The 57,671-nt window shown below is 33.0% G+C and carries 63 protein-coding genes and 2 pseudogenes (2 of these 65 cut by a window edge); 55 read left to right on the top strand and 10 right to left on the bottom strand.

Translation table 11 applies throughout. The annotated features are described in order from the left end of the window. Positions 1-869 carry the 5' portion of a carboxypeptidase-like regulatory domain-containing protein gene (locus EAG11_RS14645; protein WP_129539806.1) on the bottom strand. The gene continues 5,653 nt to the left of window position 1, outside the view, so the window shows 869 of its 6,522 coding nt (coding positions 1-869); its start codon is at positions 867-869; its stop codon lies off the left edge, out of view. 120 nt (positions 870-989) lie between these two features. Between EAG11_RS14645 and EAG11_RS14640 the strand changes: the two genes are divergently transcribed. Both EAG11_RS14640 and murC read left to right on the top strand, forming a co-directional pair. Then, positions 990-1,685, top strand: a complete 696-nt coding sequence (locus tag EAG11_RS14640) for a lipopolysaccharide assembly protein LapB (protein ID WP_129539805.1) — start codon at positions 990-992, stop codon at positions 1,683-1,685. A gap of 40 nt (positions 1,686-1,725) precedes the next feature. Next, positions 1,726-3,081, top strand: a complete 1,356-nt coding sequence (gene murC / locus EAG11_RS14635; RefSeq protein ID WP_129539804.1) for a UDP-N-acetylmuramate--L-alanine ligase — start codon at positions 1,726-1,728, stop codon at positions 3,079-3,081. Between the two features lie 208 nt (positions 3,082-3,289). On the opposite strand, the pseudogene EAG11_RS22890 reads toward murC, so the two are convergent. Further along, positions 3,290-3,580, bottom strand: a pseudogene (locus EAG11_RS22890) (DUF1287 domain-containing protein). A gap of 365 nt (positions 3,581-3,945) precedes the next feature. Here EAG11_RS22890 and radC point away from each other — a divergent pair. From radC to EAG11_RS14615, 3 genes are all read left to right on the top strand, one after another. Then, positions 3,946-4,638 carry a DNA repair protein RadC gene (gene radC / locus EAG11_RS14625; protein WP_129539803.1) on the top strand — a complete coding sequence of 231 codons (693 nt, stop codon included), beginning with the start codon at positions 3,946-3,948 and terminating at the stop codon, positions 4,636-4,638. Positions 4,639-4,640: 2 nt separating this feature from the next. Next, positions 4,641-5,333, top strand: a complete 693-nt coding sequence (locus tag EAG11_RS14620; protein WP_129539802.1) for a YjjG family noncanonical pyrimidine nucleotidase — start codon at positions 4,641-4,643, stop codon at positions 5,331-5,333. 108 nt (positions 5,334-5,441) lie between these two features. Then, positions 5,442-6,074, top strand: coding sequence for a hypothetical protein (locus EAG11_RS14615; protein ID WP_242499168.1), 633 nt, complete (start codon positions 5,442-5,444; stop codon positions 6,072-6,074). A 13-nt stretch (positions 6,075-6,087) separates the two neighbouring features. On the opposite strand, the gene EAG11_RS14610 is transcribed toward EAG11_RS14615, so the two are convergent. Then, complete coding sequence (locus EAG11_RS14610; protein WP_129539800.1) at positions 6,088-7,365, bottom strand: replication-associated recombination protein A; 1,278 nt, start codon at positions 7,363-7,365, stop codon at positions 6,088-6,090. A 240-nt stretch (positions 7,366-7,605) separates the two neighbouring features. On the opposite strand from EAG11_RS14610, the gene EAG11_RS14605 reads away from it, so the two are divergent. Next, a complete protein-coding gene (locus EAG11_RS14605; RefSeq protein WP_371414593.1) occupies positions 7,606-8,376 on the top strand; it encodes a rhomboid family intramembrane serine protease in 771 nt (256 codons plus the stop codon). A gap of 96 nt (positions 8,377-8,472) precedes the next feature. Here EAG11_RS14605 and EAG11_RS14600 read toward each other — a convergent pair whose 3' ends face one another. From EAG11_RS14600 to EAG11_RS14575, 6 genes are all read right to left on the bottom strand, one after another. Beyond that, on the bottom strand, positions 8,473-9,888 hold the full coding sequence (locus EAG11_RS14600; protein ID WP_129539798.1) for a SusD/RagB family nutrient-binding outer membrane lipoprotein: 1,416 nt from the start codon (positions 9,886-9,888) through the stop codon (positions 8,473-8,475). 16 nt (positions 9,889-9,904) lie between these two features. Continuing rightward, positions 9,905-12,967 carry a SusC/RagA family TonB-linked outer membrane protein gene (locus tag EAG11_RS14595; protein WP_129539797.1) on the bottom strand — a complete coding sequence of 1,021 codons (3,063 nt, stop codon included), beginning with the start codon at positions 12,965-12,967 and terminating at the stop codon, positions 9,905-9,907. A gap of 1,035 nt (positions 12,968-14,002) precedes the next feature. Continuing rightward, a complete protein-coding gene (rlmB, locus tag EAG11_RS14590) occupies positions 14,003-14,737 on the bottom strand; it encodes a 23S rRNA (guanosine(2251)-2'-O)-methyltransferase RlmB (protein WP_129539796.1) in 735 nt (244 codons plus the stop codon). Positions 14,738-14,818: 81 nt separating this feature from the next. After that, a complete protein-coding gene (locus EAG11_RS14585) occupies positions 14,819-16,408 on the bottom strand; it encodes a SusD/RagB family nutrient-binding outer membrane lipoprotein (RefSeq protein ID WP_129539795.1) in 1,590 nt (529 codons plus the stop codon). A gap of 11 nt (positions 16,409-16,419) precedes the next feature. Further along, entirely contained in the window at positions 16,420-19,551 is a 3,132-nt protein-coding gene (locus EAG11_RS14580) for a SusC/RagA family TonB-linked outer membrane protein (protein ID WP_129539794.1), read from the bottom strand. Positions 19,552-19,635: 84 nt separating this feature from the next. Then, a complete protein-coding gene (locus tag EAG11_RS14575; RefSeq protein WP_129539793.1) occupies positions 19,636-21,315 on the bottom strand; it encodes a hypothetical protein in 1,680 nt (559 codons plus the stop codon). 212 nt (positions 21,316-21,527) lie between these two features. On the opposite strand from EAG11_RS14575, the gene rpsL reads away from it, so the two are divergent. From rpsL to ctlX, 37 genes are all read left to right on the top strand, one after another. Then, positions 21,528-21,911: a 30S ribosomal protein S12 gene (gene rpsL / locus EAG11_RS14570; protein ID WP_022828353.1), complete on the top strand. Its 384-nt coding sequence runs from the start codon at positions 21,528-21,530 to the stop codon at positions 21,909-21,911. A 22-nt stretch (positions 21,912-21,933) separates the two neighbouring features. Beyond that, positions 21,934-22,410: a 30S ribosomal protein S7 gene (gene rpsG / locus EAG11_RS14565; RefSeq protein ID WP_007803600.1), complete on the top strand. Its 477-nt coding sequence runs from the start codon at positions 21,934-21,936 to the stop codon at positions 22,408-22,410. Between the two features lie 10 nt (positions 22,411-22,420). Then, a complete protein-coding gene (gene fusA / locus EAG11_RS14560) occupies positions 22,421-24,577 on the top strand; it encodes an elongation factor G (RefSeq protein WP_129539792.1) in 2,157 nt (718 codons plus the stop codon). Between the two features lie 11 nt (positions 24,578-24,588). Continuing rightward, positions 24,589-24,894, top strand: a complete 306-nt coding sequence (gene rpsJ, locus EAG11_RS14555; protein ID WP_011963470.1) for a 30S ribosomal protein S10 — start codon at positions 24,589-24,591, stop codon at positions 24,892-24,894. 154 nt (positions 24,895-25,048) lie between these two features. Further along, positions 25,049-25,666, top strand: a complete 618-nt coding sequence (gene rplC / locus EAG11_RS14550; RefSeq protein ID WP_035619642.1) for a 50S ribosomal protein L3 — start codon at positions 25,049-25,051, stop codon at positions 25,664-25,666. Further along, on the top strand, positions 25,666-26,295 hold the full coding sequence (gene rplD, locus EAG11_RS14545) for a 50S ribosomal protein L4 (protein ID WP_035619641.1): 630 nt from the start codon (positions 25,666-25,668) through the stop codon (positions 26,293-26,295). Before rplC ends, rplD begins: the two co-directional genes overlap by 1 nt. Positions 26,296-26,302: 7 nt before the next feature. After that, positions 26,303-26,593: a 50S ribosomal protein L23 gene (gene rplW / locus EAG11_RS14540; protein WP_129539791.1), complete on the top strand. Its 291-nt coding sequence runs from the start codon at positions 26,303-26,305 to the stop codon at positions 26,591-26,593. Between the two features lie 9 nt (positions 26,594-26,602). Further along, the gene (gene rplB / locus EAG11_RS14535; RefSeq protein WP_035619640.1) at positions 26,603-27,427 is read left to right on the top strand and encodes a 50S ribosomal protein L2; all 825 of its coding nucleotides are present in this window, start codon (positions 26,603-26,605) and stop codon (positions 27,425-27,427) included. 7 nt (positions 27,428-27,434) lie between these two features. After that, complete coding sequence (gene rpsS, locus EAG11_RS14530; RefSeq protein WP_008464288.1) at positions 27,435-27,713, top strand: 30S ribosomal protein S19; 279 nt, start codon at positions 27,435-27,437, stop codon at positions 27,711-27,713. Between the two features lie 6 nt (positions 27,714-27,719). Continuing rightward, positions 27,720-28,133, top strand: a complete 414-nt coding sequence (rplV, locus tag EAG11_RS14525; RefSeq protein ID WP_007803631.1) for a 50S ribosomal protein L22 — start codon at positions 27,720-27,722, stop codon at positions 28,131-28,133. Between the two features lie 5 nt (positions 28,134-28,138). Further along, the gene (gene rpsC / locus EAG11_RS14520) at positions 28,139-28,891 is read left to right on the top strand and encodes a 30S ribosomal protein S3 (RefSeq protein ID WP_035619639.1); all 753 of its coding nucleotides are present in this window, start codon (positions 28,139-28,141) and stop codon (positions 28,889-28,891) included. Between the two features lie 19 nt (positions 28,892-28,910). Beyond that, on the top strand, positions 28,911-29,336 hold the full coding sequence (gene rplP / locus EAG11_RS14515; protein ID WP_039111738.1) for a 50S ribosomal protein L16: 426 nt from the start codon (positions 28,911-28,913) through the stop codon (positions 29,334-29,336). Positions 29,337-29,349: 13 nt separating this feature from the next. Further along, positions 29,350-29,541 carry a 50S ribosomal protein L29 gene (gene rpmC / locus EAG11_RS14510; protein ID WP_007803639.1) on the top strand — a complete coding sequence of 64 codons (192 nt, stop codon included), beginning with the start codon at positions 29,350-29,352 and terminating at the stop codon, positions 29,539-29,541. 17 nt (positions 29,542-29,558) lie between these two features. Then, positions 29,559-29,819, top strand: a complete 261-nt coding sequence (gene rpsQ / locus EAG11_RS14505) for a 30S ribosomal protein S17 (RefSeq protein WP_129539790.1) — start codon at positions 29,559-29,561, stop codon at positions 29,817-29,819. Positions 29,820-29,821: 2 nt separating this feature from the next. Beyond that, complete coding sequence (rplN, locus tag EAG11_RS14500) at positions 29,822-30,190, top strand: 50S ribosomal protein L14 (RefSeq protein ID WP_007803649.1); 369 nt, start codon at positions 29,822-29,824, stop codon at positions 30,188-30,190. A gap of 11 nt (positions 30,191-30,201) precedes the next feature. Next, positions 30,202-30,516 carry a 50S ribosomal protein L24 gene (rplX, locus tag EAG11_RS14495; RefSeq protein WP_035619636.1) on the top strand — a complete coding sequence of 105 codons (315 nt, stop codon included), beginning with the start codon at positions 30,202-30,204 and terminating at the stop codon, positions 30,514-30,516. A 2-nt stretch (positions 30,517-30,518) separates the two neighbouring features. After that, positions 30,519-31,070 (top strand): 50S ribosomal protein L5, encoded by a 552-nt coding sequence (gene rplE / locus EAG11_RS14490; protein WP_035619635.1) that lies wholly within the window; start codon positions 30,519-30,521, stop codon positions 31,068-31,070. 3 nt (positions 31,071-31,073) lie between these two features. Next, entirely contained in the window at positions 31,074-31,343 is a 270-nt protein-coding gene (gene rpsN / locus EAG11_RS14485) for a 30S ribosomal protein S14 (protein ID WP_007803655.1), read from the top strand. Between the two features lie 104 nt (positions 31,344-31,447). Next, positions 31,448-31,846 carry a 30S ribosomal protein S8 gene (gene rpsH, locus EAG11_RS14480; protein WP_129539789.1) on the top strand — a complete coding sequence of 133 codons (399 nt, stop codon included), beginning with the start codon at positions 31,448-31,450 and terminating at the stop codon, positions 31,844-31,846. A gap of 18 nt (positions 31,847-31,864) precedes the next feature. Then, positions 31,865-32,407 (top strand): 50S ribosomal protein L6, encoded by a 543-nt coding sequence (rplF, locus tag EAG11_RS14475; protein ID WP_129539788.1) that lies wholly within the window; start codon positions 31,865-31,867, stop codon positions 32,405-32,407. A gap of 11 nt (positions 32,408-32,418) precedes the next feature. Next, positions 32,419-32,769: a 50S ribosomal protein L18 gene (gene rplR, locus EAG11_RS14470; protein WP_129539787.1), complete on the top strand. Its 351-nt coding sequence runs from the start codon at positions 32,419-32,421 to the stop codon at positions 32,767-32,769. A 3-nt stretch (positions 32,770-32,772) separates the two neighbouring features. Continuing rightward, positions 32,773-33,297: a 30S ribosomal protein S5 gene (gene rpsE, locus EAG11_RS14465; RefSeq protein WP_085950271.1), complete on the top strand. Its 525-nt coding sequence runs from the start codon at positions 32,773-32,775 to the stop codon at positions 33,295-33,297. Positions 33,298-33,309: 12 nt separating this feature from the next. Further along, positions 33,310-33,492, top strand: a complete 183-nt coding sequence (gene rpmD, locus EAG11_RS14460) for a 50S ribosomal protein L30 (RefSeq protein WP_017495010.1) — start codon at positions 33,310-33,312, stop codon at positions 33,490-33,492. Between the two features lie 11 nt (positions 33,493-33,503). Continuing rightward, entirely contained in the window at positions 33,504-33,956 is a 453-nt protein-coding gene (gene rplO, locus EAG11_RS14455; RefSeq protein ID WP_039111735.1) for a 50S ribosomal protein L15, read from the top strand. A gap of 12 nt (positions 33,957-33,968) precedes the next feature. Beyond that, positions 33,969-35,315 (top strand): preprotein translocase subunit SecY, encoded by a 1,347-nt coding sequence (gene secY, locus EAG11_RS14450; RefSeq protein WP_129539786.1) that lies wholly within the window; start codon positions 33,969-33,971, stop codon positions 35,313-35,315. A 7-nt stretch (positions 35,316-35,322) separates the two neighbouring features. After that, on the top strand, positions 35,323-35,538 hold the full coding sequence (gene infA, locus EAG11_RS14445) for a translation initiation factor IF-1 (protein ID WP_007136545.1): 216 nt from the start codon (positions 35,323-35,325) through the stop codon (positions 35,536-35,538). Between the two features lie 12 nt (positions 35,539-35,550). After that, positions 35,551-35,667, top strand: a complete 117-nt coding sequence (gene ykgO / locus EAG11_RS14440; protein ID WP_072945378.1) for a type B 50S ribosomal protein L36 — start codon at positions 35,551-35,553, stop codon at positions 35,665-35,667. 2 nt (positions 35,668-35,669) lie between these two features. Beyond that, positions 35,670-36,044 carry a 30S ribosomal protein S13 gene (gene rpsM / locus EAG11_RS14435; RefSeq protein WP_129539785.1) on the top strand — a complete coding sequence of 125 codons (375 nt, stop codon included), beginning with the start codon at positions 35,670-35,672 and terminating at the stop codon, positions 36,042-36,044. 8 nt (positions 36,045-36,052) lie between these two features. Continuing rightward, positions 36,053-36,436, top strand: a complete 384-nt coding sequence (rpsK, locus tag EAG11_RS14430) for a 30S ribosomal protein S11 (RefSeq protein ID WP_007803677.1) — start codon at positions 36,053-36,055, stop codon at positions 36,434-36,436. 89 nt (positions 36,437-36,525) lie between these two features. Further along, positions 36,526-37,131 carry a 30S ribosomal protein S4 gene (gene rpsD / locus EAG11_RS14425; protein ID WP_035619621.1) on the top strand — a complete coding sequence of 202 codons (606 nt, stop codon included), beginning with the start codon at positions 36,526-36,528 and terminating at the stop codon, positions 37,129-37,131. Between the two features lie 21 nt (positions 37,132-37,152). Then, positions 37,153-38,145: a DNA-directed RNA polymerase subunit alpha gene (locus tag EAG11_RS14420; RefSeq protein ID WP_008464329.1), complete on the top strand. Its 993-nt coding sequence runs from the start codon at positions 37,153-37,155 to the stop codon at positions 38,143-38,145. Between the two features lie 36 nt (positions 38,146-38,181). Next, complete coding sequence (gene rplQ, locus EAG11_RS14415) at positions 38,182-38,670, top strand: 50S ribosomal protein L17 (RefSeq protein WP_035619618.1); 489 nt, start codon at positions 38,182-38,184, stop codon at positions 38,668-38,670. A gap of 196 nt (positions 38,671-38,866) precedes the next feature. After that, entirely contained in the window at positions 38,867-39,970 is a 1,104-nt protein-coding gene (gene carA / locus EAG11_RS14410) for a glutamine-hydrolyzing carbamoyl-phosphate synthase small subunit (RefSeq protein ID WP_129539784.1), read from the top strand. Between the two features lie 116 nt (positions 39,971-40,086). After that, positions 40,087-41,379 (top strand): phosphopyruvate hydratase, encoded by a 1,293-nt coding sequence (eno, locus tag EAG11_RS14405; RefSeq protein ID WP_129539783.1) that lies wholly within the window; start codon positions 40,087-40,089, stop codon positions 41,377-41,379. Between the two features lie 158 nt (positions 41,380-41,537). Then, on the top strand, positions 41,538-42,815 hold the full coding sequence (locus EAG11_RS14400) for a citrate synthase (RefSeq protein ID WP_129539782.1): 1,278 nt from the start codon (positions 41,538-41,540) through the stop codon (positions 42,813-42,815). Between the two features lie 68 nt (positions 42,816-42,883). Beyond that, a complete protein-coding gene (locus EAG11_RS14395) occupies positions 42,884-43,798 on the top strand; it encodes a dimethylarginine dimethylaminohydrolase family protein (RefSeq protein ID WP_129539781.1) in 915 nt (304 codons plus the stop codon). Between the two features lie 76 nt (positions 43,799-43,874). Then, positions 43,875-44,810: a citrulline utilization hydrolase CtlX gene (gene ctlX / locus EAG11_RS14390; protein WP_129539780.1), complete on the top strand. Its 936-nt coding sequence runs from the start codon at positions 43,875-43,877 to the stop codon at positions 44,808-44,810. A gap of 74 nt (positions 44,811-44,884) precedes the next feature. Here ctlX and EAG11_RS14385 read toward each other — a convergent pair whose 3' ends face one another. Beyond that, on the bottom strand, positions 44,885-45,514 hold the full coding sequence (locus EAG11_RS14385; RefSeq protein WP_129539779.1) for a MarC family NAAT transporter: 630 nt from the start codon (positions 45,512-45,514) through the stop codon (positions 44,885-44,887). A 155-nt stretch (positions 45,515-45,669) separates the two neighbouring features. On the opposite strand from EAG11_RS14385, the gene EAG11_RS14380 reads away from it, so the two are divergent. The 12 genes and pseudogenes from EAG11_RS14380 to EAG11_RS22390 form a co-directional block, all read left to right on the top strand. Beyond that, entirely contained in the window at positions 45,670-46,035 is a 366-nt protein-coding gene (locus EAG11_RS14380) for a CoA-binding protein (protein ID WP_129539778.1), read from the top strand. 235 nt (positions 46,036-46,270) lie between these two features. Beyond that, the gene (gene recR, locus EAG11_RS14375; protein WP_129539777.1) at positions 46,271-46,891 is read left to right on the top strand and encodes a recombination mediator RecR; all 621 of its coding nucleotides are present in this window, start codon (positions 46,271-46,273) and stop codon (positions 46,889-46,891) included. Positions 46,892-46,964: 73 nt separating this feature from the next. After that, positions 46,965-47,765, top strand: coding sequence for a polysaccharide biosynthesis/export family protein (locus EAG11_RS14370; RefSeq protein ID WP_129539776.1), 801 nt, complete (start codon positions 46,965-46,967; stop codon positions 47,763-47,765). 11 nt (positions 47,766-47,776) lie between these two features. Further along, positions 47,777-50,224: a polysaccharide biosynthesis tyrosine autokinase gene (locus EAG11_RS14365; protein WP_129539775.1), complete on the top strand. Its 2,448-nt coding sequence runs from the start codon at positions 47,777-47,779 to the stop codon at positions 50,222-50,224. 25 nt (positions 50,225-50,249) lie between these two features. Continuing rightward, complete coding sequence (locus tag EAG11_RS14360) at positions 50,250-51,230, top strand: SDR family oxidoreductase (RefSeq protein WP_164998712.1); 981 nt, start codon at positions 50,250-50,252, stop codon at positions 51,228-51,230. A 54-nt stretch (positions 51,231-51,284) separates the two neighbouring features. Further along, entirely contained in the window at positions 51,285-52,676 is a 1,392-nt protein-coding gene (locus tag EAG11_RS14355; RefSeq protein WP_129539773.1) for a UDP-glucose 6-dehydrogenase, read from the top strand. A gap of 67 nt (positions 52,677-52,743) precedes the next feature. Next, positions 52,744-53,208: a UpxY family transcription antiterminator gene (locus EAG11_RS14350; protein ID WP_129539772.1), complete on the top strand. Its 465-nt coding sequence runs from the start codon at positions 52,744-52,746 to the stop codon at positions 53,206-53,208. Positions 53,209-53,514: 306 nt separating this feature from the next. Continuing rightward, positions 53,515-54,797 (top strand): annotated as a pseudogene (locus EAG11_RS14345) (nucleotide sugar dehydrogenase). A 15-nt stretch (positions 54,798-54,812) separates the two neighbouring features. After that, positions 54,813-55,235, top strand: coding sequence for an adenylyltransferase/cytidyltransferase family protein (locus tag EAG11_RS14340; RefSeq protein WP_129539771.1), 423 nt, complete (start codon positions 54,813-54,815; stop codon positions 55,233-55,235). A gap of 9 nt (positions 55,236-55,244) precedes the next feature. Beyond that, on the top strand, positions 55,245-56,240 hold the full coding sequence (locus tag EAG11_RS14335; RefSeq protein WP_129541111.1) for a mannose-1-phosphate guanylyltransferase: 996 nt from the start codon (positions 55,245-55,247) through the stop codon (positions 56,238-56,240). 7 nt (positions 56,241-56,247) lie between these two features. After that, positions 56,248-57,294 (top strand): dTDP-glucose 4,6-dehydratase, encoded by a 1,047-nt coding sequence (gene rfbB, locus EAG11_RS14330; protein ID WP_129539770.1) that lies wholly within the window; start codon positions 56,248-56,250, stop codon positions 57,292-57,294. A gap of 70 nt (positions 57,295-57,364) precedes the next feature. After that, on the top strand, positions 57,365-57,671 hold the start of the coding sequence (locus EAG11_RS22390) for a polysaccharide biosynthesis/export family protein (protein ID WP_242499167.1). Its footprint extends 374 nt past the window's final position; the window shows 307 of its 681 coding nt (coding positions 1-307); the start codon lies at positions 57,365-57,367; its stop codon lies beyond the right edge, outside the window.

Raw genomic sequence — 57,671 nt, 5'->3', positions numbered from 1 at the left:
AAATGTTCATTCTTAGTACTTTTTTGAAGGATGTTTAATGAATTTACATAATCATCGTTATTTTCAATTAAATAATTTTTAGAAAAAAGAATACGCTTAAACTGATTTTCTGCTGTAGGCTGATTCGTTTCTTTTTTTTGATATAAAGACAAAACCAAACGAAGATTTTCATTGGTTATAAAGTCCAAGTTTAATTTTATAAAATCATTTGTTTTGCCTAAAAGTTCTTTTTTGTAAGAAGTGAAATCACTTTTTTGGATTCCCCATGGTTGTATTTTTTTTGTATATAGTACAATGTTTTCTAAAATTACGTAATCATATAAATTTTGAGATTTAAAATTTTCTAAAGTTAGATATTCAAAAATTGCTTCATAATTAACTAGTGGTGTAGCTTTTAAAATCGCTTCATTTTCTAAGGATTTAATCAAGGCATTTTTAATTTGGTTTTCAAAATTAGCTGTTGCCCATGTTAAAAAATTGTCATCGACCTCTATAGTATTTGTTATATTGCTAATTTTATAGCGGTTTCTTTCTAAATAATCATTTAAACATTTAACATAAACCAAATTCAGAATTGCTTTTGATGGGATTGAAGCACGATTTATTTCAAACCTCAAGTTGTTCAAAATCTTTGACTGAGCATTTTCGTCAACAACTTGTAGGTACTTCGAGTTATAAAAGAAGCATTTTATAATTTGCACTTCATCTTTATTTGCTACAGCTCTTTTATAGATTTCAGCAACAATTTTATTAGCAGTTTTTATTTTGCCGAGATTTTCGTTTTCAATTACTTTATTCCAATTTTTTTCATATTGTTGCCCAAATAAAGAGGCAGAAATTAGAAATAAGACAAAATAGATATTCTTCATAAAAACAGGTTTAGTATTATTTTAAAAGATTGGTGTTGTGTTGAAAATAATTTCCTTACAAATTACTAATTTATACTTAAAAAGAAACGATACGTTTTATATTTCTGCTATTTTTGGAGTATGAAACAAATAATAATAATCTTTCTTTTATTTCCGACCTTATTCTGGTCGCAGACAACTTTTGAGAAAGCTCAAAAATTATTTGATGCGGAGAATTTTGATAAGGCAGAGGATCTTTTTAAATCTGCTTTAAAAGAAAATCCCTCTGATTTTAAATCATTAGAGTATTTGGGTGATATTGCTAGTCATAATAAAAAGTGGAATGATGCTGTAATTTATTATAAAAAGCTAAAAGAGTTAAAGCCAGCAGTTGCTAATAATTTTTATAAATACGGTGGTGCTTTAGGAATGAAAGCTCTTGAGGTGAATAAATTTAAGGCACTCGGAATGATTGATGAAATACGAGGAGCGTTTGAGCAAGCAATTGTACTAAATCCAAAACATATTGGAGCGCGTTGGGCTCTTATAGAATTAAATCTACAATTACCAGCAATTGTTGGTGGGAGTCAAGCTAAAGCTATAAAATATTCTGATGAATTATTAAAGTTGTCTCCCATAGACGGATATATGTCAAGAGGCCATATTGATGAATATTTTAAAAGATATTCTGATGCCGAGCGACAATACAAACATGCAATTATAGCAAGTAAATCTAAGGCAAGTTATACTATGCTTGCCAACTTATACCAAAAGAAAATGAATCAGCCTATTAAGGCAAAAGAAGTTTTGGAGGAGTATAAAAACAATAAAAATTGATTTAATCAAGACAAACAAACGTATAACTGAGCAAACTAAAATGAAAACACATTTTATAGCCATAGGCGGAAGCGCCATGCACAATTTAGCATTAGCATTGCATAATAAAGGATATCAAGTTACAGGTAGTGATGACGCTATTTTTGAACCTTCAAAATCGAGATTAGAAAAAAAAGGAATATTACCCTTAGAAATGGGTTGGTTTCCTGAAAAAATTACTTCTGATATTGAGGCAGTAATTTTAGGAATGCATGCTAAGGCAGATAATCCGGAGTTACTTAAAGCTCAAGAACTAGGATTGAAAATTTATTCTTACCCGGAGTTTTTATACGAGCAATCTAAAAACAAAACTAGAGTAGTTATTGGTGGATCTCACGGAAAAACTACAATAACTTCGATGATTTTGCATGTAATGCATTATCATAATATCGAAGTTGATTATATGGTCGGAGCACAATTAGAAGGTTTTGATACTATGGTACATCTTACCGAAGAGAATGATTTTATGGTTCTTGAAGGAGATGAGTATTTATCTTCGCCTATAGACAGAAGACCAAAGTTTCATCTATATCAACCTAATATAGCTTTGATTTCAGGTATAGCTTGGGATCACATTAATGTTTTTCCTACTTATGAGAATTATGTTGAGCAGTTTGAGATTTTCATTGAGAAAATTACAAATGGAGGGATATTGGTTTACAATGATAATGATCCAGAAGTAAGACGTGTGGCTGAAGCGGCTACAAATCCAATTCGAAAATTACCATATAATACACCAAATTATACAGTAAGTGATGGAGTAACACTTCTTGAAACACCAGAAGGGAATATGCCAATTGAAGTTTTTGGAGCACATAACTTGAATAATCTTGCTGGAGCAAAATGGATTTGCCAGAATATGGGTGTTGATGAAGCCGATTTTTACGAAGCCATAGCAAATTTTAAAGGAGCTTCTAAACGACTAGAGAAAATTGCAGAAGGAAAAGGTAAAGTTGCCTATAAAGATTTTGCACATTCGCCAAGTAAAGTTGCCGCAACAACAAAAGCAGTTAAAGAGCAATATCCAAATCGTACTTTAGTTGCTTGTTTAGAATTACATACTTATAGCAGTCTAAATGCGGCTTTTTTAAAAGAATATGAAGGAGCATTAGAATATGCGGATGTTGCTATTGTTTTTTATTCGCCAGATGCAGTAAAAATTAAGCAATTAGATGAAGTTACTTATGAGCAAATAGCAACAGCATTTAATCGAAAAGACTTGATTATTTATACAAATCCAAATGATTTTAAAGAATACTTATTTAATCTTAATTTAGAAAATTCAGCATTGTTATTGATGAGTTCAGGAAATTATGGTGGTTTGAACTTTGATGATGTAAAGGTGTTAATCGAATAATCTCAATATTAATGGAATAAAATTTTTTTACCAAAGCCAACTAGATCTAGTTGGCTTTTTTATTATATATATGTATAATGGACTATAATTTTATATTTAAATAGGTAGTCTTCTAATACTTGGCCTCCGCCAATATTATGACCGATTAGGTTTCGCTTTCCATCACGTGTTTTTTTTATTAGTGATAATTCCAATATGAGAGAGTTTTTCATTTATCATCCAAGTTACTATTTCTTCTGTTTTTATATATTGAGGGATCTTGGTTTACTGTTAGCTTTTGTCCATTTCTTTCAAAGATAACTTCTAAATTAAGAACTCTTCTGTGGTTTATATTAGCGTCGGTTTTTGTTAGTCCCCATATTTTAAACTCTGATATTTCAAATAATTAGCAACCATATCTTCATGTACTTCTTTTTGTAAGTCTATGTTTCATTATTCGATAAGATCTTATAATTACATCTGTGCAGAATCCTTTGTTTTGGAGAACATCACCATTCAGGTATTCAATCCATAAATAAGCTGAGTCATAATGTATGTTGGATCTATTGTTGAAATTGCTACATTCGATAGTTTTTCTTAAAGTGTATTGTTTGTCAAAGTGTTATACGATGTGTTTTTGTCTCTTTGCTCTTGTTTGCAACCACAAGACTATATAGCCATTAATAGGAGTGTACTATATTTTATTCTTTTTTATTTAATTTAAGTATATTAAAAATAGCTTTTTTTGCTTTATTGACCGAATTTTCTTATTTTAAATGTAACTTAGCTTAATAAGATATTTGTATGAATATTGAGGATTTGAGTTGTGTGGGCACACTCATAAAAATCTGAATTTATATTTAATAAAATTTTTGATACGTATTTATGAAACTAACACATTTGCCTATTACAGTTTGGTCCGAGGATGATAAGCCTCGTGAAAAACTGATTCTCAAAGGGAAAGATGCTTTGAGTGATGCAGAATTAATAGCTATTTTAATTGGTTCAGGAAGCAGAAATGAATCTGCTGTTGATTTGAGTAAAAGAATTCTTTCTAGTGTAGATAACAATTTGAATTCGCTAGGCAAATTGTCTCTTGCGCAATTAATTACTTTTAAAGGGATAGGGAGTGCAAAAGCAGTCTCGATTATTGCCGCGACAGAGTTAGGACGACGCAGAAGAGTGGAGGACATTGGAGAGTTAACGATGATCACATCTAGCAAAAGAGTTTTTGAAATCATGCTCCCAATTATTGGAGAGTTACCGCATGAGGAATTTTGGGTTTTATTTTTAAATAATTCAAACAATATTATCTTAAAATCACAATTAAGTAAAGGAGGAATTTCGGGTACTATTGTAGATGTGCGATTGGTTTTTAAATTAGCACTCGAAAATGGTGCTACTGGTTTAATCTTATGCCATAATCATCCTTCGGGAGTTTTGAAGCCAAGTGAAGCAGATAAGCAAATTACAAATAAATTAAAACGTGCAGGGGATAGTTTAGATGTTAAAGTTTTAGATCATTTGATTATAACTGAGTCAAAATATTATAGTTTTGTAGATGAAGGAATTTTTTAAGAATGAAAAACAATACCATGATTACCGACATTTTTTTTGATTTAGATCATACCCTTTGGGACTTTGATAAAAATTCAGAATTAGCATTTGAGACTATTTTAAAAGAAAGCCATCCAACAATCAACATTAATGAGTTTATAGAACAATATATTCCCATAAATCAAGCTTGTTGGAAATTATATCAAAACGATAAAATTTCGCATATAGAATTGCGTTATAATAGATTGAAGCATACTTTTGATGCTTTGAATTATGAGATTTCTGATAAATTAATTGATGAAATGTCTGAAGAGTATATTCGAATACTACCAGATAATAATAATCTTTTTGATGGTGCAATTGAGGTTTTAGAATATCTAAAAGATAAATATAAGTTACATATCATTACAAATGGATTTGCAGATGTTCAAAATCGAAAAATAACCAACTCAAATATAGGGTCTTATTTTCAAACGATTACAAATTCTGAGATGGCAGGGGTAAAGAAACCCAATCCTATTATTTTTGAATATGCCTTAAATGTTGCTAATTCTAAAAAAGAAAATAGTATTATGATTGGTGACTGTCTAGATGCGGATATTCAAGGTGCATTAAATGCAGGAATAGATGCAATTTTCTTTAATGAAAAGAATGTTGAAGCACAACAAAATATAAAACAAATTAATCATTTATTAGAACTTAAAAAATATTTATAAAACTATGAAAACAAGAATCTTATTATTGCTTTTTTTATCTCAAGCTACGGTTTCTCTCAATCTCTGAACGATTATAAAGCGGTTGTTGTTCCGTTGAAATATGATTTTATGAGAAGTGATAATCAATATAGATTGGCTACTCTTACAAAGTTTAATTTGAAGAAAGCTGGTTTTGATGCATTTTATGCAGATGAAGCTGGTTCAGAAAGTTATAACAGATGTGATTTATTGTATATAAATGTAATTAAAGACAATGCTTTTTTAGTGACAAAACTGTATATTACATTTAAAGATTGTTATGGGAAAATTGTTTTTACATCAGATGTAGGGAGAAGTAAAATAAAAGAATATGACCAAGCATATTCTGAAGCTTTATATCAGGCTTTTATGTCAGTTAATGCTTTAAATTATAAATATAATGGCAAATCCTCAACAAATTCAAATAATCAACTGCCAGTTTCAGTGGCTCCTTTAGTTGTTGCTTCTACTACAGTTGCTAAGACTATTGTGAATAACGATGATCCTAATTTGTTGTATGCGCAACCTACAGAAACAGGATATCAGTTAATTGATAAAACTCCAAAAGTTGTTATGAAGTTAATGAAAACTTCTCGTCCAGATTCATTTATAGCTATAAAAGGAGATATTCAAGGATCTTTAAATGTTAAAGACAACGAATGGTACTTTGAGTACTATCAAAACGACAAATTAGTTTCAGAAAAAGTAGTCGTTAAATTCTAAAACAAAAACGGATTTAGTATCCGTATTTGTCTTTCCAGCGATTTCTCAAAAATTCCCGGTTGCTATTCTCTCTAGAATTGTTGCCGGGATTATATAATACAGTTTCAGATACTGCATCGGGCAAAAACTCCTGCTCGGCAAAGTTATTTGCATAATCATGCGAATATTTATAATCATCTCCATAACCCAGTTCTTTCATTAATTTTGTAGGGGCATTGCGCAAATGTATAGGAACAGGTAAATCTCCAGTTTGTTTTACAAGTTGTTGCGCATTACCGATAGCCAGATAAGAAGCGTTACTTTTAGGCGAAGTTGCGAGATAAATTGCGCATTGGCTTAGTATTATTCTGCTTTCAGGATAACCAATAGTGGTAACAGCCTGAAAAGTATTATTAGCCATAATAAATGCTGTAGGGTTTGCATTTCCAATATCTTCACTAGATAGAATTAGCATTCTTCTAGCAATAAATTTTACATCTTCACCACCTTCAATCATTCTTGCTAACCAATAAACAGCACCGTTAGGGTCGCTTCCACGAATTGATTTTATAAAAGCCGAAACAATATCATAATGTTGTTCACCACTTTTGTCATACAAAACCGTGTTTTGCTGTACCAGTTCAAACACACGATCATTAGTAATAATTATATCATCATTTGGTGATGCATTTATAACTAGTTCAAATATATTTAACAACTTCCTTCCGTCACCTCCAGAAAGTCTCAATAGCGCTTCGGTTTCTTTTAAATCAATTTTTTTAGTAGCTAATATAACATCGGTTTTCATAGCGCGATGTAATAATAATTCTAAATCACTTTTTGTAAAAGCATTCAAAATATAAACTTGGCATCTTGATAATAAGGCAGGAATTACTTCAAAACTCGGATTTTCGGTTGTAGCTCCAATAAGAGTAATCCATCCTTTTTCTACAGCGGCAAGAAGCGAATCTTGTTGCGATTTACTAAAACGATGAATCTCATCAATAAACAAAATAGGATTTTTGGCAGTAAATAAACCCCCACTTTGTTTCGCTTTCTCAATAACATCACGAATATCTTTTACCCCAGAATTAATAGCGCTCAGTATATAAAAAGGACGTTTAGATTCCTGTGCAATAATTTGAGCTAAAGTCGTTTTTCCTGTTCCAGGAGGTCCCCAAAATAACAATGACGGGATGATTCCTTTTACTATTTGTTGCGTTAAAGAACCATTTGGTCCAACCAAATGACTTTGGCTAATATAGTCCTCTAATTTCTGTGGTCGTATGCGTTCTGCTAATGGTGCTTCCATTTTGTAAAATTACTATTTTCAATTTTGATTTGTCATCACATTTAGCTTTTTTTAAGAGCAATTTCCAGCTCTTCACTATATCTTTATTATTGCTAAAGGAGCAACAATAAAGGATGCCGTTTCGATCTGGGCTAAAAAACTGCTTTAGCATTAGATAAGTGTCTGACAAAATAGCATTATATTTATTTTGGATAAATTTTTGACATAAATTTAGCTACTAATCATATATTATAATCAATAGTGGAAAATCCTTTTAAGTTTACCAATTCGGTTGTTATACTACCATTGTTTTCTGTATTGTTGTTATGGATTGTATATTGGTTACAAATACGGTATGATTTCGATTTTTACGAATACGGTATATTCCCTAGAGTATTTTCAGGTTTACAAGGAATCATATTTAGTCCTTTTATCCATGCAGATATAAGTCATCTGTATAATAATTCGATACCATTATTGGTTTTATTGGCAGCGCTTCAATTTTTTTATCCAAAGCAAACAGTTCCCGTAATTCTTTACGGAATATTCTTTTCGGGATTAATTACTTGGATCATTGCAAGACCCAATTATCATATAGGAGCAAGTGGCTTGATATATGTTTTGGTGAGTTTTATTTTTTTCAAAGGCATACAAACTCAATATTACCGATTAGTGGCTTTGTCGTTATCCGTTGTTTTGCTTTATGGAGGGATGATTTGGTATGTTTTTCCAGAAGTAGACACATCAATCTCTTGGGAAGGTCATTTGGCGGGATTGATAACAGGTTTCTTAATATCATTAAAATATAAAACACCCGAATATCGAAAACCTATTTTATACGATTGGCAAGATCCTAATTTCAATCCTGAAGAAGATGCTTTTATGAAACATTTTGATGAACAAGGTAATTTTGTTAATTTACCCGAACCAGAAGAGATTATTGTCGAGAGAGAATCTTTTTTTACCTCTAACTTAAATGTTGTTTATGATTTTGTAGAAGATGACAATGCTACAAAAACAGAAAAGAATTAAAGTAGATGTTTTATTTTTTTAGAAGACAATCATATAAAAAAAATAACCACTCTGTTTATTCAGAGTGGTTATTGTAATACTATTGCTTAAACAGTATTAGTTTTTATCCCACCAAATATGAGATGTAACATTACTAACCACAGTTGCGTTTGGGTTGTATTGTCTTTCATCAGACGGAGTAGGTAGTCTTACAGGTATAGTTTTTGTATTAGAATCTTGATTAGGAACTAACGCAGGAAAACCTGTTCTTCTATAATCATTATATGGCTCCATAGTTAAAAATAGAGCAATATATTTCTGTTGAATAATGTTAGCAATAGTAAAATCAGCAGTTGCAGTTGCTAAAAATCCTGCTGTAGGAGCTGTACCAGTAATCTTAGTCACAGAAGCAGTTACAGCATCTTTCAATGCAGTTTGTACGCCTGATTGTCCTAATATTGCTCTAGCTTCAGCCTCAATAAATTTTGCTTCCGCATAAGTTACAATTCCAATAGGAGAGTCTTTACTAGCAAATGCTGCTCCGATATAAGAAGTTCCAACAGATGATTGATCCTCAGGTGCATTTCCTATATATTCTGGGATAAATATGGTTCCCGGTGGCAAAGGAACTGGAGCTTTGGTTAAGGCTATCATACTTGATAGTCTAGGGTCATTGTTGTTTTTTAGATAATCAACAATATATTTACCCACTTTTAAGTAGTTGTCACGTGTATCTTCAAAAGCATACCATTGGTTAAAACTATTAGATTCACTTGTAAACAAAGTATTTGCATCATCTTCGTTTTTAGTCATACCTGCTAGAGTAATATAATCTAATGCTTTTTGAGCAGCAACATTACCTTCAATAGCAGTCAGTCTTAAAGCATATCTAGCTTTTAATACGTAAGCAACTTTTATCCATTTTTTAGTATCACCTTTAAAAATCATATCGTCCTCCTCAGGTACTTTTTCATTACTAGCTAAGGGTTTTGCTAAGTTTATAATAGCATCATCTAAGATGGTTTGTAATCTGGTGTATATTTCTTGCTGTGTATTGTACTTAGGAGCTTTGTTCCCTTGTTCTGCACGAAATGCTTCATCATAAGGTACATCTCCCCACATATCTGTAGCGTATCCTAGATTTATAGCAGTTAATACCTGACCTATTCCATTGTAATAAGGATAGTCTTTTGCAAAATCTCTATTTAAGATATGTCCATTCATTAAAGTAGTACCATAAATAAGGTTCCACTCATTGTTTACATCTCCTTCGGTTACAATATAACTTGCGATTGGTCCCATTTGCCCAATATTTGTACCCGCCAAATGTTGTGTAAAAATGCCTGTATTTCTCATTAAACCACTTGTATGCGTAGAAAATGTTGAAACTTCCATTGCAGCCATCAATAAAGAAGGGGTACTAACTGAGGGGTTATTAGGATTGTTGTTAAATTCATCTAATTCAGATTGACAACTGTTTAGTAACGTTATGCTAAACGCTGTTAGAATTATACCTTTTATGTATTTTTTCATTTTTATTAGTTTTTAATTAAAAGCTTACGCGTAGACTCATTATGAAAGATTTACTACCAGGATTGTTGAAATAGTCTAATCCATTAATTCTAGATCCAGCACCAGTTAAGCTAGTTTCAGGGTCTACTCCTTTGTAGTTTGTATTTATCCACAAGTTTCTTCCTGTTAGAGATATTTGTGCCGCAGTTACGAATGGGAATTGTTTTACATTCAGATCATAGCTAATTGTTGCATCACGAAGTCTAACCCAGTTTACAGTTTCTACTGCCTCTTCTGCTGCTCCACCACCATCACCAAGATATTTTTGATAATATTGTTGGGCTGTTATTGCTTTGTCATTCGGAGTTCCATCTTCTTTAACACCTTCTATGACATAAGTTCTTTCTCTATCTGCAGAGGCTTCAGAGACACCTATGCTGTGCATTCTAGCTAGTGTACCATTGTAAACTTCTCCTCCGTGTCTAATATCTAATAAAGCAGACAAAGTTACTCTCTTGTAAGAGAAAGTATTTCTGATACCACCAGTCCATTTTGGAGCTGAATTTCCTAAATTCCCTACTTCATCAGCTACGACAGCTAATCCATTGCTTCCAATGATTTTTTGCCCATTTTCATCACGTTTCCATTTCGTTCCGTAAAAACTTCCTAATGGTTGTCCTTTTACAGCATAATATCCAATAGATGCAAAAGCAGTTTCTATTGATATTTCAGGTAAACCACCTGATATATCTGTTACTTCATTTTCGTTTTTAGCCCAGTTTAAATTAACATTCCATTGAAATGGATTGCTTTTTTTAAATATATCGTAGCCAATCTCTACTTCAATACCTTTGTTAACTAATTCAGCCGCATTTTTATATTGTGCTGCAAAGCCAGATGACTGTGGTAATGGTACATCAATTAATAAATCTTTAGATGTTTTATAGTATAAATTCACATCTATCGCTAAACGATTGTTTAAAAATTTAGTACTTAATCCTAAATCGTGACCTAATACTCTTTCTGGTTTTAAATCAGGATTAGATAAACGACCAGCTAAAGCCATTCCATTTATTCCATTGTAAGGAAAACTTAAACCATTTGTGAACCCATCAGTCATGGATGGTTTTGAGTAAAAACTTTTGGTACGATATGCTGCTGGCGCAATACCTACTTCTCCATATCCATAGCTAAATTTTACGAAATTGCCCCAATCAAAGGTATTTGATGCTATCCAAGAAGCCGTTCCTGAAGGAAATACAGCACTTTTTACATTGTCACCATATGTAGATGCCCATTCCTTACGGATTGTACCAGATATGAAAAGTTGATCTTTGATGTCAAAATCTACTTGAGCAAAAAGAGCTCTAGAAATTGTGTTTTCTTCTACGTTAGAAGCGTATAATTGAGTTGCGTTACCCAAATTATATACACCTGGTACAGATAAACCTTTACCTCTTGAAAATATATCTAAATATTGATTAGAACGTAAGTTAAGACCCGCAGTATAGTTGATTTTTATCGATTCTGAGTTTAATGGTATTAAACCTGAAGCTATTAAATCTCCATAGTAATCTTTGTTTGTGATGCTATTGTAAGCAACTTCACCAATCCCACCTAAATCATCACCATTTGATGAAACAGCATAGATTTGTTTACGTGCGTCTGAGTAAGTATCAATACCACCTTTTGCTGTTAATGATAACCATTTTGCATGATTGTACGTTAAGTAGATGTTACCCAAAACACGATTTACATCACTTGTTGCTTGATTTTCATTTACAGTAAAGTAAGGATTGTCATATCCAGAGAAATAGTTGGTGTTATTTCCAAACTCATCCTTGTAGTTTCTTAAGTCATAATTAATAGGAGAACGCATTAAACCTAACATAACTCCAGAAGCATTACTACCGTTTTGGGCTAAAGTAGTAGTTGTGTGCGTGTATTGCATACTAGCACCCGCTTTCCATTTTTCGCTTAATTTTAAGTCTCCTGAAAGTCTAAGAGTATTTCTTTTTAATCCTGTTTCAGGAATCATCCCTGTTTGCGTAACGTTACCATAAGAAGCTCTAAAGGTAGCTTTGTCATCTCCTCCGTATATCGAAATATTATTAGTTTGAGTAATACCTTCTTGAAAGAAATTACGTGGATTGTCGTAAGTAGGAAGACCTAATGATGCAGCCGATGGGCCCCAACTTTGTGGAGTATTTGATGCATATTGAGGAACTCCAGCTTTGTCATAATTACCTTGAACATATTTGTTTTGTCTTGCAGGCAATTGACTTACTTTGTCTATAGCTAACGAATTATTGTAATCAATACCTAGTCCTTTTCCGTTTTTACCTTTCTTAGTAGTGTAAATAATAACACCGTTACCAGCTCTAGCTCCGTATAAAGCAGCTGCAGCAGGTCCTTTAAGAATAGTAACACTTTCGATGTCATCAGGATTAATGTCTAATGCTCTGTTTGAGTTATTGATTCCTGATAAGTTTGCATTAAAAGGGTTGTCACCTGCACTAGTTTGAGTTGTAGAATTATCAATTGGAATACCATCTACTACGATAAGAGGGTCACTTGTACCTGTAATAGTATTTGTTCCTCTAATGATAATTTTACTAGATGCACCAGGAGTTCCACCAGATCCGATGATTTGTACTCCAGCAGCTTTACCAGCTAATGCTTGAAGAACATTTTGCTCACCTGATTTAGTAATTTCATCCGCAGAAACTTTAGATACTGCATACCCAAGTTTTTTCTCTTCTTTTTTAATTCCTAAAGCTGTAACAACTACGCCTTCTAGTTCTACTGAGTCATCTTTTAATTTTACATTAACTGTAGATGACGTTGTAGCTACTTCTTGGGTTTTCATTCCAATGTAGCTAAAAATTAATACCTGATTCGATGAAGCTTTGATAGTGTATTTTCCATCAAAATCAGTTTGTGTTCCCGTTTTTGTTCCTTTTACTAATACACTAACACCTGGTAATGGCATCCCTGTATTGTCAGAAACAGTACCTGAAACAGCTCTTTCTTGTGCAAAAGTTAGTTGCGCAATTAGTGCTAGGAATAGCACTAAGATCCCTTTGAACTTTAATTTCATTCTTTTTAATATTTTTAATTAGAATCACAAAACTCACAATAAATTGTTAATCTACCTAATTGGTAATTTCAATAAACAGCTTTTTTCTAGGAATAAGTTTATATTTCTTACTAAAAATATTTATTAATTGTAAGTTATTACTTGTTTTTTAAAACAGGTAAAGTTAAATTTTTATGTGCTTTTTATTAAATTTGCATTTTTTTAATGAAATGCTTTATTTTTTATGATTAAAAAAAATGATTTTTTGGATTGAATAAAAAGTGATTTTTTTTGAGCTCAATTTTTCATTTAATAGGAATAATTTGTATGTATGACGGGGGCTCACTGCGTTCTTTGCTTTTAATTTCTTAAAATTGGTAGAGTATAGACAGTATTATTGAGTTGAAACACTCTTTTAACTATGTAAATTATGGTTTTAAGTTGAATATAAATGATTGTCATGAAATATTAAATTTTAATCTATGTTTCCACTGTCAAATCCATGTATTATAAGTGTTTTTATTTTGCTTTTTTCGTTAACACTACTTTTTTGAATTTTATATGGATACATCAATTTGTTTTGTAGTCATCTCATTTTTTATGAAGGTTTATTCTTTGCTACGGATTGTTTATTTTTTAGCTTAATTTCCTTATGCGCTTATATTGAACTTAAATTTGTATCTGTTTGGATCGCTTTATGTAGATTTTTATCACCATATTTATTTTAAGGAAATGATGAAACTTGTAATCAATATTAAGTGCTATCTTAGTTTCTTACGAAAAATTTTTATTGTTATTTGAGATATTGATGCTTGGCTTTTTTTGAGAAATAGATGAAGGGGTTTAACGTAACTTTTAGGAATTGTGCGTTTTGTAAACTAAAGAAACTAGCCAGGGTTGTGTTTAATTTGAGATATTATTGACTAGTTTTAATTTTAAAAATTATTATCTGTTGTGTGTATAGCAAAAAAACTATACTCGTAAATATTGATTTTACAAGTATAGTTTTTTGTTAAACGACTAGAAAGCTATATTTACTTTCTAAGATTATGTTATTTAGCTTCTTTGTCTAACAGCTTCATATAAGAAAGCGCCACAAGCAACAGAAACATTCAAAGAGCCAATAGTACCAAACATAGGTAATTTTGCTTTTTCATCAACAATTTTAAGAACAGAAGGGTTAATGCCTCTGTCTTCAGATCCCATGATAATTGCCAAAGGTTCGTTTAGTGATAAATCGTAAATGTTTTTATCTGTTTTTTCAGTTGCGGCAACGGTTTTTATTCCGGATCCTTGAAGGTAAAATACAGCATCTTTAATGTGTTCTACTTTGCATATTGGAACATTAAAAACGGCACCAGCCGATGTTTTAACGGTATCTCCATTTACAGGAGCAGAACCCGCTTTTTGAACAATGATTCCGTTTACTCCAGTACATTCTGCAGTTCTAATAATGGCACCAAAATTTCTAGCATCAGATATTTGATCTAATATCAGGAATAATGGTTTTAACCCAGATTCTAGAGTCGATTCTACTAGATGCTCTATGTCGATAAAACCAATTGGAGATATGGTTGCGACAGCGCCTTGATGGTTATTTGGAGTTAAGCGATTTAGTTTTTCAACAGGTACATAAGAAAAATTAATATTAGCGCGTTTCATCACTTTCATTAAATCTTTCATTAATTCACCAGAAATTTCTTTTTGGATGAATACTTTGTCTACTTCTTTACCAGCTTGGATTGCTTCTATGATAGCTCTAATCCCAAATATTTGATGTTCTTTTTCCATAATGCAAATATATAAAAAAAACCACCAACTTTCGTTGGTGGTTTCTTATTGTAATAGTGTCAAATAACACTTAAAATAATACTAGTTTTTATCCCAGATTAATTTTGAATCTAGTTTGTCACCACCCATGTTTTTAGCAGCTTCGGCATAGTTTGCACTATTTAGAGTAGCTGAGTTAGTAGGGTATGTTAAACGAGTAGGCAAATCTGTTAGTGGTTCTAATGGAACAAAAGTATATTCAACCTTTGAACCCACAGGAACATTTAGTGGATATTTTTGTCCTGGTTTTAATAAAGAAGATGGAAAACCTGTTCTTCTGTATTCAGCCCAAGCTTCTGCTGGTTGCATAAACAAAGCAAGATATTTCTGAGTCAATACATTTTCTTTACTTGGAGCAGCTACAGCAGCTAAGTAAGTATTAATCTTAGCATCATCTACACCCCAACGTTCCATAGACGCTCTAATACCATTTTTGTAATTAGTATCACTCCATCCATTATTTTCAGCAAGTAAAAATTCTACTTCTGCGTACTCCATTATGATTTCAGTATAATCTTTTTTCAATACATTATAACTAAAAACTGAAGTGTTAGCTTTCTGTGTTGAAACTTCATCATTTGCAAGACCATAAGGCATACCTGCGTACTTTGTTAAGTCGTTAGTTTCTGCATAGGCTTGATCTCTAATGTCTAATAAACCAGCAGTAATAGGTGCTGCGTATTTTTGTAATCTTGGATCAACAATTCCAAAAACCCCAATTTTACCTTTTAATAAATCAATAAAAGTGTTTGCAACTCTAAAATCTGATCTGTTTTCTAAATAGAATCCTTTGTAGAAAGGAGCAGGGTTTACGTTGTTGTTCTCATATGTTAAACCAACGCTATCATCATTACTTGCCATTACCCCTGATGCTATTGCTTCTGTGATATGAGCAGCAGCTCCAGGTACAACTCCGTTTACTCTTGTTGCTATACGTAAACGTAAAGAGTTGGCGAATTTTTTAAGTTTCTCAGCGTCTCCGCCAAAAAGATAATCTCCTTTTGTGAAAACTGGCTCGCTCATAACCAACATCGCAACAGATTCTTTTAACTCTTTTAGGATATCTGTGTAGATTTTTAATTGCGAAGCAAATTTTGGTGTTTCAATATTTTTATCTAATTGTAATGCTTGAAAATCTGGATCATTATTTCCGTATGAATAATAAGGAACATCTCCATAAGTATCAGCTAATACTGAAAATGTATAAGCTAACATTACTCTAGCGGCTGCAATTTGATTTTTATTATTACCATAAGCTGCGTTTTTTGGAGCTGTTTCAGGATTTGTATTTGCTTCGATTATTGTTTTGTAATCTCTTGCAACAAAGTACAAATTTTGGAAATAAGCATCTCTTGATGAAATTCTGAATTGGAATCTATCTTCTTCAGTATAAGTTGTCTGAGCAGAATATTGTACCCAAGGCAACGCTAATCTTCCTGATGGGAAAACGCTTCTTGTTTCGTCTAGTAAAGACTTATTTGCGTAATTGAAAATTCCATAAGCAGGTACTTTAACGATCTCTGGTCTGTAGGGATCTTGGTTTAATTCTTCTAAACCGTCACTACAGCTTACGGTAGTTGTCAGTAGGCCAAAAGCCATAACTGATAATAATGATATGAATATTTTTTTCATTTTGTCTTATTTTAGAATTTTAATTCTAGATTCATTCCGTATGTTCTAGTTGATGGTAAAGAACCACCTTCTATTCCTTGAACGTTTCCACTACCGTATGATGCCATTTCTGGATCCATTCCTTTCCAGTCTAGGTTCCATGTAAATAGATTTCTACCAAAGGCTGATAACTTAACTGCTGAGAAAGGACCTGTGTATTTTACTGGGAAACTGTAAGAGAATATAACTTCTCTTAATTTAATGTAGTCAGAACTGAAAACATTAAGTTTATCTATACCAGCAGAATAAGTTTTACCCCATTGAACACCAGTAAGTGATTTTGTGTTTGGGGTTCCGTCTGCTAATACACCTTCTAGAACTACCCCGTTTTCACGTACTCCGTTTGCTGCAGTTTCTTCAAGCATACCAGAGTACATTCCGTACATATGTGATGTTGAGAAGTAGCTTGCACCTTTTTGCATGTCAAATAATGCGCTTAAACTGAAATTTTTGTATTTGAATGAGTTTCTAAGACCCATATTGTAGTCTGGAGTAGTCGAACCAAGTGATTTTTGACCTGATGCTACGTATCTACCATTAGCTCCTATGACTTTGTTTCCTTTGTCATCATAAGTAAAATCTGTTCCGTAAATCTGACCGTATGGTTGACCAACTATTGCGTACAATGAAGCACGGAATGGTGCAATTTGTAATAATAAAGATTGTGCGTCTCCAGATAATTCTAATAGTTTGTTCTCATTTTTAGCAAAGTTCCATGTAACGTCCCATGAGAAATCTTGAGTTCTTACTGGTGTAAGTGTTATAGTTGTTTCAAAACCTTTGTTTTGTAATTTCCCAGCATTTTTATTAGAACTTGAGTAACCAGTACCATCGAAAACTTGTACTGGAGTTATTAAGTTTTCTGTTAGAACATCGTAGTAAGATGCATCTATATTAAGTCTTCTGTTAAATAGGCTTAATTCTAAACCAATTTCTTTAGTAGTCTTTAATTCTGGTATTAAGTATTTGTCGTTCGATCTAGGAGCATTACTGTATCTAGGATCTCCTTGGAAAGGGATATATGTGTCAGCGTAGTTATTTAAACTGTATGCACTTGTCGCATTTCCTGCTTGAGCCCAACCTCCTCTTAATTTACCATAGTTAAGCCATGAAGAGTTTTTCATTAATTCAGAGAAAACAAAACTTCCTGTAAGTGAAGCGTAATTAACATCTTTATATGTTGTACTAAACCAGTCATTTCTGTCTGTTGCTTCTAAAAATAGCATATCATTATATCCGATAGAAACAAAACCATAGACACTGTTTGTTTGGCTATCGGTTCCAGAGTTTTTTGCTAGAGCACTTTCAACACTGTTTGAAAGGCTGTATATGTTAGCTAAATTAAGTCCACCTACGGTTTCGCCACTTAGTAATGAGTATTCAGATACTCTTTTGTTAACCCCAGCAAATGAACTGATGCTGAATTTGCCAAAACGTTTGTCATAATGAATACGAGCTTCGTAGTTAAAATCACTTAAAGTACGTGTAGTTGATTTGAAACTTGATGTAGCTTGAGAACCTACTGCTACTCTTTCGTTAATGTTCAAAGTATACATGTCTCCGTAAACGTTACCTACTAAATACAAATCAGGAGTTATGTTGTAGGTTAGTTTAGCATTACCATACAAACGATTTCTTGTGTCGTCAGAAGTGTTTTCGTTCATGATCCAATATGGATTATCAGAGTACAATGGTGTTCCATCATTCCATGCAGTTCTATTCCAAGATCTTTGGCTTCCGTCTGCTAATTTATATTGTTTCAAATCATTGAAATCAAGTTGTCTTTGTCCCCATTGATAGAATTTTTGAGCCACTGAATTGTCTCCGTATCCTACTTCAGGTCTGTTGAATCCTTTAGTTTGTACAAAAGTCATCATTCCTTCAACTTTAAACTTATCTCCAAGTTTAGAATTTGCATTAATCGAGAAAGTATTTTTCTTAAGTGAAGAATTTGGTGTTATACCTTCAGTCTGTTGGTTACTATAAGAAAGTCTGAAATTACTATCTTGAGTAGATGTCAAGTATGATAAAGAGTTAGTTTTAGTTGTACCTACTCTAAAGAATGAATCTACATCATTTGCTGAAGCTGTCCATGATCTCTCTTTCATGTAATCATTTGCAAATTCTTTGTCAAAAGCATTCCAAGGTAAGTATTTTACGTTTGGATCAAACTTTGGTCCCCAACTTTCATCTACATCATATTCTGCTAGGTTGTAAGTTTTGCCATCAATAACTTGGGTTTTGAAAGTTGACATAGAACCTCCACCATATGATCTTTGTAAATTTGGTCTGATGTTTATAGACTCCATTGTTAGACCTGTGTTGAAAGAGAATTCGCTTTTACCACCTTTTTTCTTTCCAGATTTAGTAGTGTATAAGATAGCACCATTACCTGCTCTACTTCCGTATAATGCAGCAGCTGGTCCACCTTTTAATACAGTTACAGATTCAATGTCGTCTGGGTTAATATCCGCAGAAGCATCTCCGTAATCTCTACCTCCAGCACCTCTTGTGGTGTTGGAATCATTGTAATTTCCATTGTCTAATGGGATTCCATCAACTACGATAAGTGGTTTGTTTTCTCCTGTAACAGATCCAACACCTCTTAAGATAACTCTTGTAGAACCACCCATTGTAGATGGAGCAGTAACTTGAAGACCCGCAATGTTTCCAGATAAAGCAGAAACAGCATTGGTTGTTCCACCTTCACTGATTATTTCACCTTTTACATCTTGAGCAGAGTATCCAAGTGATTTTTTCTCTCTTTTGATCCCTAATGCAGTAGTAATAACAACGCTTTCTAATTCTACTGAATCATCGGCCAGTTTCACATTGATTACTGAAGAACTTGCAGCTATTTCTTGGGTTTTCATCCCAATGTAGCTAAATACCAAAACTTGGCTTGAAGAAGCTTTGATAGAATATTTTCCATCAAAATCGGTTTGTGTTCCGGTTTTAGTTCCTTTGACCAATACACTCACGCCTGGTAATGGCATGCCCGCATTGTCGGAAATAGTCCCTGAAACAACTCTTTCTTGCGCAAAAGTAAGTTGCGCGACTAGTACTAAGAATAGCACTAAGAATCCATTGAACTTTAGTTTCATTTTTAAATATTTTGAATTAGTATCGCAAAACTCTTAATAATTTGTTAACTTTCCTAGTAAATAAAAATATTTTTTTGTTAAACACTAAAATTTAACATTATAACTTATGTTTATGATAGTGTTGTTTAATTGTAAATTTTGCGTCTTAGAGCTTCCGTTTGTCGTGGCGATTTTTAATAATCCATTTGTAGTTTGTATGGTGACTCCAATGCCAATTCCTATTAATTTTTTGATTTCTTTTTGATTAATATTGTTTGTTAAGTCTTGGTATATACCATAATCTGCTATGGAATTGATGTATAGGTTTTGTGAAACTAAGTATCTGTATTCTGTAAGAATTAGACAATTGAAATTCGCTTGTAGGCTGTTTTCTGAAAAACCACGAATTGAATTTATGCCTCCAAATCTTAATAATTCATTGATAATATAGTTGTCGCTTTTTAAGATAAAATTCTGTGAATTTATGTTAATATAATTCTTTTCGTTTAGCTTAAAATTGTAGTTTATGTTAAACGAGCTGTAAAATTGCTTGCTATTTTTTGCAGTTTCAGGCTCGTTATTTGTGTTTCTTTTGCCATAGCCGACTATGTAGTTTATGTGTGCTTTTTCTGGAAATAGATTGTTGTTGTAGTTTGTTTTTTTGTAATTGTAGTTTATTGTGGTGTATGAGTTTTTGTAATCACTGATTGTTGAGTTGTTTGTATTCTGTATGTCGCTTGATTCTGTAGATTGGTAGCCTAAGTATATTTTTGAGTTATAGTTGATGTAGTATCCAAGGTTAATTGCGGTTTTGCTATTCTGAAACGTGCTGTCTTGTTTAAAGATGTTTAGTTGAGCTTTTATTCCTAATGGGGTTTTGAAAATGTATGGGATCTCTAAACTTGTGTTAAAAGTTTTTTGTTGGCTTCCGTCGCTTTTCCAGTATAAGGAAAATTTTTCTCCAGCATGAAGGGTATTGAGTAAGGTGATGTCTAAGTATCCATTAAATGTTACTTTTTTGCTTTCGCTGTTTGTGAAGCCGATATAGCCATCAAAGGTGTTTGCTTTTCTTTTTTCAATATAAGTATAGATTTTGGTGGAATCATTCGTGAAAAGTATTTCTGGGTATTTGGTTTGAGAGACGAATTCGTAATTGTTTATGTCTTGGTAGAGTTGTTTTATGGATTCTTGGTTGAAGGTTTTATTGTTGTATTTTTTGTTAAGTTGTTTTAGGTGGCCTTTAGGAAAAAAATTTGATTGGTTGTTTTGTGTGAAGTTTAATATGATTGAGTTTATTTCTCTTTTCTTCTTGTTTTTGAAATCTAGATTAGCGTAAAGAGTGTTTTTTTTATGTTGGATGTTTGTTAGTTTTAAATTTGTAAAAGAGTAACCTAGCTGCTCAAGTTGGTTTAGTTTTGTGTTTAATAGTGATTCGATTTCTTCGTACGGAATTATGAGGGTATCTTCTTTTATGTTAGGGAATACTGTTTTTAAAATTGTGTTTTCTTTGTCTATATATATATGTATGAAATTTATTTTCTTCCTTAGGCTGAATCTGATGATGTATAAGCTGTCGTTTGTGTGATCGTTTGATGTTATTTTGTTGTCAATATAGCCTTTCGTTGAAAGTTTTTCTGAGAATAATTGTATCTCATCAGTGATGGATTTGACGGTTTTGTGTTTTTTTAAATATGGGATGGAGTCTATGATTTTTTCGTCTAAATTATTTTCTCCAGCTATCTTTAATTCAAAATGTTGTGCGCGACATTGTAAACTTAAAGTCATTATTAGAAAAAAAGTGAAAAGTGTTTTCAAGTTTTAAAAGTGTTTTATTAAAAATAATACAAATATCTAATCTTTGAGATTAAAATCATAAGGTTAAATAATCTTATTGAAAATTAATGCATTAACGTTTGTATAGTGAAAAATATTTTATACATTTGCAACCCCGTAAAAAGCGGGAATTTAATATACATAATAAATTTTTAGTATTAATTATGCCAACAATTCAACAATTAGTAAGAACAGGAAGAACTCAGATGACTAAGAAGAGTAAATCGGTTGCTTTAGATTCTTGTCCTCAAAGAAGAGGGGTTTGTACGCGTGTTTACACTACTACACCAAAAAAACCAAACTCTGCAATGCGTAAAGTAGCGCGTGTACGTTTGACAAATGGTAATGAAGTAAATGCTTACATCCCTGGAGAAGGACACAATTTACAAGAGCACTCGATAGTATTAGTTAGAGGCGGAAGGGTAAAAGATTTACCAGGTGTTAGATATCATATCGTTCGTGGAGCGCTTGACACGTCAGGAGTTGCAGGAAGAACGCAAAGAAGATCTAAGTACGGTGCTAAACGCCCAAAAGAAGCAAAAAAGTAATTTAAACTTTTAAAAAAAAGACATGAGAAAAAGAGCGGCAAAGAAAAGACCACTTTTACCAGATCCGAGGTTTAATGACCAGTTGGTAACGCGTTTTGTGAATAACTTAATGTGGGACGGTAAGAAATCTACAGCTTTTAAAGTATTTTATGATGCAATTGACATCATTGAATCTAAAAAGCAAGATTCAGAAAAATCATCATTAGAAATCTGGAAAGATGCTTTAACTAATGTTATGCCTCACGTAGAAGTACGTAGTCGTAGAGTTGGTGGAGCTACATTCCAAATTCCAATGCAAATCAGACCAGATCGTAAGATTTCTATGGCAATGAAGTGGTTGATACTTTATTCTAGAAGAAGAAATGAAAAATCTATGGCTCAAAGGTTAGCTTCAGAATGTTTAGCTGCGGCTAAAGAAGAAGGGGCGGCTGTTAAGAAGAGAATGGACACTCATAAGATGGCTGAAGCTAATAAAGCATTCTCTCACTTTAGATTTTAATTCATAAGAAATGGCTAGAGATTTAAAATATACAAGAAATATAGGGATTGCTGCGCATATTGATGCTGGTAAAACAACAACTACAGAGCGTATCCTTTTTTATACAGGGAAAACACATAAAATTGGTGAGGTGCATAATGGTGCTTCAACAATGGACTGGATGGAGCAAGAAGCGGAAAGAGGTATTACAATTACTTCTGCAGCTACAACTTGTGAGTGGAGTTTTCCAACAGAGCAAGGTAAGGCTTTGCCAGAATCAAAACCATATCATTTTAATATTATTGATACTCCAGGACACGTTGATTTTACTGTAGAGGTAAATCGTTCTTTACGTGTACTTGATGGGTTGGTTTTCTTGTTTAGTGCTGTTGATGGTGTTGAGCCTCAATCAGAAACTAACTGGAGACTTGCTGATCAATATAGAGTTCCTCGTATGGGATTTGTTAATAAAATGGATAGACAAGGTTCTAACTTTTTGAATGTATGTCAGCAAGTTAGAGATATGTTGAAATCTAATGCAGTTGCAATCACTTTGCCAATCGGTGAAGAGAATGATTTCAAAGGTGTGGTTGATTTGGTTAAGAATCAAGCTATTATTTGGCATGATGAAACTCAAGGAGCTACTTTTGATATCGTGCCTATCCCTGAGGATATGCTTGCAGAGGTAAAAGAATTTAGATCTATACTTATTGAGGCGGTTGCTGACTATGATGAGAATCTTCTTGATAAGTACATGGAAGATGAGAATTCTATTACTGAAGAAGAGATTAATAATGCTTTAAGAGCTGCTACTATAGATATGGCAATCATTCCGATGCTTGCTGGTTCTTCTTTTAAAAATAAAGGAGTTCAGTTTATGTTAGATGCTGTTTGTAAGTATTTGCCGTCTCCTATGGATAAAGAAGGTATTGAGGGTATTCATCCTGATGATGCTGAATTGTTAGAGGAAGATCAAAAGAAGATTATCCGTCGTCCTGATGTAAAGGAGCCATTCGCTGCTTTAGCATTTAAAATTGCTACTGATCCTTATGTTGGTCGTTTAGCTTTTTTCCGTGCTTATTCAGGTCGTTTAGATGCGGGTTCATATATTTTGAATACTCGTTCTGGAAATAAAGAAAGAATTTCTCGTATCTACCAAATGCATGCTAATAAGCAAAATCCTATCGAGTATATCGAGGCTGGAGATATTGGTGCGGCAGTTGGGTTTAAAGATATTAAGACTGGAGATACAATGTGTGATGAAAAACACCCAATTATTCTTGAGTCAATGAAATTCCCTGCTCCAGTAATTGGTATTGCAATTGAGCCTAAAACTAAAGCTGATGTGGATAAAATGGGTATGGCTTTAGCTAAATTAGCTGAGGAAGATCCAACTTTTACAGTTAGAACAGATGAGGCTTCAGGGCAAACAATTATATCAGGTATGGGTGAGCTTCACTTGGATATCTTGATTGATCGTATGAAACGTGAGTTTAAAGTTGAAGTGAACCAAGGTGAGCCTCAAGTTGAATATAAAGAAGCGTTTACTAAAACTGCTACGCATAGAGAAACATATAAGAAACAATCAGGAGGTCGTGGTAAATTCGGAGATATCGTATTTACACTTGGGCCAGCTGATGAAGTTGATGGTAAAGTTCCTGTAGGATTACAGTTTATTAATGCTGTAAAAGGTGGTAACGTTCCTAAGGAATATATTCCATCTGTAGAAAAAGGTTTCCGTGAAGCTATGAAAACTGGTCCTTTAGCAGGATACCAAGTAGATAGTTTAAAAGTGACTTTAACTGATGGATCTTTCCACCCTGTCGATTCAGATGCGCTTTCTTTTGAGCTTGCAGCTAGAATGGGGTATAGAGAAGTAGCTAAAGCTGCGGGAGCAATCATTCTTGAGCCAATCATGAAAATGGAGGTTATTACACCGGAAGAAAACATGGGAGATATCGTAGGTGATATTAACCGTCGTAGAGGTCAGGTTAATGACATGGGTGATAGAAATGGTGCTAAAACTATCAAGGCTGATGTGCCTTTGTCAGAGATGTTTGGATATGTAACAACATTAAGAACGCTTTCATCTGGTAGAGCAACATCTACAATGGAATTTTCACACTACGCTGAAACGCCTTCTAATATTTCAGAAGCAGTTATCAAAAAAGCAAAAGGAAACGCTTAATCTTTAAGAAAATGAGTCAAAAAATCAGAATAAAACTAAAATCTTACGATCACATGTTGGTGGATAAATCTGCTGAAAAGATTGTAAAAACAGTTAAGAGTACCGGTGCTGTTGTAACAGGTCCAATTCCGTTGCCAACACATAAAAAACTTTTCACTGTACTACGTTCTCCGCACGTTAACAAAAAAGCGAGAGAGCAATTTGAAGTAATGTCATATAAGAGATTAATTGATATTTATTCATCTTCATCTAAAACTATTGATGCTTTAATGAAACTTGAATTACCAAGTGGAGTAGAAGTTGAGATCAAAGTTTAAGTAGTTCAAGAGTAAAAAAGGACGCTGTTTTTAAGCGAAAAATATTTTTTTTGGTTTGTGTGTAAATAAGTTATACTTTTGCACCTCTTAAAAAATAGGATTCGGTTAAAAGCTGCGTTCTATATTTATATTTAATAATTAATAATTAATATTTATGTCTGGGTTAATTGGTAGAAAAATCGGCATGACTAGTATTTTTGATGAAAACGGGAAAAATATTCCTTGTACAGTAATCGAGGCTGGTCCATGCGTTGTTACCCAAGTCAGAACCAAAGGTGTTGACGGGTACGAAGCGTTGCAACTTGGTTTCGATGACAAAAACGAGAAACATTCCACAAAAGCGGCTTTAGGTCACTTTAAAAAAGCGGGAACTGTAGCTAAGAAAAAAGTCGTTGAATTCCAAGATTTCGCAACAGAGCAAAAATTAGGAGATCTTATTGATGTTTCTATTTTTTCTGAAGGAGAATTTGTAGATGTACAAGGTGTGTCTAAAGGTAAAGGTTTTCAAGGGGTTGTAAAACGTCACGGTTTTGGTGGTGTTGGTCAAGCAACTCACGGTCAACACAACCGTTTAAGAGCGCCAGGTTCTGTGGGAGCTTCTTCTTATCCATCTAGAGTATTCAAAGGAATGCGTATGGCTGGAAGAATGGGAGGAGACAATGTAAAAGTTCAAAACCTTAGAGTTTTAAAAGTAGTTGCTGAAAAGAACTTACTAGTTATTAAAGGATGTGTTCCTGGTCATAACAACTCTTATGTAATCATTCAGAAGTAATGGAAGTAAAAGTATTAGATTTCAACGGAAAAGATACTGGAAGAAAAGTTCAACTTTCTGATTCAGTATTCGCAATTGAACCAAATAATCACGCTGTATATCTTGATGTTAAACAATATTTAGCAAATCAAAGACAAGGTACTCACAAGGCTAAAGAAAGAGCTGAAGTAGCGGGAAGTACGCGTAAGATTAAAAAGCAAAAAGGAACAGGTACTGCTCGTGCGGGTAGTATTAAAAACCCTTTGTTTAAAGGTGGTGGAACAGTTTTTGGACCAAGACCAAGAAGTTATTCATTTAAATTGAATAAAAACTTGAAGAGATTGGCTAGAAAATCAGCTTTCTCTATTAAAGCAAAAGAAGCAAGTATTGTTGTTTTGGAAGACTTTAATTTTGAAACACCAAACACTAAAAATTTCATTAACGTTTTGAAAGCTTTAGGGTTAGAAAATAAAAAATCTCTATTTGTGTTGGGAGAGTCAAATAAAAATGTATATTTGTCGTCACGCAATTTGAAAGCTTCTAATGTTGTAAGTAGTTATGAATTAAGCACTTACGCTATTCTAAATGCTAATAATTTAGTGTTATTGGAGAGCTCTTTAGAGGTAATTGAAGAAAATTTAAGCAAATAATAGGAATATGAGCATCATAATTAGACCTATAGTAACTGAAAAAGTAACCAAGGAAAGTGAAGTTTTGAATCGCTTCGGTTTTGTTGTTGACAAAAAAGCAAATAAAGTTCAGATTAAGAAAGCTGTTGAAGCTACTTATGGAGTAACTATTTTGAGTGTTAACACAATGAATGTAAGACCGGATAGAACTACAAAATACACAAAAAGTGGTTTGATCAGCGGAAAGACAAATGCAATCAAAAAAGCAATTGTTCAAGTACAAGAAGGAGAAACAATTGATTTTTACAACAATATCTAAGATAGAAAAATGTCAGTAAGAAAATTAAAACCTATTACCCCAGGTCAGCGATTTAGAGTTGTGAATGGTTATGACGCCATTACAACTGATAAGCCGGAACGCTCTTTGATAGCGCCGATAAAAAACTCTGGAGGTAGAAATAGTCAAGGAAAGATGACCATGCGTTATACGGGTGGTGGTCACAAGCAGAGATATCGTATTATTGATTTCAAACGTACAAAAGAAGGAATTCCTGCTACAGTGAAATCGATCGAATATGATCCAAATCGTACTGCATTTATCGCTTTATTAGCTTATGCTGATGGAGAGAAAACGTATGTAATTGCTCAAAACGGATTGAAAGTTGGTCAGAAATTAGTTTCTGGTCCAGAATCTCAACCTGAAATTGGAAATACATTGCCTTTAAGTAGAATTCCTTTAGGAACTGTTATTTCTTGTATCGAATTGAGACCAGGTCAAGGAGCAGTAATTGCTCGTTCAGCTGGAACATTTGCTCAATTGATGGCGAGAGATGGAAAATATGCTACAATTAAAATGCCATCTGGTGAAACAAGATTGATCTTGTTAACTTGTGCAGCTACAATTGGAGCGGTATCTAATTCAGACCACCAATTAGTTGTATCTGGTAAAGCAGGTAGAACAAGATGGTTAGGAAGAAGACCTAGAACAAGACCTGTTGCAATGAACCCTGTTGATCACCCAATGGGTGGTGGAGAAGGACGTTCTTCTGGTGGACATCCACGTTCAAGAAATGGAATACCAGCTAAAGGTTATAGAACTCGTTCTAAGAAAAACCCGAGTAACAAGTATATCGTAGAACGTAGAAAGAAATAATTAAGATATGGCACGTTCATTAAAAAAAGGACCTTTCGTTCATTATAAGTTAGACAAGAAAGTTCAAGAAAACGTAGAAAGTGGTAAAAATGCAGTTGTTAAGACTTGGTCTAGAGCTTCTATGATTACTCCAGATTTCGTTGGACAAACTATCGCAGTTCATAACGGTCGTCAATTTGTACCAGTTTACGTAACAGAAAACATGGTAGGTCACAAATTAGGAGAATTTTCACCAACTAGATCTTTTAGAGGTCATGCTGGAGCAAAAAATAAAGGTAAAAAATAAGAAGCAATGGGAGTTCGTAAAAGAGAAACAGCAGATGCGAGAAAAGAGGCTAATAAGTCTATTGCTTTCGCAAAATTGAATAACTGCCCTACTTCACCTAGAAAAATGCGCTTAGTAGCGGACTTGGTAAGAGGTCAGAAGGTAGAAAGAGCACTTAACATTTTAAGATTTAGTTCTAAAGAAGCTTCAAGAAAATTAGAGAAACTATTATTATCTGCAATCAATAACTGGGAGCAAAAAAATAGTGAAGGTAATTTAGAAGAAGCTGGATTATTTGTTAAGGAGATCAGAGTAGATGGTGGAATGATGTTAAAAAGACTTCGTCCAGCTCCACAAGGTCGTGCACACAGAATAAGAAAACGTTCTAATCACGTTACAATCGTGCTTGGAGCTATCAATAACACACAAAGCAATTCTTAAGCAGCATGGGACAAAAGACAAATCCAATTGGAAATAGACTTGGTATCATCAGAGGGTGGGACTCAAACTGGTATGGTGGAAATGATTACGGTGATAAACTTGCCGAAGATCACAAAATCAGAAAGTATATCCACGCTCGTTTATCAAAAGCTAGTGTATCAAAAGTAATCATCGAGAGAACTTTGAAACTTGTAACCGTTACTATCACTACTGCTAGACCTGGTATTATTATCGGAAAAGGTGGTCAAGAGGTAGACAAGTTAAAAGAAGAACTTAAGAAAATTACAGACAAAGAGGTTCAAATTAACATCTTTGAAATTAAAAGACCTGAATTAGATGCTTATCTTGTGGCGACAAGCATCGCACGTCAAATTGAAAGTCGTATTTCTTACAGACGTGCAATCAAAATGGCTATTGCTGCTTCTATGCGTATGAACGCTGAAGGTATCAAAGTTTTGATTTCAGGACGTTTGAATGGAGCTGAAATGGCACGTTCAGAAGGTTTCAAAGAAGGTAGAATTCCTCTATCAACTTTCAGAGCTGATATTGATTATGCACTTGCAGAAGCTCACACTACTTACGGTAGAATGGGGATCAAAGTGTGGATCATGAAAGGTGAAGTTTATGGAAAGAGAGATCTTTCTCCACTTGCTGGAATGGATAAAAAACAAGCTGGTGGTGGAAAAGGTGGAGATGCTCCTCGTGGCAAATCTAACTTTAATAAAGGTTCAAAACCAGACGCTCGTAAAAGAAAGTAAATTTTTAAACTAAAGAAAAATGTTACAGCCTAAAAGAACAAAATACCGTAAGGTACAAAAAGGTAAAATGAAAGGAAATTCTCAAAGAGGATTTGAACTTTCTAATGGAATGTTTGGTATTAAATCTGTACATGAAGATGGAATGTTCTTAACTTCTCGTCAAATCGAAGCTGCGCGTATTGCTGCAACTCGTTTCATGAAAAGAGAAGGACAATTATGGATCAAAATATTTCCAGACAAACCAATCACTAAGAAACCTCTTGAAGTACGTATGGGTAAAGGTAAAGGTGCAGTAGAATATTGGGCTGCAGTTGTTAAACCCGGAAGAATAATGTTTGAAGTTGGAGGAGTTCCATTGTCAGTTGCAAAAGAGGCTTTACGTCTTGCAGCGCAAAAACTTCCAGTAAAAACTAAGTTCGTTGTTGCTAGAGATTTCGAAGCATAATTTATAATATATTATGAAACAATCAGAAATAAAAGATCTTTCTGCAGCGGAGTTGCAAGAAAAACTTAGTCAAACTAAGAAGATATATGCTGACCTAAAAATGGCCCACGCTATTTCTCCAATTGAGAACCCACTTCAAATTAGAAGTGTAAGAAGAACAGTTGCAAGATTGGCTACAGAGTTAACTAAAAGAGAGTTACAATAATTGTATTCTGCTGAAAGATGGAAGAAAAAAGAAATTTAAGAAAAGAAAGAATTGGTGTTGTTACTTCAAATAAAATGGACAAGTCTATTGTTATTGCTGAAGTAAGAAAAGTAAAACACCCATTATACGGTAAGTTCGTGTTGAAAACAAAGAAATACGTTGCACACGACGAAACAAACGACTGTAACATTGGAGATACTGTAAGAATTAGCGAAACGCGTCCTTTAAGTAAATCAAAATGTTGGAGATTAGTTGAAATCTTAGAAAGAGCTAAATAATTATGGTACAACAAGAATCAAGACTAAAAGTAGCAGATAACACGGGAGCAAAAGAAGTTTTAACTATCCGTGTTTTAGGAGGTACCAAAAGAAGGTATGCCTCTGTTGGTGACAAGATTGTAGTTTCTATCAAAGATGCAACTCCTAACGGAAACGTTAAAAAAGGAGCTGTTTCAACTGCAGTTGTTGTACGTACCAAAAAAGAAGTGAGAAGAGCTGATGGTTCTTATATCCGTTTCGATGATAATGCATGTGTTCTATTGAACGCTGCAGGGGAAATGAGAGGAACTCGTGTTTTTGGTCCGGTAGCAAGAGAACTTCGTGAAAAACAATTCATGAAAATTGTATCATTAGCACCAGAAGTGCTTTAATTCGTTTTAAGATGATAAAGCTAAAAATAAAATCAGGAGATATCGTAAGAGTAATTGCTGGAGACCATAAAGGTTCAGAAGGTAAAGTTTTACGTGTTTACCGTGAGAAAAATAAAGCGATAGTTGAAGGTGTAAACATGGTTTCGAAACATACAAAACCAAGTGCTAAAAACCCTCAAGGTGGTATCGTTAAGAAAGAAGCTTCTATACAAATATCTAACATTTCACTAATTGATCCTAAAACTAAGGAAGCAACTAGAGTTGGTATTAGAGTAGAAGGAGATAAGAAAGTAAGATTTTCAAAAAAATCTAATCAAGTACTATAGTAATGGCATATACACCTAGACTAAAAGAAGAATATAAGAGTAGAGTAATCTCTGCTCTTAAAGAGGAATTCGGATACACAAACGTAATGCAAGTTCCTAAATTGGAAAAAATCGTTTTGAGCCGTGGAGTTGGTGCAGCTGTATCTGATAAAAAACTTATTGACTATGCAGTTGATGAGTTAACAAAGATCACTGGACAGAAAGCAGTATCTACTATTTCAAAGAAAGACGTTGCGTCATTCAAATTGAGAAAAGGGATGCCGATTGGTGCAAAAGTTACTTTACGTGGTGAAAGAATGTATGAGTTTTTAGATAGACTTATTACTTCTGCTTTACCACGTGTAAGAGATTTTAGTGGTATCAAAGCTACTGGTTTTGATGGAAGAGGTAATTACAACCTTGGAGTTTTAGAGCAAATCATTTTCCCAGAAATTGATATTGATAAAGTAAACAAAATTTCAGGAATGGATATTACTTTTGTTACAACTGCTCAAACAGACAAAGAAGCAAAGTCATTATTGGCTGAATTAGGTTTACCTTTTAAAAAGAATTAAGACATGGCTAAAGAATCAATGAAAGCCCGTGAGGTGAAAAGAGAGAAAACGGTAGCTAAGTATGCTGAGAAAAGAAAAGCTTTGAAAGAAGCTGGAGATTTTGAAGGTTTACAAAAATTACCTAAAAATGCTTCACCAGTTCGTTTGCACAACCGTTGTAAATTAACAGGTAGACCAAGAGGTTATATTCGTCAATTTGGTATTTCACGTGTAACTTTCCGTGAGATGGCTAATAATGGATTAATTCCTGGAGTTAAAAAGGCGTCTTGGTAATCTCGCAATAAGTTATTACTTTTGCAAACCAAAAAATAATTTTAATTGATTAAAGGTTCGGGAGACGAGTGTCTCCCGAAAACCATAATCGCAATCAAATACATATGTATACAGATCCTATTGCAGATTATTTGACGAGAGTTCGTAACGCTGTGGCTGCAAACCACAAAGTTGTTGAAATTCCGGCATCTAATCTAAAAAAAGAAATAACTAAGATCTTATTTGATCAAGGTTATATCTTGAGTTACAAATTTGAGGACAACGCCGTTCAGGGTTCAATCAAAATCGCTTTGAAGTATGATAAAGATACTAAAGAGTCGGTAATTAAAGATATCCAAAGAATTAGTAAACCAGGTTTGCGTAAATATGCAGGTGCTGCTAACTTACCAAGAATCCTTAACGGATTAGGAATTGCTATTGTTTCTACATCAAAAGGTTTGATGACAGGAAAACAAGCTAAGCAATTAAATGTAGGTGGTGAAGTAATCTGTTACGTATACTAATTATAAAGACTATATAAGATGTCAAGAATAGGTAAAAATCCAATTGTAATCCCTGCTGCTACGACTGTTGAAGTTAAAGATGGTATTATTACAGTAAAAGGAAAGAATGGTCAACTTACTCAGGAGTTTTCGGACGTAACTGTTACAGTTGAAGGCGATCAAGTATTAGTAGAAAGATCGTCTGATCACAAAGATCACAGAGCAAAACACGGACTTTACAGATCATTAATCAATAATATGATTGTTGGTGTAAATGAAGGGTTTACTAAATCTTTAGAGTTGGTTGGGGTAGGTTATAGAGCTTCAAACCAAGGACAAAAGTTAGATTTAGCTCTTGGATATTCTCACAATATTGTTTTAGAAATTGCTCCTGAAGTAGTTTTAGAGACAATATCTGAAAAAGGTAAAAACCCTATCGTAAAATTAACATCAATTGATAAACAACTTTTAGGTCAGGTTGCGGCAAAAATTAGAGGTTTCCGTAAGCCAGAACCATATAAAGGTAAAGGTGTTAAATTTGTAGGTGAAGTATTAAGAAGAAAAGCAGGTAAATCAGCTTAAAAAATAAGATTATGTCATTAACAAAATCTGATAGAAGACAGAGAATTAGATTCAGAATTAGAAAAACGATTAGTGGTTATGCTGCTAAACCAAGACTATCTGTATTTAGAAGTAACAAAGAAATTTACGCACAACTTATTGATGACGTAAACGGTGTTACTTTATTTGCTGCATCTTCAAGAGAAAAAGAAATAGGTAAAGGTACGAACGTAGAAATTGCAAACGCAGTTGGAAAACTTGTTGCAGAAAAAGCGTTAAAAGCTGGGATTGATACAGTAACTTTCGATAGAGGAGGATACTTATATCACGGTCGTATTAAATCATTAGCAGAAGGCGCAAGAGCGGCTGGACTTAAATTCTAATATATTATGTCTAAATACAAAAATGTAGAATTGGTAAAACCAAGTGGTCTTGAACTTAAAGATCGTCTGGTAAGTGTTAATCGTGTTACTAAAGTTACAAAAGGTGGTAGAGCTTTCGGTTTTTCTGCTATTGTAGTTGTAGGTGATGAAAATGGAGTTGTAGGACATGGATTAGGAAAATCTAAAGATGTTTCTGAAGCAATTGCGAAAGCAGTAGAAGATGCTAAGAAAAATTTAGTTAAAATTCCTTTGAATGGACAATCAGTTCCTCACGAACAAAAAGGTAAATTTGGTGGTGCACGTGTATTCTTAATTCCTGCGTCTCATGGTACAGGAGTTATTGCTGGTGGAGCTGTTCGTTCAGTTCTTGAATCAGTAGGTATTCACGATGTATTATCTAAATCTCAAGGATCATCAAATCCTCATAACGTAGTTAAAGCAACTTTTGATGCTTTATTACAAATGAGAAGCGCTTATACTGTTGCAAAACAAAGAGGTGTTTCTTTAGAAAAAGTTTTTAAAGGTTAATTCAAGGAAATTATGGCTAAATTATTAGTAAAACAAGTAAGAAGCAAAATCAACTGTCCTCTTTCTCAAAAAAGAGGTTTGGAAGCTTTAGGTCTACGTAAAATGGGACAAGTTGTAGAGCATGATTCAAATCCTGCTATCCTTGGGATGATAAACAAAGTTAAACACTTAGTTTCTGTTGAAGAAGCTAAATAACAAATACTGTTATGAATTTAAGTAACTTACAACCAGCTGAAGGGTCAACGCACAATCAAAATAAAAGATTAGGTAGAGGAGAAGGTTCAGGAAAAGGTGGTACTTCTGCAAGAGGTCACAAAGGAGCAAAATCTCGTTCTGGTTATTCTAAAAAGATTGGATTTGAAGGAGGGCAAATGCCACTTCAAAGACGTGTACCTAAGTTTGGTTTCACAAACATCAACCGTAAAGAATACGAAGGTGTAAATTTAGATACGCTTCAATTATTAGTAGACAATGGTATTATTACAGACTCTGTTGATATGACAGTTTATGTGGCTAATCGTCTAGCTACCAAAAATGAAATCGTTAAGATTTTAGGTAGAGGAGAGTTGAAAGCAAAATTAAAAGTAACTGCTCACAAATTTACTGCTACTGCAAAAGCTGCTATTGAAGCTGCTGGTGGAGAGGCTGTAACAATATAATTTTTCTATTGTATGAAGAAATTTATTGAATCAATAAGTAATGTTTGGAAAATCGAAGAACTAAAAAATAGAATCTTAATTACTTTAGGACTTCTTTTAGTATATCGTTTTGGAGCACACGTTACGCTTCCTGGAATTGATGCAACGCAATTGACTGGATTAGCGGGACAAACAAAAAATGGTTTAGGATCTATTCTAGACATGTTCACCGGAGGTGCATTCTCTAAAGCTTCAGTTTTTGCTTTAGGTATTATGCCTTATATTTCAGCGTCTATTGTTGTACAGTTAATGGGAATTGCGATTCCGTATTTACAAAAACTTCAAAATGATGGGGAGAGCGGTAGAAAAAAAATTAATCAGATAACACGTTGGTTAACTATTGTTATTACACTAGTTCAAGGACCAACTTACATCTATAATTTATATAGAACATTACCTAGTAGTGCATTCTTACTAGGTTTTAATTCTTTTGAGTTTTTATTTTCTTCTGTGATAATTTTGGTTACAGGTACAATTTTTGCCATGTGGTTAGGAGAGAAAATTACAGATAAAGGTATTGGAAATGGAATTTCATTGTTGATTATGGTTGGTATATTAGCTCGTTTTCCACAAGCTTTTATTCAAGAATTTACAACCAGAGTTACCAATAACAATGGAGGACCAATGTTATTAGTTATTGAAATTATTATTTGGTTATTAGTAATCATTTCTTGTGTACTGTTAATTATGGCAGTTCGTAAAATCCCTGTACAATACGCTCGTCGTACAACTTCAGGTGATTATGAGCAAGATTTGATGGGAGGAAATAGACAATGGATTCCACTTAAGCTTAATGCTTCTGGGGTTATGCCGATTATTTTTGCTCAAGCAATTATGTTTATTCCTGCGGCTGTAGCTGGATTATCAAAATCAGACGCATCACAATCAATTGTAGGTACTTTTAGTAATATGTTTGGATTCTGGTATAACTTTGTGTTTGCAACTTTAATTGTTGTATTTACTTTCTTTTATACTGCGATCACAGTACCTACTAATAAGATGTCTGATGACTTAAAGAGAAGTGGTGGTTTTATTCCAGGTGTTAGACCAGGAGTTGAAACTTCAGATTTTCTTGATAAAGTAATGTCTTTAATAACTTTCCCAGGATCTTTATTCCTTGCTTTGATTGCTGTGTTCCCAGCCATTGTTGTAAGTTTTATGGATGTACAACAATCTTGGGCAATGTTTTTTGGAGGTACCTCGTTAATAATTATGGTTGGTGTTGCAATAGATACTATTCAACAAATCAATTCATACTTGTTAAACAAACATTATGATGGTTTAATGAAGACTGGTAAAAATAGAAAAGCAGTAGCTTAATTTTTATATGGCAAAACAATCAGCAATAGAACAAGACGGATCAATCATTGAAGCATTATCAAATGCGATGTTCCGTGTAGAATTAGAAAATGGACATATTGTAATTGCTCATATTTCTGGAAAAATGCGTATGCATTACATCAAATTATTACCTGGTGATAAAGTGAAACTAGAAATGAGCCCTTACGACTTGTCAAAAGCAAGAATTACTTATAGATATTAAAGGATATTCACTATGAAAGTTAGAGCATCAGTAAAAAAGAGAAGTCCCGAGTGCATCATTGTGCGTAGAAAAGGGAGATTGTACGTAATAAACAAAAAGAATCCTAGATTTAAACAAAGACAAGGATAATTATGGCAAGAATAGCAGGGGTAGATATCCCAAAAAATAAGAGAGGTGTTATAGCACTTACCTATATCTTTGGATTAGGGAGAAGTAGAGCTATTGAGATTTTAGAAAAAGCTCAAGTAAGCCAAGATAAAAAAGTTCAAGAGTGGAATGATGATGAGATCGGAGCAATTCGTGAAGCAGTATCATCTTTTAAAATTGAAGGAGAATTACGTTCTGAAGTTTCTTTAAACATCAAACGTTTAATGGATATTGGTTGTTATAGAGGTATCCGTCATAGATCTGGTCTTCCATTAAGAGGACAAAGAACTAAAAACAACTCTAGAACAAGAAAAGGTAAAAGAAAAACTGTTGCTAACAAGAAAAAAGCAACTAAATAATAAGTAATATGGCTAAAGCAACTGCAAAAAAACGTAAAGTTATCGTTGAATCAACGGGTGAAGCTCATATTTCTGCCACTTTCAACAACATTATCATTTCTTTGACTAATAAGAAAGGTGAAGTTATTTCTTGGTCTTCAGCTGGTAAGATGGGTTTCAGAGGTTCTAAAAAGAATACTCCGTACGCAGCTCAAATGGCAGCAGAAGATTGTAGTAAAGTAGCTCTTGAGGCAGGACTTAAAAAAGTTAAAGTTTATGTAAAAGGACCAGGAAACGGACGTGAGTCTGCTATCCGTTCTATTCATAACGGTGGAATTGAAGTTACAGAGATTATCGATGTTACTCCAATGCCTCACAACGGATGTCGTCCTCCTAAAAGACGTAGAGTTTAATACTCAAAAAATATAGTATAACCTAGATTGAAAATAGATTATCGAAGGATAAGACCTGAATTCATAATCTCAATCTTAAACAATTTAAAATGGCAAGATATACTGGTCCAAGCACAAGAATCGCTCGTAAATTTGGCGAAGCAATCTTCGGAGATGACAAATCTTTCGAAAAAAGAAATTACCCACCTGGACAACACGGGATGGCTAAAAAAAGAGGAAAAAAATCTGAGTATGCTGTTCAGTTAATGGAGAAGCAAAAAGCTAAATATTCTTACGGAATTTTAGAAAAACAATTCAGAAATTTATTCGAAAAAGCATCAGCTACTAAAGGAGTTACTGGTGAGGTTTTATTACAATTATGTGAAGCAAGACTTGATAATGTAGTTTTTAGAATGGGTATTGCTCCTTCTAGAAGAGGTGCACGTCAAATCGTATCTCACAGACACGTTACAGTAAACGGTGAAGTTGTTAATATTCCTTCTTACCACCTTAAGCCTGGTGATAAAGTTGCTGTTCGTGAAAAATCTAAATCTTTAGAAGCTATCGAACGTTCTTTATCTAATTCAAGTCATGTTTATGAATGGATTACTTGGAATAATGATCTTAAAGAAGGGACTTTTGTTTCTGTACCTGCGAGACTTCAAATTCCAGAAAACATTAAAGAACAATTAATCGTAGAGTTGTACAACAAATAATAATTGACTTAGTCGAAATTTATGGCAATATTTAATTTTCAAAAGCCCGATAAAGTTATCATGATCGATTCAACCGATTTTGAAGGTAAATTCGAATTTAGACCTTTAGAACCTGGTTATGGATTGACTGTTGGTAATGCACTTAGAAGAGTTTTGCTTTCAGCATTAGAAGGTTATGCAATTACATCCGTTCGCATTGAAGGTGTAGATCATGAGTTTTCTACTATCTCAGGTGTTGTTGAAGATGTTACCGAAATTATCCTTAATCTTAAACAAGTTCGTTTCAAACGCCAAATTGAAGATATCGATAATGAATCAGTTACTATTTCTGTTTCTGGTAAAGATCAATTAACAGCAGGTGATTTTCAAAAATTTATTTCAGGTTTCCAAGTACTGAATCCAGACCTTGTTATCTGTAATTTAGATAGTAAAATTAAACTGAATTTCGATTTAACGATCGAAAAAGGTAGAGGATACGTTCCTGCTGAGGAGAACAAAAAACAGAATGCTGCAATTGGAACTATTTTTACAGATTCAATTTTTACTCCGGTAAAAAATGTAAAATACGCAATTGAAAACTTCCGTGTTGAGCAAAAGACAGATTACGAAAAATTAGTTTTTGAAATCAAAACTGATGGATCTATTAATCCTAAAGATGCCCTTACTGAAGCTGCTAAAGTTTTAATTCACCACTTCATGTTATTCTCTGACGAAAGAATTACACTCGAGGCTGACGAAATTGCACAAACAGAATCGTATGATGAAGAGTCATTACATATGAGACAATTGCTTAAAACTAAGCTTGTTGATATGGATTTATCTGTGAGAGCATTAAATTGCTTGAAAGCGGCTGAAGTTGATACACTTGGTGATTTAGTATCGTTCAATAAAAATGACCTAATGAAATTCCGTAATTTTGGTAAAAAATCTTTAACTGAACTTGATGAACTTGTTGCAGTTAAGAATTTAACTTTCGGAATGGATTTAGCTAAATACAAACTAGATAAAGAATAATCTAATTCGCTTAGGCGAGTTAAATTTAACATAGCAATGAGACACGGAAAAAAATTCAATCACTTAAGCAGACAGACTGGACATAGAAAAGCTATGTTGGCTAATATGGCTTGTTCTCTTATTGAGCACAAACGTATTAACACTACTGTTGCTAAAGCTAAAGCGCTTAAACAATTCGTTGAGCCTTTAATCACAAAATCAAAAGAAGATACGACTCACAATCGTCGTATTGTTTTTGCATACTTACGTAGCAAATATGCTGTAACTGACTTGTTCAGAGATGTAGCTGCTAAAGTAGGAGACCGTCCAGGTGGATACACTCGTATCATTAAAGTTGGAAATCGTTTAGGAGATAACGCTGATATGGCGATGATCGAACTTGTTGATTTCAATGAACTTTACAACGGAGGTAAAAAAGAAGTTAAAAAAGCAAAAAGCCGTCGTGGTGGAAAAGCAAAGAAAGCTGAAGAGACTTCTGAAGCTCCTGCTGCTGATACAGAAACGACAACTGAAGCTTCTGAATAATTATGAAAATAATCATTCAATAAGAATTAAGGATAAACTAGTTACTAGTTTATCCTTTTTTTTTGTTTTTTTTGAAACTAAAACACAATAATCTAACACTTTCCCCTCTTAGGGTTTTATTTTTAGAGATGAATTTTTTAAAAAACCTTGCACTCGCTCTTTTAAAAAATTAAATTTGCAAAATATCTAATTACAAATGAAATACACAACACGACAAAGCGCCATTCTTTTATTAAGCGACGGAACAATTTTTCACGGAAAATCAATCGGAATTAGTGGTACAACTTTTGGCGAAGTTTGCTTTAATACAGGAATGACAGGGTATCAAGAAATCTTTACAGATCCTTCTTATTTTGGTCAGATTATGGTTGCTACCAATGCTCATATAGGAAATTATGGCGTAAATGATTCTGAAATAGAGTCTGATAGTATCAAGATATCAGGATTGGTTTGTAAAAACTTTAGCTTTAACTATTCTCGAGAAGGTGCTTCAGAGAGTTTAGAGTCATATTTTATAAAAGAAAATCTTATTTGCATCTCTGATGTTGATACAAGAGCATTAGTTAGTTATATACGTGATAACGGAGCAATGAATGCTGTTATTTGTACTGACGGGACATCTATAGAGGATTTAAAGATCGCATTAGCAAATGTTCCCAATATGGAAGGATTGGAACTTGCTTCTAAAGTATCAACAAAAGAACCGTACTTTTATGGAGATGAAAACGCAACTTATAAAATCTCAGCATTAGATTTAGGGATTAAGACGAATATTTTGCGTAATTTGGCAAAAAGAGATTGTTATATCAAAGTGTTTCCATATGATTCGACATTTAAAGATTTATCTGCATTCAATCCAGATGGATATTTCTTGTCAAATGGCCCAGGTGATCCAGATCCATTATTTGGTGCAATCGAAGTTGCTAAAGAGATCTTGGCAAATGATAAGCCATTATTCGGTATTTGTTTAGGACACCAAGTTATTGCTTTAGCAAATGGAGTTTCTACTTATAAAATGTTTAACGGACATAGAGGAATAAATCATCCAGTTAAGAATATAATTACAGGTAAAGGTGAGATTACATCGCAAAATCATGGTTTTGCTGTTAATAAAGAACAACTAGATAATCATCCGGATTTAGAAATTACACATTTGCACCTTAATGACGAAACTGTTGCGGGTATGCGTATGAAAAATAAGAATTGTTTTTCTGTACAATACCATCCAGAAGCTAGTCCAGGGCCACATGATTCATCTTATTTGTTTGATCAGTTTATTGAGAACATAAAGGGGAATTAAACTAAAACGATTGAGTTAATAAATAAAAGTATTTTATTGCTAAGGAACTTAATTGGTGTTAAATATTTTTATAATTTCGAAAAATATTTATAATTTAATAATAAAAAATAAAAATAATGAGTATTATAATAAAAATTCACGCAAGACAAATTTTTGATTCTAGAGGTAATCCTACTATTGAAGTTGATGTAATTACAGATAATGGAGTTTTAGGAAGAGCAGCTGTTCCGTCTGGAGCGTCTACTGGAGAACATGAAGCGGTTGAATTACGTGATGGAGGTAAAGCTTTTTTAGGTAAAGGAGTTTTGAATGCAGTGAATAATGTAAATACTATTATTGCAGAAGAATTAGTTGGTGTTTCAGTTTTTGAACAAAATGTAATTGATCAAGCTATGATCGATTTAGATGGAACTCCAAATAAATCTAAATTAGGAGCAAACGCTATTTTAGGTGTTTCTCTTGCTGTAGCAAAAGCAGCAGCTAATGAGTTAGGATTGCCTTTATATAGATATGTAGGTGGTGTTTCGGCAAATACATTGCCAGTACCAATGATGAACATTATTAACGGGGGTTCGCACTCTGATGCTCCGATTGCTTTCCAAGAATTTATGATTTTCCCTGTAAAAGCAACTTCTTTTTCTCACTCTATGCAAATGGGAACTGAAATTTTCCATAGCTTGAAAAAAGTTTTGCATGACAGAGGATTAAGTACAGCTGTAGGTGATGAAGGAGGTTTTGCTCCAAATTTACCAGGTGGTACTGAAGATGCTTTAGATACTATTAAAAAAGCTGTTGAAAATGCAGGATATACTTTCGGTGACGAAATTATGATTGCTCTTGATTGTGCAGCTGCTGAGTTTTATGTAAACGGTAAATACGATTACTCTAAATTTGAAGGAGAAACAGGTAAAGTAAGGACTTCTGCTGAGCAAGTTGATTACTTAGCTGAATTAGTAGCTAAATACCCAATTATATCTATTGAAGATGGAATGGATGAAAATGACTGGGATGGATGGAAATTGCTTACGGAGAAAATTGGAAATAAAGTACAATTAGTAGGTGATGATTTGTTTGTAACTAATGTGGAGCGTTTGTCTACTGGAATTGAAAAAGGAATTGCAAATTCTATTCTTATTAAAGTAAATCAAATTGGTACATTAACAGAAACTATTGCAGCAGTAAATATGGCTAAAAATGCAGGTTATACTTCAGTAATGTCTCACCGTTCAGGAGAAACTGAAGATAATACCATTGCAGATTTAGCAGTAGCATTAAACTGTGGTCAAATTAAAACTGGTTCGGCTTCACGTTCAGATCGTATGGCAAAATACAATCAATTACTTAGAATTGAAGAAGAGCTAGGTAGTACTGCTTATTTTCCTGGATTAAATGCTTTCAAGATTAAATAATTGTAAGAGTTATATATTTAAAAAAAAAACCATTCGTGAAAACGAATGGTTTTTTTTTGGAGTTTTAACAAATTCATAGCAAGATTCCTTTTTTAGTTAGTCTTAAATTCCTTAGATTTGATAAATTATTATTTAAAAGATTTATTTCCGATTATATTATGTCAAAAATAGCTACCCTAGAAGTAGATGGTAAGAAAATTGAACTTCCTGTTATAACTGGAAGCGAAAATGAATCTGCTGTCGATATTAACAAATTACGTGATTTAACTGGTTTCATTACTCTTGATCCAGGATATAAAAACTCTGGTTCTTGTACAAGTGAAATTACTTTTCTTGATGGTGAATTAGGAATTTTACGTTACAGAGGATACTCAATCGAAGATTTAGCCGAACGAGCAAGTTTTCCTGAAGTATCTTATCTATTAATTTTTGGAGAATTACCAACTGCTCAACAATTAGCACAATTTGATGCTGATATTAAAAAGCATACTTTGGTAAACGAAGAAATGAAAAACATCATTGATGGTTTTCCAAAAACGGCTCATCCTATGGGGGTTTTGTCTGCATTGACAAGTGCCTTGACAGCTTTTAATCCTAAGTCGGTAAATGTAGAAAATGAAAAAGAAATGTATGAGGCTGTTTGTAAAACAATAGCTAAGTTTCTTGTTATTGCTACATGGACGTATAGAAAAACTATGGGGTATCCATTAAACTATTATGACAATACGATAGGATATGTAGAGAACTTCATGCAATTGATGTTTAAATTGCCTACTGGGCCTTATGCAGCAAACCCTATTATAGTTAATGCATTAGATAAATTGTTCATTTTACATGGTGACCATGAACAAAACTGTTCTACATCTACAGTAAGAATGGTTGGATCTTCTCATGCAGGTTTATTTGCTTCGATTTCTGCTGGAGTTTCTGCACTTTGGGGACCACTTCATGGAGGTGCAAACCAAGCTGTTCTTGAGATGCTAGAAGAGATTAATAAAGACGGTGGAGATACAGATAAATTTATGGCGAAAGCCAAAGATAAAAATGATCCATTCCGTTTAATGGGATTTGGTCATAGAGTTTATAAAAACTTTGATCCGAGAGCTAGAATTATTAAGAAAGCTGCAGATGAAGTTTTAAATACATTAGGTGTTGATGATCCAATTTTAGCGATAGCTAAAAAATTAGAAGCAGCAGCTCTTGAAGATGAATACTTTAAATCAAGAAGCTTATATCCTAACGTAGATTTTTACTCAGGAATCATTTACAGAGCATTAGGAATTCCTACTGATATGTTTACAGTAATGTTTGCTATCGGAAGATTACCAGGATGGATTGCGCAATGGAAAGAAATGCGTGAAAATAAAGAACCAATCGGTCGACCTAGACAAATATATACTGGTCATCCTTTAAGAGAATTCAAATCGAATAAATAAAATTCAATTTAAAGCTTCACTTAACTGTGAAGCTTTTTTTTATCTTTGTTGAAATCAAATAATAGAATATGTTACAATTAAATGTAAAGAACGAAACATCAAGATTACGGGCTGTAGTTTTGGGATCTGCAGTTCATAACGGACCTACGCCAACTATAGAGGAAGCGTATGATCCGAAATCATTGGAGCATATTAAGGCAGGAACTTATCCAGTAGAGTCTGATATGGTTGCCGAAATGGAAGCTTTTAATGCAGTACTTCAAAAATACAATGTGACAGTTTTTCGTCCTGAAATGATTGAAAATTACAATCAGATTTTCGCTAGAGATATTGGTTTCGTAATAGATGACGTTTTTGTGAAATCGAATATTTTACCTGATAGAGAACGTGAGTTGGATGCAATCCAATACATAATAGATCAAATGGATCCTAACAAAGTTGTTCGTCCACCTGTAGAAGTGCATATTGAAGGAGGAGATGTTATGCTTTGGAATGATTATATTTTTATAGGGACTTATAAAGGAAGTGACTATAAAGATTATATTACCGCAAGAACAAATATGGAGGGAGTTGAATTCATTAGAAATTTGTTTCCAAATAAAATAGTTAAAGAGTTTGATTTAGTTAAATCTAAAATTGAAGCTCGCGATAATGCTTTGCATCTTGATTGTTGCTTTCAACCAGTAGGGAAAGATAAAGGAATTATTTATAGAAGAGGATTTCGTGAAGAAGCTGATTATATGTATCTAGTGAGTCTTTTTGGTAAAGAGAATTTATTTCATATCGAGAGAGAAGAAATGTATTATATGAATTCTAATGTTTTTTCAATAGATACAAATGTTGTTGTGTCAGAGAAGAATTTTACGAGACTAAATAATTGGTTAAGAGGTAATGGTTTTGTTGTAGAAGAAATTCCTTATGCTGAAATAGCTAAACAAGAAGGGTTGTTAAGATGTTCGACATTGCCGTTAATTAGAGACTAAAAATAGTTTTTAAGTTTTAGTTTTCAAGTTTATTGCAAACATGAAACCTGAAGTTTGAAACAAAAAAATAAATAAAATGAAACAAACTACAAACGCAATAGTAATGATTCGCCCAGTGGCATTCCGTATGAATGAACAAACGGCAGTAAACAATTATTATCAAAAAGTGTTAGATGGGCTTTTGCCAGCTACAGTAAATGCAAAAGCACAACAAGAGTTTGATGCTTTCGTTGAGAAATTAAGAGCAGTTGGAGTAGATGTAACCGTAGTAGAAGATACTCTAAATCCAGATACGCCAGATAGTATATTCCCAAACAACTGGGTTTCTTTTCATGAAAATGGGGATGTAGCATTATATCCTATGTTTGCCGAAAACCGTCGTCAGGAGCGTCGTGAAGATATCTTAGATATTTTAGAAGAAAAAGGATTCGAAATCAATAATATCGTAGATTATACATCGGCAGAAGAGGATGGTTTTTTCTTAGAAGGAACAGGGAGCTTACTTTTGGATAGAGCAAATGGAAAAGCATATTGCGCCTTGTCACCAAGAGCTGATGAAGAATTATTTATAGAATTCTGTGAAGATTTTGATTATGCACCAGTTATTTTTGAAGCATTTCAAACTGTTAATGGAGAACGAAAACTAATTTATCATACTAATGTTATGATGTGTTTAGGAGAGACTTTTGCTGTGATTTGTGCAGACTGTATTGATGATAAAAAAGAGCGTAAAATGGTTCTTGAAAATCTAAAAGCGGATAAAAAAGAAGTTATTTTAATTACAGAAGCTCAAGTAAATAATTTCGCAGGAAATATGCTTGAAGTTCGTGGAGCAAATGATAAAAAATATATTGTAATGAGTGCTTCAGCTCATCAAAGTTTAACGCCAAAGCAAATTTCACAATTAGAAAACCATGCGGAAATTTTAAGTTCAAGTTTAGATACTATCGAAGCTTGCGGTGGAGGAAGTGCAAGATGTATGATGGCAGAAGTATTTTTACCAAGAGCATAAGTTAAAACAGAATTATAAAAAAAGGGATAAATTTTAAGTATTTATCCCTTTTTTTATTTTTAGCGAAATCAAAATTACATTAAATTCACTTTAATTATATTGATAATTGCACTCACTATATATTGTATTCCAATTGCAATTACAATAAAGCCAACTATTCTAGATATTGCAACAATTCCTGATGCTCCAAGTATCTTAGCAAGATAATGTGCGCTTCTAAGAATAATAAAAATTACAACAGCAATTGCTAAAATAGCAAATGAACCTATTATAACTTCGCTAGTTTGGTGGTGTTCTTGATAAAAAGCAATTAATAAAGATATTGATCCAGGGCCTGCAAGCATCGGGATTGCAAGTGGGGTAAGAGCAATATCATTTCTTTGTTGTGCATCTGTTTCTATCTTTTTGTTTATCCCTCTTTTCTTGTTGAATTTTCCTGAAAGTAGAGAGAATCCTGAATTTACAATTATAATTCCTCCAGCAATACGGAGAGCATCGATACTAATTCCGAAGAAAGTTAGCATATATTGTCCCACAAAAAATGAAACGATTAAGATTAGGAAAACATTTATTGCAGTCCATAAAGAAATTCTGGAACGCTCTTTCTTGGAGTCGTGTTGTGTTAATCCTACAAAGATTGGAACTGTTCCAATTGGGTTTAATACCGAGAAAAGAGCAGCAAATAAGTAAATAAATAGATCCATAAAGTCTTGTTTAGTCTTGTAAAAATAGTCTTTTTTAAAAGATATGATTGTAGTTTAATTAATAGGTAATTGATTTTGTTGAAAAATAACTAAACTTTTTAAATCATCCAAGAGCTAAACCTTTTTGATTACTTTTGTAGTATATATTAAAGACAATGAAAAATAAAAAAACAGTAGTGCTTGGAGCAACTACCAAGCCAGATAGATATGCTTTTTTAGCTATAAATAAATTAGTAGAAAAAGGACATACCGTTTTGGCAATTGGACAAAATGCTGGAGAAGTTGCTGGAGTAAAAATTCATACAAAGGCAATTCCGCTTAAAAATATCGATACAATTACTTTATATTTGAATCCATCGCGTCAGCGAGATTATTATAATTATATTGTAGAAGCTAAGCCTAAGAGAGTGATTTTTAATCCAGGAACTGAAAATCCAGAGTTGTATCAGTTGTTAGAACTTAATAACATTAAGGCTCAAGTTGCCTGTACATTAGTTTTGCTTACAACAAATCAGTATTAGTTCTGTAAAATAATTAATTTATTGTTTTTTTAGTAGCTATTTCCAGCTATCCGCTATATCTTTTTCTGTTCGCTGTGGCGAACAGAAAAAGGATGTCGCTTCTATCTGGGCTAGTTCCTAATAAGAACAATTATAATAAGAAGTTTTATGAAATGTAAAATCTCAGTTATTTGAAACTTCTATTTTCCATAAAACAAAAGTCGAGTAAACCCACAAATTTAGTATTTTTGTCTTCATGGAATTTTCTTCAAAATTAATAGAGAAAGCAGTCAGCGAAATGTCACAATTGCCAGGTATTGGTAAGCGTACAGCTTTGAGATTAGTTTTACATTTATTAAAACAGCCCAAAGAACAAACAGGTTTTTTAGCCGAAGCATTAATGACAATGCGTGCCGATATTAAATTTTGCGAAAGCTGTCATAATATTTCTGATATTGCAGTATGTGAAATTTGTGCTAACACTGCAAGAAATCATCAGACAATATGTGTAGTTGAGGATATTCGCGATGTAATGGCTATAGAAAACACAGGGCAATATAAAGGGATTTATCATGTTTTAGGAGGGAAAATTTCTCCTATTGAAGGAGTTGGACCAAGTCAGTTGAATATAACTACCTTAGTAGAAAAGGTAAAGTTAGGTGGGGTAAACGAAATCATTTTTGCTTTAAGCTCAACAATGGAAGGCGATACAACCAACTTTTATATCTACAAACAAATAGCTGATGCTGAAATTATAATTTCAACAATAGCACGCGGAATTGCTGTAGGAGATGAATTAGAATATGCAGACGAAGTAACCCTTGGACGAAGTATATTGCATAGGGTTCCGTTTGAGAAAACGTTTAAAAATAGTTAACAGAGTCAGTCGAGAAAATTGATGTTTTCTAAATAATAAATGAAAAGCTATATTTGCTATTAAAATTCTGTAAATGAATAAAAACTCTCTTTATCTGTTGTTGCTTATTAGCACTCTTTTTGCATCATGCATTCCGCTAAATGATTTAGTTTATTTACAAGATAAAGGAACAACAAGTACTGAAAGTAATATTGTTGCTGCTGTAGAATCAAAACCCTATCGATTACAGACTAATGATATCTTAAGTATTAATATAAAAGCAATTGATCCAAAGTTGGTAGCTATTTTTAATACTACAGATAAAACCGTAGGACAAAATTTATCTAACTCAGAAGCAGGATTATATTTTGATGGCTTTACAGTTGATGATCATGGAAATATAAGAATGCCAGTTCTGGGGGAAATAAATGTTATGGGATACACACTTGAAGAAGTACGTGTTAAAATAGAAAAACAATTATTAGACGAACATTTCAAGCCAGAAGCAAATATATTTGTAACAGTAAAGCTTGGAGGTTTTAGATATACAATAAATGGAGAAGTAGGATCTCCAGGTACCAAAACACTTTTTCAGCAACAGGTAAATGTAATGGAGGCCATTGCTAATTCTGGTGATATTACAATTACAGGTAATAGAAAAGCCGTTACTATTATTCGTCAATCACCAACAGGAGTCGAAATGCATGATATAGATCTTACGGATCTTAATGCAATAAAATCTCCATATTATTTTTTACAACCAAATGATTATATATATGTAAAACCACTTAAGCAAAAAACTTGGGGGACGGGTAGAACAGGAATAGAATCTATTGGAACAATAATCACTATAATTTCTTTGGCAACAACTACATTTTTACTTTTAAAACTTTAAAAACCTACAAAATGTTAGACATAAAAGATTTTTCGATTTTTGACAATCAATCAGATTTTGATTTTAAAGGTTTTTTGTTGAAAATTGGGGGATACTGGAAATGGTTTTTATTGAGTTTAATAATTTCCTTTGCAATTGCTTATCAGGTAAATATTCGTAAAGAAAAAATATATGGAATGGAAACTTTGATTTCCATAAAAGAAGAAAATAATCCATTCTTTACTTCAAATACAAGTTTAGTATTTAATTGGGGAGGAACTTCCGATCAAATAAGTAATACAATCACAGTGTTACAATCGAGATCTCACAATGAGCGAGTTGTTGATAAGTTGCAATATTATATCGATTATCTAGAACAAGGCAAGTATAATATGGTAGACTCTTATGGAGCTGTCCCTTTTTTTGTTGCTATAGATAAATCGAAAGGACAATTAGCAGCGGCATTAATTAGTATTAAGTTTTTAAATGCTAATGAATATGAAATTAGAATTCCTTTTGAGAATAATTCAGTTTCATTAATCACTTATGCTAATAATTCATATAGTAGCACGGCTGTAGAGATAGGAGATTTTGTAAAGAAGTATAAAGTTGGAGAACAAGTTTCGTTGCCCTTCTTAAACTGGAAATTGCAAATAAATGATAATCCTGGTTTTTATAAAGGCAAAGAATATTTTGTGCGATTTAATGATTTTGATGGAACGGTTGCGCAATACCGTGGTATAAGTGTAAGATCTGACGAAGGAGGAAGTTCGATAATTACATTAGGAATGCAAGGAACCAATAAAGCACGAATGGTTGAATATTTAAATTCGACAGTAAAAATGCTAATAAAAATTCAACTTGATAGTAAAAATCAATTTGCGACAAATACAATTAATTTCATAGATAGTACACTTGTGGCAATGGAGGCGCAGTTAAAGCAGACTGGAGATGAATTAAAGACATTTCGAAAAGGCAAAAATGTTTATAATATAGAAGAAGGAGGGAGTAAGTTTTCAGATAAAATCATGGACTTTGATGTCGAAAAAGATAAGGTTACTCGTAAAATAGCATATTATAATTCGTTAAAAACATATTTAAAAAACAGTGTTGATTATTCTAGGTTGCCCGCTCCATCAGTTGCAGGAATAGAAGATCCAAACATTGTTATAAATGTTTCTAAGTTAATATCGCTTTCTGCACAAAGATCAGAAATGGCCTATGCAGTAAAAAGTGATAAGATTTTTAAAGATTTTGATAATCAAATGATGGCTATCAAGAATGTATTGTTAGAAAATATTGCTTCGGCAAAGTTTTCTTTACAATATGATTTGGAAATGGTTAATAGTAAAATTGGACAGACAGAAAGTACAATAAAAAAATTGCCAGAAGAGCAACAAGAATTATTGAAAATTAAGAGAAAGTACGATTTAAGCGATAATGTTTACAGTACATTTCTTCAAAAAAGAAGTGAGGCAGATATAGTAAAAGCGGCTAATTTATCGGATATTCATTTTATAGATCCAGCCAAAGATATTGGTGGTGGATTGATAGGGCCTAAGACATCAGTTAATTATGTTTTGGCATTGTTCTTGGGGGTGCTAATTCCGTTATTATTAATATGTGTTATTTTTTTTATTAATAACTCGATCCAGAATATAGAAGATGTTAGTAGGCAAACACAGATTCCATTAATTGGAGTGGTGGGAGTAAATAATGAGGCCACGAATTTAGCGGTGTTTGGTAAGCCTAAATCTGCTTTGTCTGAGTCGTTTAGGTCAATTCGTTCTTCTTTACAGTTTTTATATAAAAAGCAACAAGTTGATGGAGCAAAGACATTAATGATAACTTCATCGATAAGTGGTGAAGGGAAAACGTTTTGTTCTATTAATATAGCTACTGTATTTGCATTAAGTGAAAAAAGAACCGTTATCGTAGGTCTTGATTTAAGAAAGCCAAGGTTGGCAGAAGAATTTGAATTGACTAATGAAATGGGCGTGGTTAATTATTTGATTAAGGAGAAAAACTTAGAAGAAATTACAAATAAAACTAAGATTCCTTATTTGGATGTCATCTTTTCAGGACCAGTTCCTCCAAATCCTTCTGAATTGATTTTAGGAGAAACGATGAAAGAATTCATGAATGAGTTGAAGACAAAATACGATTACATAATTTTAGATACGCCTCCAGTTGGACTTGTTTCAGATTCTTTAGAATTGGTACAATATAGTGATGTAACTTTGTATATTGTGAGACAAAATTATACCAAAAAAGATATGATAACGTTGTTGAATAATAGGGTTAAAAGAGGAGAACTCACAAATGCAAGTATTGTTTTGAATGGATTTGAGAATAAAGCCAAATACGGAGCAACTTATGGATATGGATACGGCTATGGAAGTTATTCTAATGGATACCACGAGGAATCAAAAAAAGTAAGTTTATTAAAAGCGATTTTTAATAAATTCAGTAAAAAATAATATCGAGTCATTTAAAGTATTAATTATGGAATCACAAAACACGATATTAATTACCGGAGGAGCTGGCTTTATAGGTTCTAATCTATGTGAATATTTCTTAGGGCAAGGTCATAAAGTTGTTTGTTTAGATAATTTTTCGACAGGTCATCGACATAATTTAAAAGATTTTGTTGCGAATGACAATTTTAAATTAATTGAAGGAGATATTCGAAATATAGCTGATTGTATTTTAGCGGTTCAAGGGGTTGATTATGTTTTACATGAGGCAGCTTTGGGTTCAGTTCCAAGATCCATAAATGACCCAATTACAACGAATGACGTTAATGTTTCGGGATTTTTAAACATGCTTGTGGCTTCAAGAGATGCTAAAGTAAAACGATTTATTTATGCAGCAAGCTCGTCTACTTACGGTGATTCAGAAGGATTACCAAAGGTAGAAGAAGTAATAGGAAAACCATTGTCACCTTATGCTATTACAAAATATGTAAATGAGTTATATGCTGAGATCTTTAGCAGAACTTATGGGTTGGAAACAATTGGATTGCGTTATTTTAATGTTTTTGGAAGGAAACAAGATCCAAAAGGAGCTTATGCAGCGGTGATTCCTAAATTTGTAATGCAATTAATGAATTACGAAAGCCCAGTTATTAATGGGGATGGGAATTTTTCGCGTGATTTTACTTATATTGATAATGTGATTCAAATGAATGCTTTGGCTATTACGACTAAGAATCCAGAAGCAGTTAATACAGTTTATAATACTGCATATGGAGATAGAAATACCTTAAATGATTTAGTTGGTTATTTAAAAAAATATTTATCCGAAAATGATGCTAAAATTGCGTCTATAGAAATAACCTATGGGCCAACTAGAGCAGGAGACATTCCGCATTCTTTAGCAAGTATAGATAAAGCAAAAAGATTATTAGAATACGATCCTAAATATTCTTTACAAGAAGGTTTGAAAGAAGCTGTAAGTTGGTATTGGAGTAACTTAAAGAAATAGTTTTCTTTAAAATAGAATAAAAACAGAATAAAAAATATTTGTAAATTTAGTTAGATGAAAATCACAAAGATTTGTTGTATTGGTGCAGGTTACGTAGGTGGACCAACTATGGCAGTTATAGCACAAAAATGTCCGCATATACAAGTTACAGTAGTTGATTTAAATGAAGAAAGAATCAAGGCATGGAATGATGAGAATACCGATAATATACCAATTTATGAACCTGGCCTAGATAAGATTGTAGCCGAAGCGAGAGGTCGAAACTTATTCTTTTCTACTGATGTTGAAAAAGCTATAGATGAGGCTCAAATTATCTTTATATCTGTAAATACGCCTACTAAGACCTATGGAAAAGGGAAAGGAATGGCAGCAGATTTAAAGTATATTGAATTATGTGCAAGACAAATTGCCAAGATTGCAAAAGATAATAAGATTGTAGTCGAAAAATCGACATTGCCAGTACGAACAGCTGAAGCTATTAAAAGTATTTTGGACAATACAGGAAATGGAGTTCAATTTCAAATTTTATCAAATCCTGAGTTTTTAGCTGAAGGTACGGCAGTAACAGATTTGTTAAATCCAGATCGAATATTAATTGGTGGTGATGCTACATCAGAAGGTAAAGAAGCAATAGACGCTCTTGTAGAAGTGTATTCGAATTGGGTATCATCAGATAGAATTCTAACGACAAATGTTTGGTCATCAGAGCTATCAAAGTTGACTGCAAATGCATTTTTGGCTCAAAGAATATCTTCAATCAATGCCATGTCTGAATTGTGTGAGAAGACTGGAGCTGACGTAGATGAAGTGGCAAGAGCAATTGGAATGGATACAAGAATTGGTTCTAAATTTCTTAAAGCTTCTGTTGGATTTGGAGGATCATGTTTTCAAAAAGATATTTTAAATCTAGTTTATATTGCAAAGTCATATGGATTAAATGAAGTAGCCGATTATTGGGAGCAAGTGATTATTATGAATGACCATCAGAAGAAAAGGTTCTCCAATAAAATTGTTCAGACACTATATAATACCGTTTCAGGCAAAAAAATAACATTCTTAGGTTGGGCTTTTAAAAAGGATACAAATGATACGCGTGAGTCAGCAGCGATTTATGTAGCTGATGATTTGATTAACGAACAAGCTAAAATTGCTGTTTATGATCCTAAAGTCTCTAGGGAAAAGATGCTAAATGACTTAAATTATTTAGAAACTAGAGTTTTAGAAGAGAATACTAAAGCAGTTGCTACTTTTGAAAATGCTTATGAAGCTTGTAACGGAGCTCATGCGATTGCTGTTTTGACTGAGTGGGATGAGTTTGTGAAATATGATTGGGAAAGAATTTATAATTCAATGCAAAAACCAGCTTTTGTTTTTGATGGAAGAAATATATTAGATAAAGAAGAGCTAAAGAAAATCGGATTTGTATATCTGGGTATTGGGTCATGATATTGTAATGAATTAGTTGCTGTTGTATTGATGTTTGTAGATAAAATTCATAACAAAATAAATAATAATGAATTGGTATGTAGTTTATACTAAACCCAGATGGGAAAAAAAAGTTGCGGATCAATTAAATAAGATAGGGGTAAAGTGTTATTGCCCATTGATTATTCAAATAAGACAATGGTCGGATAGAAAAAAAAAGGTAGAAGTGCCTTTGTTTAATTCTTATGTTTTTGTTCAATTAGAAGACTTGGATAGAAATTTAGTGTTTCAAATTCCTGGAGTTATTCGTTATTTATTTTGGTTGGGTAAACCGGCAATTGTTCGTGATGAAGAAATTAGGATTATTAAAAGTAGCATAGAATCTCCTGCGATTAGCGAAGTTTCAGTAGCTCCATTTAAGATAGGAGATAAAATAAAGTTAGATTCAGGTGCTTTTAGTAGTCAGGATGCAATAGTTCGAGAAATATCTAATACTCATTATACATTAGTTTTGGAGTCATTAGGTTGCGTGTTAAAAATAAAATACAAATAAATTAACAAGATAATTGTGAGGTATTTGTGATAATTTGCATAAAAAAGAATCACTAGTTTTAGTGATTTTTTTATGCCTTGTGTTTGAGTTAAGAATATTTTTATGTTGACTTTTAGCCAATTGTGTTTTTTTAGCTACTTAATAATTTATTTTTTATTGTTTCAGTAGTTTTTGCTATTGAATTAATAGCCTTATTATGGTATATTTGCCAAAAGTGTATGTTCGGTTATCTAGGTCAAAATGTGACTTGGATAAGCGAAGCTGTGGGAATAAATGATTATAATGATGAAATACAACTAGAAATATATGGAAAAAAACGTAAAAATAGCAATTATAGGCTTGGGTTATGTTGGATTGCCATTAGCGAGATTATTTGCTACAAAGTATTCTGTTGTTGGTTTTGATATTAATCAGTCAAGAGTAAGTTCATTGCGATCAGGTACCGATACGACATTTGAAGTTGATGATGAAACTTTGCAAAAAGTTTTACTTGACAAAACAGGGGATGCAATTGGTTTGTTTTGTACCTCAAAAATGGAGGATATAAAAGATTGCAATTATTATATAGTAACAGTTCCAACTCCAGTTGACAAGAATAATAGACCAGATTTAACTCCTTTATATAAATCAAGTGAGAGTATTGCTTCGGTTTTAAAAAAAGGAGATATAGTTATTTATGAATCTACTGTTTATCCTGGAGTCACTGAAGAAGAGTGTGTTCCCGTTCTGGAAAGAATATCTGGATTGAAATATAATGTTGATTTTTACGCAGGATATTCGCCGGAGCGAATTAATCCAGGAGATAAAGAGCATACGGTTGAGAAAATTCTGAAAGTTACCTCAGGTTCAACACCTGAAATAGGTAAAAAAGTTGATGAATTATATAAAACTGTAATTATTGCAGGAACACATCTAGCACCGACAATAAAAGTTGCAGAGGCGGCTAAGGTTATCGAAAATTCACAGAGAGATATTAATATTGCATTTGTAAATGAATTAGCAAAAATATTCAATTTAATGGATATTGATACTCAGGCTGTTTTAGAGGCTGCAGGAACAAAATGGAATTTTTTGCCGTTCAAGCCAGGATTAGTTGGTGGTCATTGCATTGGTGTTGATCCTTATTATTTAGCACAAAGAGCTCAGGAATTTGGATATCACCCAGAAATTATTTTGGCAGGACGCCGTTTAAATGACAGCATGGGAGAGTACATTGCTTCTCAAGTGATCAAGCTTATGCTGAAAAAAGGAATTTATGTAAATGGAGCTAATATTTTAATGCTCGGAATCACATTTAAAGAAAATTGTCCTGATGTGCGTAATACCAAAATTGTAGATTTAATAAATGCTTTAAAAGAATATGGGGTTACAGTTACAATATTTGACCCATTGGCAAGTTTAGAAGAAGTATATAAAGAATATAAATTAGATATAATCAATATAATACCTAATCAAAAATTTGATGCAGTTGTTCTAGGAGTAGCACATGCTGATTTTTGAATTTAAATTTTTCAGAACTACAAAAAGAAAATAGCTTGTTGTATGATGTAAAAGGAATATTAGGAGATATTGCAGATAATAGACTGTAAATTTTAAATTAAATTATGAGAGTAGGAATAACTTTTAGTGCTTTTGATTTATTGCATGCTGGGCATATTAAGATGTTAGAAGAAGCAAAGAGGGAATGTGATTATTTAATAGTGGGTTTGCAAATAGATCCAACACTTGATCGTCCAGAAAAAAATATTCCTTCGCAAACAGTAGTAGAAAGATACATACAATTAAAAGGATGCAAATTTGTTGACGAAATTGTTCCTTATGCAACAGAGCAAGATCTAGAAGATATTTTGCGTTCTTTCAAAATAGATGTTCGTATTATTGGTGATGAATATAGGAATGAAAATTTTACTGGACGTGCTTATTGTGAGCAAAAAGGAATAACGTTATACTTTAATGTTAGAGATCATCGATTCTCAAGTAGTAATCTTAGAAAAGAGGTTGCAGAAAAACAATTAAAAAGGATATAATATATGGGAATGCCAATAACTCACGTTATTTTAACAGGTGGAGTAGGTAGTAGATTGTGGCCACTTTCTCGTAAAAGCATGCCCAAACAATATTTAGAGATATTTGAAGAAAAATCATTGTTTGAAATGACGGTGGAACGAAATGCTAATTTGGCAGACAAAGTTATGGTTGTTGGAAACATTGATAATTGTCATCTGAGTGAAAAGGTAATGAAGAAGTTGGGAAAGGATTATATTAATATTGTAGAATCAACTCCTCGAAATACAGCAGCTGCTATTGCCTTTGCCGCCTTTGCTTCTCAACCTGACGATATATTAATCGTAACACCTTCGGATCATATTATTGATGAAATGGGGCAGTATAATCAAGCAATAAAAAAAGCAATTGCTAAGGCAGAAGAAGGATACATTGTAACGTTTGGAATCGTACCAACGAAGCCAGAAACAGGATATGGATATATCGAATCGAGAGGTGATGACGTAGTTTCTTTTCGTGAAAAACCTAATAGTGTTACAGCTAAGGATTTTATTGCAAGAGGTAATTTTTTATGGAACAGCGGAATGTTCTGTTTTAAAGCAGGTGTGTTATTAGATGAATTAAAAACATATCAGCCTGAAGTATATGAAAAATCTAAAAAAGTTTGGGAGAATAATAAAAATGGTAATTTAGATTTAGACTTATCACTAGATATTCCTTCTATAAGTATTGATTATGCGGTTATGGAACGTAGTAAAAAGATCAAAGTAGTTCCAGCAGCTTTTGCTTGGTCTGATTTAGGATCTTTTGAATCAGTATATGATTATTTAATTACTAAAGGGCATTTTGTAGATAAGTTTGGTAATATGGTTATTGGTTCTGATAAGCATACAACATTTTTGGGATTAAAAAATACTATTTTTGTGCACACAGATACAGCTAATTTGATTTTGCAAAAAGAAAATTCGCAAGATGTCAAGGATTTATATGGAGAATTAGAGAGGCGGAACTCTGAATTATTGAACTAAGATAAAAATGAAAAAAATACTTATAACAGGAGGTGCTGGATTTATTGGATCGCACGTAGTAAGACGTTTTGTGACAAAATATCCACAATATCATATTTTTAATTTAGATGCATTGACTTATGCAGGTAATTTGGAGAATATTAAAGATATTGAAAATAAACCCAATTATACTTTTGTTAAAGGAGATATAGTTGATGAATCCTTTATAAATAATCTTTTTTCAGAAAATGAGTTTGAAGGAGTGCTGCATTTGGCAGCCGAGTCTCACGTAGACCGCTCAATAGAAGATCCACTTTCGTTTGTAAAAACGAATGTTATTGGAACGATGAATTTACTTAATGCAGCAAAAAATCAATGGAAGAATAATCAAGAGGGTAAGAGATTTTACCATATTAGTACCGATGAGGTTTATGGGTCACTTGGAGCCGAAGGATTATTTACTGAAAAAACAGCCTATGATCCTAATTCCCCTTATTCAGCTTCAAAAGCAAGTTCTGATCATTTTGTACGCGCATATGGTGAAACATATGGCTTGCCTTATGTCTTAACGAATTGTTCTAATAATTATGGATCCTATCACTTTCCTGAAAAATTAATCCCCCTTTTTATTAATAATATCATCAATAATAAGCCATTGCCAGTATATGGAGATGGTAATTATACTCGTGATTGGTTATTTGTAGAGGATCATGCTAATGCTATTGATTTAGTATTTCATGAAGGGAAAAATCATGAAACGTACAATATTGGAGGCTTTAATGAATGGAAGAATATTGATTTGGTTAAATTATTGTGTCAAATCATGGATGAGAAATTAGGAAGAGATAAAGGCACTTCTCAAGAATTGATAACTTACGTAAAAGATAGACCCGGGCATGATTTGCGGTATGCAATCGATGCTTCTAAAATTAATAGAGAATTAGGATGGAAGCCTTCAGTCACTTTTGAAGAAGGATTAGAAAAAACTATAAATTGGTATTTAAGTAACGAACAATGGTTGCAAAATGTGACTTCTGGAACTTATAAAGATTATTATAAAAAACAATATTCTTAGATATTTGTAATTTTTAATTCAGGGTATTGAATTAGAAGTTACCTAAATGAATTTTATTAAAATAAACTATATGAAAAAGATAACGGCAGTATTTATATTATTTTTTGCTCTTTTGGTATCATTAAATATGTCAGCTCAAGATATTTTAAAGTCTAAAGATTTAAGTGCTGTTAAAGTTGATTATTTATCAGATAGTGATATTAATAAAATCAAAAATCAATTAGAAGCTAAAAGTCTTAGTATAGACGATGCAGAGGAAGCAATTCTATCAAAAGGAATGAGTAAATCTGAGTTTTCTAAATTGAAAATAAGATTAGATCAGGTTTCTAAAAAAGACCAGAAAGATAAAGATCCAAAAGATAAAGATTTAGATGGTA

Origin of the sequence: Flavobacterium sp. 140616W15, from assembly GCF_003668995.1 — a bacterium.
Classification (GTDB): Bacteria; Bacteroidota; Bacteroidia; order Flavobacteriales; family Flavobacteriaceae; genus Flavobacterium.
The sequence above is the reverse complement of the archived record's forward strand: the minus strand, read 5'-3'. Positions and strand labels throughout refer to the sequence as shown.

Excerpts from the sequence above, each read along its gene's own strand:
- EAG11_RS14640 (WP_129539805.1), top strand. The coding sequence starts at position 990 with ATGAAACAAATAATAATAATCTTTCTTTTATTTCCGACCTTATTCTGG.
- murC (WP_129539804.1), top strand. The coding sequence starts at position 1,726 with ATGAAAACACATTTTATAGCCATAGGCGGAAGCGCCATGCACAATTTA.
- radC (WP_129539803.1), top strand. The coding sequence starts at position 3,946 with ATGAAACTAACACATTTGCCTATTACAGTTTGGTCCGAGGATGATAAG.
- EAG11_RS14620 (WP_129539802.1), top strand. The coding sequence starts at position 4,641 with ATGAAAAACAATACCATGATTACCGACATTTTTTTTGATTTAGATCAT.
- EAG11_RS14615 (WP_242499168.1), top strand. The coding sequence starts at position 5,442 with ATGAGAAGTGATAATCAATATAGATTGGCTACTCTTACAAAGTTTAAT.
- EAG11_RS14610 (WP_129539800.1), bottom strand. The coding sequence starts at position 7,365 with ATGGAAGCACCATTAGCAGAACGCATACGACCACAGAAATTAGAGGAC.
- EAG11_RS14600 (WP_129539798.1), bottom strand. The coding sequence starts at position 9,888 with ATGAAAAAATACATAAAAGGTATAATTCTAACAGCGTTTAGCATAACG.
- EAG11_RS14595 (WP_129539797.1), bottom strand. The coding sequence starts at position 12,967 with ATGAAATTAAAGTTCAAAGGGATCTTAGTGCTATTCCTAGCACTAATT.
- rlmB (WP_129539796.1), bottom strand. The coding sequence starts at position 14,737 with ATGGAAAAAGAACATCAAATATTTGGGATTAGAGCTATCATAGAAGCA.
- EAG11_RS14585 (WP_129539795.1), bottom strand. The coding sequence starts at position 16,408 with ATGAAAAAAATATTCATATCATTATTATCAGTTATGGCTTTTGGCCTA.
- EAG11_RS14580 (WP_129539794.1), bottom strand. The coding sequence starts at position 19,551 with ATGAAACTAAAGTTCAATGGATTCTTAGTGCTATTCTTAGTACTAGTC.
- EAG11_RS14575 (WP_129539793.1), bottom strand. The coding sequence starts at position 21,315 with ATGACTTTAAGTTTACAATGTCGCGCACAACATTTTGAATTAAAGATA.
- rpsL (WP_022828353.1), top strand. The coding sequence starts at position 21,528 with ATGCCAACAATTCAACAATTAGTAAGAACAGGAAGAACTCAGATGACT.
- rpsG (WP_007803600.1), top strand. The coding sequence starts at position 21,934 with ATGAGAAAAAGAGCGGCAAAGAAAAGACCACTTTTACCAGATCCGAGG.
- fusA (WP_129539792.1), top strand. The coding sequence starts at position 22,421 with ATGGCTAGAGATTTAAAATATACAAGAAATATAGGGATTGCTGCGCAT.
- rpsJ (WP_011963470.1), top strand. The coding sequence starts at position 24,589 with ATGAGTCAAAAAATCAGAATAAAACTAAAATCTTACGATCACATGTTG.
- rplC (WP_035619642.1), top strand. The coding sequence starts at position 25,049 with ATGTCTGGGTTAATTGGTAGAAAAATCGGCATGACTAGTATTTTTGAT.
- rplD (WP_035619641.1), top strand. The coding sequence starts at position 25,666 with ATGGAAGTAAAAGTATTAGATTTCAACGGAAAAGATACTGGAAGAAAA.
- rplW (WP_129539791.1), top strand. The coding sequence starts at position 26,303 with ATGAGCATCATAATTAGACCTATAGTAACTGAAAAAGTAACCAAGGAA.
- rplB (WP_035619640.1), top strand. The coding sequence starts at position 26,603 with ATGTCAGTAAGAAAATTAAAACCTATTACCCCAGGTCAGCGATTTAGA.
- rpsS (WP_008464288.1), top strand. The coding sequence starts at position 27,435 with ATGGCACGTTCATTAAAAAAAGGACCTTTCGTTCATTATAAGTTAGAC.
- rplV (WP_007803631.1), top strand. The coding sequence starts at position 27,720 with ATGGGAGTTCGTAAAAGAGAAACAGCAGATGCGAGAAAAGAGGCTAAT.
- rpsC (WP_035619639.1), top strand. The coding sequence starts at position 28,139 with ATGGGACAAAAGACAAATCCAATTGGAAATAGACTTGGTATCATCAGA.
- rplP (WP_039111738.1), top strand. The coding sequence starts at position 28,911 with ATGTTACAGCCTAAAAGAACAAAATACCGTAAGGTACAAAAAGGTAAA.
- rpmC (WP_007803639.1), top strand. The coding sequence starts at position 29,350 with ATGAAACAATCAGAAATAAAAGATCTTTCTGCAGCGGAGTTGCAAGAA.
- rpsQ (WP_129539790.1), top strand. The coding sequence starts at position 29,559 with ATGGAAGAAAAAAGAAATTTAAGAAAAGAAAGAATTGGTGTTGTTACT.
- rplN (WP_007803649.1), top strand. The coding sequence starts at position 29,822 with ATGGTACAACAAGAATCAAGACTAAAAGTAGCAGATAACACGGGAGCA.
- rplX (WP_035619636.1), top strand. The coding sequence starts at position 30,202 with ATGATAAAGCTAAAAATAAAATCAGGAGATATCGTAAGAGTAATTGCT.
- rplE (WP_035619635.1), top strand. The coding sequence starts at position 30,519 with ATGGCATATACACCTAGACTAAAAGAAGAATATAAGAGTAGAGTAATC.
- rpsN (WP_007803655.1), top strand. The coding sequence starts at position 31,074 with ATGGCTAAAGAATCAATGAAAGCCCGTGAGGTGAAAAGAGAGAAAACG.
- rpsH (WP_129539789.1), top strand. The coding sequence starts at position 31,448 with ATGTATACAGATCCTATTGCAGATTATTTGACGAGAGTTCGTAACGCT.
- rplF (WP_129539788.1), top strand. The coding sequence starts at position 31,865 with ATGTCAAGAATAGGTAAAAATCCAATTGTAATCCCTGCTGCTACGACT.
- rplR (WP_129539787.1), top strand. The coding sequence starts at position 32,419 with ATGTCATTAACAAAATCTGATAGAAGACAGAGAATTAGATTCAGAATT.
- rpmD (WP_017495010.1), top strand. The coding sequence starts at position 33,310 with ATGGCTAAATTATTAGTAAAACAAGTAAGAAGCAAAATCAACTGTCCT.
- rplO (WP_039111735.1), top strand. The coding sequence starts at position 33,504 with ATGAATTTAAGTAACTTACAACCAGCTGAAGGGTCAACGCACAATCAA.
- secY (WP_129539786.1), top strand. The coding sequence starts at position 33,969 with ATGAAGAAATTTATTGAATCAATAAGTAATGTTTGGAAAATCGAAGAA.
- infA (WP_007136545.1), top strand. The coding sequence starts at position 35,323 with ATGGCAAAACAATCAGCAATAGAACAAGACGGATCAATCATTGAAGCA.
- ykgO (WP_072945378.1), top strand. The coding sequence starts at position 35,551 with ATGAAAGTTAGAGCATCAGTAAAAAAGAGAAGTCCCGAGTGCATCATT.
- rpsM (WP_129539785.1), top strand. The coding sequence starts at position 35,670 with ATGGCAAGAATAGCAGGGGTAGATATCCCAAAAAATAAGAGAGGTGTT.
- rpsK (WP_007803677.1), top strand. The coding sequence starts at position 36,053 with ATGGCTAAAGCAACTGCAAAAAAACGTAAAGTTATCGTTGAATCAACG.
- rpsD (WP_035619621.1), top strand. The coding sequence starts at position 36,526 with ATGGCAAGATATACTGGTCCAAGCACAAGAATCGCTCGTAAATTTGGC.
- EAG11_RS14420 (WP_008464329.1), top strand. The coding sequence starts at position 37,153 with ATGGCAATATTTAATTTTCAAAAGCCCGATAAAGTTATCATGATCGAT.
- rplQ (WP_035619618.1), top strand. The coding sequence starts at position 38,182 with ATGAGACACGGAAAAAAATTCAATCACTTAAGCAGACAGACTGGACAT.
- carA (WP_129539784.1), top strand. The coding sequence starts at position 38,867 with ATGAAATACACAACACGACAAAGCGCCATTCTTTTATTAAGCGACGGA.
- eno (WP_129539783.1), top strand. The coding sequence starts at position 40,087 with ATGAGTATTATAATAAAAATTCACGCAAGACAAATTTTTGATTCTAGA.
- EAG11_RS14400 (WP_129539782.1), top strand. The coding sequence starts at position 41,538 with ATGTCAAAAATAGCTACCCTAGAAGTAGATGGTAAGAAAATTGAACTT.
- EAG11_RS14395 (WP_129539781.1), top strand. The coding sequence starts at position 42,884 with ATGTTACAATTAAATGTAAAGAACGAAACATCAAGATTACGGGCTGTA.
- ctlX (WP_129539780.1), top strand. The coding sequence starts at position 43,875 with ATGAAACAAACTACAAACGCAATAGTAATGATTCGCCCAGTGGCATTC.
- EAG11_RS14385 (WP_129539779.1), bottom strand. The coding sequence starts at position 45,514 with ATGGATCTATTTATTTACTTATTTGCTGCTCTTTTCTCGGTATTAAAC.
- EAG11_RS14380 (WP_129539778.1), top strand. The coding sequence starts at position 45,670 with ATGAAAAATAAAAAAACAGTAGTGCTTGGAGCAACTACCAAGCCAGAT.
- recR (WP_129539777.1), top strand. The coding sequence starts at position 46,271 with ATGGAATTTTCTTCAAAATTAATAGAGAAAGCAGTCAGCGAAATGTCA.
- EAG11_RS14370 (WP_129539776.1), top strand. The coding sequence starts at position 46,965 with ATGAATAAAAACTCTCTTTATCTGTTGTTGCTTATTAGCACTCTTTTT.
- EAG11_RS14365 (WP_129539775.1), top strand. The coding sequence starts at position 47,777 with ATGTTAGACATAAAAGATTTTTCGATTTTTGACAATCAATCAGATTTT.
- EAG11_RS14360 (WP_164998712.1), top strand. The coding sequence starts at position 50,250 with ATGGAATCACAAAACACGATATTAATTACCGGAGGAGCTGGCTTTATA.
- EAG11_RS14355 (WP_129539773.1), top strand. The coding sequence starts at position 51,285 with ATGAAAATCACAAAGATTTGTTGTATTGGTGCAGGTTACGTAGGTGGA.
- EAG11_RS14350 (WP_129539772.1), top strand. The coding sequence starts at position 52,744 with ATGAATTGGTATGTAGTTTATACTAAACCCAGATGGGAAAAAAAAGTT.
- EAG11_RS14340 (WP_129539771.1), top strand. The coding sequence starts at position 54,813 with ATGAGAGTAGGAATAACTTTTAGTGCTTTTGATTTATTGCATGCTGGG.
- EAG11_RS14335 (WP_129541111.1), top strand. The coding sequence starts at position 55,245 with ATGCCAATAACTCACGTTATTTTAACAGGTGGAGTAGGTAGTAGATTG.
- rfbB (WP_129539770.1), top strand. The coding sequence starts at position 56,248 with ATGAAAAAAATACTTATAACAGGAGGTGCTGGATTTATTGGATCGCAC.